Origin of the sequence: Paeniglutamicibacter gangotriensis Lz1y, from assembly GCF_000348945.1 — a bacterium.
In the GTDB taxonomy this organism is placed as follows: Bacteria; Actinomycetota; Actinomycetes; order Actinomycetales; family Micrococcaceae; genus Paeniglutamicibacter; species Paeniglutamicibacter gangotriensis.
Genome location: NZ_AOCK01000003.1, coordinates 345,063 through 402,415, shown reverse-complemented (window position 1 = coordinate 402,415; position 57,353 = coordinate 345,063). Strand labels below are relative to the sequence as shown.

53 protein-coding genes and 1 tRNA gene are annotated in these 57,353 nt (G+C 63.7%); 31 read left to right on the top strand and 23 right to left on the bottom strand.

Annotated features, from left to right (window positions below):
• Positions 1-109 precede the first annotated feature (109 nt).
• The 12 genes from ADIAG_RS21385 to ADIAG_RS06975 all read left to right on the top strand — a co-directional run bounded on the left by ADIAG_RS21385 (position 110) and on the right by ADIAG_RS06975 (position 12,481).
• Positions 110-364 carry a hypothetical protein gene (locus ADIAG_RS21385; protein ID WP_007270642.1) on the top strand — a complete coding sequence of 85 codons (255 nt, stop codon included), beginning with the start codon at positions 110-112 and terminating at the stop codon, positions 362-364.
• A 242-nt stretch (positions 365-606) separates the two neighbouring features.
• Positions 607-1,329 carry a DedA family protein gene (locus ADIAG_RS07025; RefSeq protein ID WP_007270641.1) on the top strand — a complete coding sequence of 241 codons (723 nt, stop codon included), beginning with the start codon at positions 607-609 and terminating at the stop codon, positions 1,327-1,329.
• A 98-nt stretch (positions 1,330-1,427) separates the two neighbouring features.
• On the top strand, positions 1,428-2,615 hold the full coding sequence (locus tag ADIAG_RS07020; RefSeq protein ID WP_007270640.1) for an adenosine deaminase: 1,188 nt from the start codon (positions 1,428-1,430) through the stop codon (positions 2,613-2,615).
• 185 nt (positions 2,616-2,800) lie between these two features.
• Entirely contained in the window at positions 2,801-3,508 is a 708-nt protein-coding gene (locus ADIAG_RS07015) for a MazG nucleotide pyrophosphohydrolase domain-containing protein (RefSeq protein ID WP_007270639.1), read from the top strand.
• Positions 3,509-3,619: 111 nt separating this feature from the next.
• Complete coding sequence (gene eno / locus ADIAG_RS07010; protein ID WP_007270638.1) at positions 3,620-4,900, top strand: phosphopyruvate hydratase; 1,281 nt, start codon at positions 3,620-3,622, stop codon at positions 4,898-4,900.
• A gap of 141 nt (positions 4,901-5,041) precedes the next feature.
• A complete protein-coding gene (locus tag ADIAG_RS20840) occupies positions 5,042-5,881 on the top strand; it encodes an FtsB family cell division protein (protein WP_007270637.1) in 840 nt (279 codons plus the stop codon).
• A 66-nt stretch (positions 5,882-5,947) separates the two neighbouring features.
• Positions 5,948-6,655: a DUF501 domain-containing protein gene (locus ADIAG_RS07000; protein ID WP_007270636.1), complete on the top strand. Its 708-nt coding sequence runs from the start codon at positions 5,948-5,950 to the stop codon at positions 6,653-6,655.
• Entirely contained in the window at positions 6,652-7,608 is a 957-nt protein-coding gene (locus tag ADIAG_RS06995) for a Ppx/GppA phosphatase family protein (protein WP_007270635.1), read from the top strand. The genes ADIAG_RS07000 and ADIAG_RS06995 overlap by 4 nt, the downstream gene beginning before the upstream one ends.
• 46 nt (positions 7,609-7,654) lie before the next feature.
• Positions 7,655-9,148: a S8 family serine peptidase gene (locus tag ADIAG_RS06990; protein WP_007270634.1), complete on the top strand. Its 1,494-nt coding sequence runs from the start codon at positions 7,655-7,657 to the stop codon at positions 9,146-9,148.
• Between the two features lie 89 nt (positions 9,149-9,237).
• Entirely contained in the window at positions 9,238-10,611 is a 1,374-nt protein-coding gene (locus tag ADIAG_RS06985) for an NAD(P)/FAD-dependent oxidoreductase (protein ID WP_007270633.1), read from the top strand.
• A gap of 169 nt (positions 10,612-10,780) precedes the next feature.
• Positions 10,781-10,861, top strand: a tRNA-Leu gene (locus tag ADIAG_RS06980).
• 345 nt (positions 10,862-11,206) lie between these two features.
• Positions 11,207-12,481 (top strand): ABC transporter substrate-binding protein, encoded by a 1,275-nt coding sequence (locus ADIAG_RS06975; protein WP_007270632.1) that lies wholly within the window; start codon positions 11,207-11,209, stop codon positions 12,479-12,481.
• 106 nt (positions 12,482-12,587) lie between these two features.
• Here ADIAG_RS06975 and ADIAG_RS06970 read toward each other — a convergent pair whose 3' ends face one another.
• From ADIAG_RS06970 to ADIAG_RS06955, 4 genes are read right to left on the bottom strand one after another with little or no spacing between them, the layout of a single operon-like run.
• Positions 12,588-13,346 carry an ABC transporter ATP-binding protein gene (locus tag ADIAG_RS06970; protein ID WP_007270631.1) on the bottom strand — a complete coding sequence of 253 codons (759 nt, stop codon included), beginning with the start codon at positions 13,344-13,346 and terminating at the stop codon, positions 12,588-12,590.
• Positions 13,343-14,383, bottom strand: coding sequence for an ABC transporter ATP-binding protein (locus ADIAG_RS06965; RefSeq protein ID WP_007270630.1), 1,041 nt, complete (start codon positions 14,381-14,383; stop codon positions 13,343-13,345). Before ADIAG_RS06965 ends, ADIAG_RS06970 begins: the two co-directional genes overlap by 4 nt.
• Positions 14,380-15,360: a branched-chain amino acid ABC transporter permease gene (locus tag ADIAG_RS06960; RefSeq protein ID WP_007270629.1), complete on the bottom strand. Its 981-nt coding sequence runs from the start codon at positions 15,358-15,360 to the stop codon at positions 14,380-14,382. The genes ADIAG_RS06965 and ADIAG_RS06960 overlap by 4 nt, the downstream gene beginning before the upstream one ends.
• Before the next feature lie 14 nt (positions 15,361-15,374).
• Positions 15,375-16,643: a branched-chain amino acid ABC transporter permease gene (locus ADIAG_RS06955; RefSeq protein WP_043473951.1), complete on the bottom strand. Its 1,269-nt coding sequence runs from the start codon at positions 16,641-16,643 to the stop codon at positions 15,375-15,377.
• A gap of 433 nt (positions 16,644-17,076) precedes the next feature.
• Between ADIAG_RS06955 and ADIAG_RS06950 the strand changes: the two genes are divergently transcribed.
• The 3 genes from ADIAG_RS06950 to ilvA all read left to right on the top strand — a co-directional run bounded on the left by ADIAG_RS06950 (position 17,077) and on the right by ilvA (position 20,766).
• Positions 17,077-17,889 carry a Bax inhibitor-1/YccA family protein gene (locus ADIAG_RS06950; RefSeq protein WP_007270627.1) on the top strand — a complete coding sequence of 271 codons (813 nt, stop codon included), beginning with the start codon at positions 17,077-17,079 and terminating at the stop codon, positions 17,887-17,889.
• A gap of 204 nt (positions 17,890-18,093) precedes the next feature.
• Complete coding sequence (locus ADIAG_RS06945) at positions 18,094-19,410, top strand: AI-2E family transporter (RefSeq protein WP_007270626.1); 1,317 nt, start codon at positions 18,094-18,096, stop codon at positions 19,408-19,410.
• Positions 19,411-19,515: 105 nt separating this feature from the next.
• Positions 19,516-20,766, top strand: a complete 1,251-nt coding sequence (gene ilvA / locus ADIAG_RS06940; RefSeq protein ID WP_007270625.1) for a threonine ammonia-lyase — start codon at positions 19,516-19,518, stop codon at positions 20,764-20,766.
• Between the two features lie 196 nt (positions 20,767-20,962).
• On the opposite strand, the gene greA is transcribed toward ilvA, so the two are convergent.
• Positions 20,963-21,457: a transcription elongation factor GreA gene (gene greA / locus ADIAG_RS06935; RefSeq protein WP_007270624.1), complete on the bottom strand. Its 495-nt coding sequence runs from the start codon at positions 21,455-21,457 to the stop codon at positions 20,963-20,965.
• A 273-nt stretch (positions 21,458-21,730) separates the two neighbouring features.
• Positions 21,731-22,069, bottom strand: a complete 339-nt coding sequence (locus ADIAG_RS06930; protein ID WP_051059850.1) for a DUF4307 domain-containing protein — start codon at positions 22,067-22,069, stop codon at positions 21,731-21,733.
• Positions 22,070-22,264: 195 nt separating this feature from the next.
• On the opposite strand from ADIAG_RS06930, the gene mca reads away from it, so the two are divergent.
• Together mca and ADIAG_RS21835 are read left to right on the top strand one after the other, a co-directional pair.
• The gene (gene mca, locus ADIAG_RS06925; RefSeq protein WP_085940361.1) at positions 22,265-23,158 is read left to right on the top strand and encodes a mycothiol conjugate amidase Mca; all 894 of its coding nucleotides are present in this window, start codon (positions 22,265-22,267) and stop codon (positions 23,156-23,158) included.
• A 51-nt stretch (positions 23,159-23,209) separates the two neighbouring features.
• On the top strand, positions 23,210-23,473 hold the full coding sequence (locus ADIAG_RS21835) for a hypothetical protein (protein WP_007270621.1): 264 nt from the start codon (positions 23,210-23,212) through the stop codon (positions 23,471-23,473).
• A gap of 78 nt (positions 23,474-23,551) precedes the next feature.
• Here the strand turns inward: ADIAG_RS21835 and ADIAG_RS06915 are convergent, their stop codons facing one another.
• The 3 genes from ADIAG_RS06915 to ADIAG_RS22650 all read right to left on the bottom strand — a co-directional run bounded on the left by ADIAG_RS06915 (position 23,552) and on the right by ADIAG_RS22650 (position 25,206).
• Positions 23,552-23,812, bottom strand: coding sequence for a response regulator transcription factor (locus ADIAG_RS06915; protein WP_007270620.1), 261 nt, complete (start codon positions 23,810-23,812; stop codon positions 23,552-23,554).
• Between the two features lie 661 nt (positions 23,813-24,473).
• Positions 24,474-24,836 (bottom strand): helix-turn-helix domain-containing protein, encoded by a 363-nt coding sequence (locus tag ADIAG_RS06910; RefSeq protein ID WP_007270619.1) that lies wholly within the window; start codon positions 24,834-24,836, stop codon positions 24,474-24,476.
• Between the two features lie 16 nt (positions 24,837-24,852).
• Positions 24,853-25,206 (bottom strand): type II toxin-antitoxin system RelE/ParE family toxin, encoded by a 354-nt coding sequence (locus ADIAG_RS22650; protein WP_200859374.1) that lies wholly within the window; start codon positions 25,204-25,206, stop codon positions 24,853-24,855.
• A 101-nt stretch (positions 25,207-25,307) separates the two neighbouring features.
• On the opposite strand from ADIAG_RS22650, the gene ADIAG_RS06905 reads away from it, so the two are divergent.
• Positions 25,308-27,491, top strand: coding sequence for a thioredoxin domain-containing protein (locus ADIAG_RS06905; protein ID WP_007270618.1), 2,184 nt, complete (start codon positions 25,308-25,310; stop codon positions 27,489-27,491).
• Positions 27,492-27,692: 201 nt separating this feature from the next.
• Here the strand turns inward: ADIAG_RS06905 and ADIAG_RS06900 are convergent, their stop codons facing one another.
• Positions 27,693-28,130 carry a MarR family winged helix-turn-helix transcriptional regulator gene (locus tag ADIAG_RS06900; RefSeq protein WP_007270617.1) on the bottom strand — a complete coding sequence of 146 codons (438 nt, stop codon included), beginning with the start codon at positions 28,128-28,130 and terminating at the stop codon, positions 27,693-27,695.
• Positions 28,131-28,223: 93 nt separating this feature from the next.
• Here ADIAG_RS06900 and ADIAG_RS06895 point away from each other — a divergent pair, with 93 nt between their 5' ends.
• Entirely contained in the window at positions 28,224-29,672 is a 1,449-nt protein-coding gene (locus tag ADIAG_RS06895; RefSeq protein ID WP_007270616.1) for an MFS transporter, read from the top strand.
• Positions 29,673-29,759: 87 nt separating this feature from the next.
• Here the strand turns inward: ADIAG_RS06895 and trhA are convergent, their stop codons facing one another.
• Complete coding sequence (gene trhA, locus ADIAG_RS06890; protein ID WP_007270615.1) at positions 29,760-30,440, bottom strand: PAQR family membrane homeostasis protein TrhA; 681 nt, start codon at positions 30,438-30,440, stop codon at positions 29,760-29,762.
• Positions 30,441-30,656: 216 nt separating this feature from the next.
• On the opposite strand from trhA, the gene ADIAG_RS06885 reads away from it, so the two are divergent.
• Both ADIAG_RS06885 and ADIAG_RS06880 read left to right on the top strand, forming a co-directional pair.
• A complete protein-coding gene (locus tag ADIAG_RS06885; RefSeq protein ID WP_007270614.1) occupies positions 30,657-31,418 on the top strand; it encodes an isoprenyl transferase in 762 nt (253 codons plus the stop codon).
• 181 nt (positions 31,419-31,599) lie between these two features.
• Positions 31,600-32,967 carry a PhoH family protein gene (locus ADIAG_RS06880; RefSeq protein ID WP_007270613.1) on the top strand — a complete coding sequence of 456 codons (1,368 nt, stop codon included), beginning with the start codon at positions 31,600-31,602 and terminating at the stop codon, positions 32,965-32,967.
• Between the two features lie 33 nt (positions 32,968-33,000).
• On the opposite strand, the gene ADIAG_RS06875 is transcribed toward ADIAG_RS06880, so the two are convergent.
• Positions 33,001-33,864: a hypothetical protein gene (locus ADIAG_RS06875; protein ID WP_007270612.1), complete on the bottom strand. Its 864-nt coding sequence runs from the start codon at positions 33,862-33,864 to the stop codon at positions 33,001-33,003.
• Positions 33,865-33,947: 83 nt separating this feature from the next.
• Between ADIAG_RS06875 and ADIAG_RS06870 the strand changes: the two genes are divergently transcribed.
• Both ADIAG_RS06870 and ADIAG_RS06865 read left to right on the top strand, forming a co-directional pair.
• Positions 33,948-34,466 (top strand): prepilin peptidase, encoded by a 519-nt coding sequence (locus ADIAG_RS06870; protein WP_007270611.1) that lies wholly within the window; start codon positions 33,948-33,950, stop codon positions 34,464-34,466.
• A gap of 37 nt (positions 34,467-34,503) precedes the next feature.
• Complete coding sequence (locus tag ADIAG_RS06865) at positions 34,504-34,974, top strand: NUDIX hydrolase (protein WP_007270610.1); 471 nt, start codon at positions 34,504-34,506, stop codon at positions 34,972-34,974.
• A 135-nt stretch (positions 34,975-35,109) separates the two neighbouring features.
• Here ADIAG_RS06865 and ADIAG_RS06860 read toward each other — a convergent pair whose 3' ends face one another.
• The 5 genes from ADIAG_RS06860 to ADIAG_RS06840 form a co-directional block, all read right to left on the bottom strand.
• A complete protein-coding gene (locus ADIAG_RS06860) occupies positions 35,110-36,792 on the bottom strand; it encodes an MDR family MFS transporter (protein ID WP_007270609.1) in 1,683 nt (560 codons plus the stop codon).
• A gap of 56 nt (positions 36,793-36,848) precedes the next feature.
• Positions 36,849-37,523, bottom strand: a complete 675-nt coding sequence (locus ADIAG_RS06855) for a TetR/AcrR family transcriptional regulator (protein WP_007270608.1) — start codon at positions 37,521-37,523, stop codon at positions 36,849-36,851.
• Positions 37,524-37,698: 175 nt separating this feature from the next.
• The gene (locus ADIAG_RS06850) at positions 37,699-39,111 is read right to left on the bottom strand and encodes a class II fumarate hydratase (RefSeq protein WP_007270607.1); all 1,413 of its coding nucleotides are present in this window, start codon (positions 39,109-39,111) and stop codon (positions 37,699-37,701) included.
• 166 nt (positions 39,112-39,277) lie between these two features.
• A complete protein-coding gene (locus ADIAG_RS06845; RefSeq protein ID WP_149619193.1) occupies positions 39,278-39,916 on the bottom strand; it encodes a carbonic anhydrase in 639 nt (212 codons plus the stop codon).
• Between the two features lie 188 nt (positions 39,917-40,104).
• Entirely contained in the window at positions 40,105-40,737 is a 633-nt protein-coding gene (locus tag ADIAG_RS06840) for a DUF4245 domain-containing protein (protein ID WP_161623945.1), read from the bottom strand.
• Positions 40,738-40,898: 161 nt separating this feature from the next.
• Between ADIAG_RS06840 and glpX the strand changes: the two genes are divergently transcribed.
• On the top strand, positions 40,899-41,969 hold the full coding sequence (gene glpX, locus ADIAG_RS06835) for a class II fructose-bisphosphatase (protein ID WP_007270604.1): 1,071 nt from the start codon (positions 40,899-40,901) through the stop codon (positions 41,967-41,969).
• An 88-nt stretch (positions 41,970-42,057) separates the two neighbouring features.
• On the opposite strand, the gene manA is transcribed toward glpX, so the two are convergent.
• The 4 genes from manA to ADIAG_RS06815 all read right to left on the bottom strand — a co-directional run bounded on the left by manA (position 42,058) and on the right by ADIAG_RS06815 (position 46,700).
• On the bottom strand, positions 42,058-43,311 hold the full coding sequence (manA, locus tag ADIAG_RS06830) for a mannose-6-phosphate isomerase, class I (RefSeq protein WP_007270603.1): 1,254 nt from the start codon (positions 43,309-43,311) through the stop codon (positions 42,058-42,060).
• A 37-nt stretch (positions 43,312-43,348) separates the two neighbouring features.
• Positions 43,349-44,794: an LCP family protein gene (locus ADIAG_RS06825; RefSeq protein WP_007270602.1), complete on the bottom strand. Its 1,446-nt coding sequence runs from the start codon at positions 44,792-44,794 to the stop codon at positions 43,349-43,351.
• Between the two features lie 176 nt (positions 44,795-44,970).
• Entirely contained in the window at positions 44,971-45,510 is a 540-nt protein-coding gene (gene purE, locus ADIAG_RS06820) for a 5-(carboxyamino)imidazole ribonucleotide mutase (protein ID WP_007270601.1), read from the bottom strand.
• Positions 45,507-46,700 carry a 5-(carboxyamino)imidazole ribonucleotide synthase gene (locus tag ADIAG_RS06815; protein WP_083873972.1) on the bottom strand — a complete coding sequence of 398 codons (1,194 nt, stop codon included), beginning with the start codon at positions 46,698-46,700 and terminating at the stop codon, positions 45,507-45,509. The genes purE and ADIAG_RS06815 overlap by 4 nt, the downstream gene beginning before the upstream one ends.
• A gap of 200 nt (positions 46,701-46,900) precedes the next feature.
• On the opposite strand from ADIAG_RS06815, the gene ADIAG_RS06810 reads away from it, so the two are divergent.
• On the top strand, positions 46,901-47,464 hold the full coding sequence (locus tag ADIAG_RS06810) for a GtrA family protein (RefSeq protein ID WP_007270599.1): 564 nt from the start codon (positions 46,901-46,903) through the stop codon (positions 47,462-47,464).
• Positions 47,465-47,600: 136 nt separating this feature from the next.
• Here ADIAG_RS06810 and ADIAG_RS06805 read toward each other — a convergent pair whose 3' ends face one another.
• On the bottom strand, positions 47,601-48,329 hold the full coding sequence (locus ADIAG_RS06805) for a TIGR03089 family protein (RefSeq protein ID WP_007270598.1): 729 nt from the start codon (positions 48,327-48,329) through the stop codon (positions 47,601-47,603).
• 289 nt (positions 48,330-48,618) lie between these two features.
• Here ADIAG_RS06805 and ADIAG_RS20830 point away from each other — a divergent pair, with 289 nt between their 5' ends.
• From ADIAG_RS20830 to ADIAG_RS06790, 3 genes are read left to right on the top strand one after another with little or no spacing between them, the layout of a single operon-like run.
• A complete protein-coding gene (locus ADIAG_RS20830) occupies positions 48,619-49,143 on the top strand; it encodes a WhiB family transcriptional regulator (protein WP_007270597.1) in 525 nt (174 codons plus the stop codon).
• A 29-nt stretch (positions 49,144-49,172) separates the two neighbouring features.
• Positions 49,173-52,544, top strand: coding sequence for a glycosyltransferase family 2 protein (locus tag ADIAG_RS06795; RefSeq protein ID WP_007270596.1), 3,372 nt, complete (start codon positions 49,173-49,175; stop codon positions 52,542-52,544).
• Entirely contained in the window at positions 52,541-54,460 is a 1,920-nt protein-coding gene (locus tag ADIAG_RS06790; RefSeq protein WP_043473714.1) for a DUF5719 family protein, read from the top strand. The genes ADIAG_RS06795 and ADIAG_RS06790 overlap by 4 nt, the downstream gene beginning before the upstream one ends.
• Here ADIAG_RS06790 and ADIAG_RS06785 read toward each other — a convergent pair.
• Positions 54,457-54,972: a metallopeptidase family protein gene (locus ADIAG_RS06785; RefSeq protein WP_007270595.1), complete on the bottom strand. Its 516-nt coding sequence runs from the start codon at positions 54,970-54,972 to the stop codon at positions 54,457-54,459. The two genes, ADIAG_RS06790 and ADIAG_RS06785, sit on opposite strands and share 4 nt — an antisense overlap.
• Before the next feature lie 96 nt (positions 54,973-55,068).
• Between ADIAG_RS06785 and ADIAG_RS06780 the strand changes: the two genes are divergently transcribed.
• Genes ADIAG_RS06780 through ahcY form a run of 3 tightly spaced genes read left to right on the top strand, consistent with a single transcriptional unit; the run spans position 55,069 to position 57,148 of the window.
• On the top strand, positions 55,069-55,467 hold the full coding sequence (locus tag ADIAG_RS06780) for a DUF3499 domain-containing protein (RefSeq protein WP_007270594.1): 399 nt from the start codon (positions 55,069-55,071) through the stop codon (positions 55,465-55,467).
• 10 nt (positions 55,468-55,477) lie between these two features.
• The gene (locus ADIAG_RS06775) at positions 55,478-55,666 is read left to right on the top strand and encodes a Trm112 family protein (RefSeq protein ID WP_007270593.1); all 189 of its coding nucleotides are present in this window, start codon (positions 55,478-55,480) and stop codon (positions 55,664-55,666) included.
• A gap of 15 nt (positions 55,667-55,681) precedes the next feature.
• Entirely contained in the window at positions 55,682-57,148 is a 1,467-nt protein-coding gene (gene ahcY / locus ADIAG_RS06770; RefSeq protein WP_007270592.1) for an adenosylhomocysteinase, read from the top strand.
• Positions 57,149-57,353 lie beyond the last annotated feature (205 nt).

Genomic DNA, 57,353 nt, shown 5'->3' with positions numbered 1-57,353 from the left:
GCCTTGTATTGGCTGGTCTTGGATCAGCTGACAGCTAGTCGGCCCACAGCCAGCAGCCTGCTGGCAAAACTATCGATATGGGAACGACTAAGCGGGGAATTACTCAGACATGGTAAAAATTGCACGATTCGGAAAACTGAAAACTATAGTGCTGATTCTTGCTGCGCTCGTTGTGCTTTCGCTACCCTTTGCAATTGCTGTGGGCTTAGCAGAAGGACTGTTTAGCGGGTCAGTCTCGTCAGGTGTAAGCGGAACGCTAGTGACTCTCGCAATAGGAGTACTGTTTACCGCCGTGTCCATATTCTGGGAACCTGCAAAGACCGCTGTTGTAGCAAAAATCAAGGGCGAGCACCTCGAAAAGTAGGACCACGCACAGAAGAATCGCACCACGCTGAACTTTCAAGAGCAGCTCTCCGAGGTGTCGTGGCCGGTGTGCCATGGTCCTGAAGGACCATGGCACACCGGCGAATCTTCAGCCCTAGGAATGATGCACGCTCGGGGCCAATTGCGGGAGAATAGAAGCTGGTGGCCCGTCGGGCCAGCGTCGTGCAACTTTCCGCGGGGGTCTAACGCGGGCTGCACTCATCTTGGAAAGCCGGTTTTTCAGTGGATCTGATCAATGAAGCCATCGTGCACGCGGCGAACGCGTGGTGGATTCTGCCGGTCGTTTGCCTGTTTTGCTTCATCGACGGCTTCCTTCCCATCCTCCCGTCCGAGACCCTCTTGGTCGCCCTAGGAGTAGTTGCCGCAAGCAGCGGCACCCCGAACGTGTACCTGTTGATCCTTGCTGGTGCCGTGGGAGCCATCACCGGGGACCAGGTCGCTTACACGCTGGGACGGCGCATTGGTACCGAGCGCTTTGGGTGGATGCGGCGGAAACGCACGCAAAAACTTTTTGCCTTTGCCCGCCGCGAGCTCAACGAGCGCGGCGCGATGTTGATCTTCACCGCCCGCTATGTGCCGATCGGGCGGGTCGTGGTGAACCTCAGCTCGGGTGCCACGGGATTCTCGCACCGACGTTTCACGGTTCTTGACGCTGCCGGGTGTTTGGCCTGGGCCAGCTATTCGGTGGCCATCGGCGTGCTGGCCGGGGCCTGGTTCCACGACAACCAGCTGCTGGGAATCGCCTTGTCCGTGGGCCTGGCCATCATCATGGGCTACCTGATCGACAAGCTTTCCCACGCGGTGCTGGTGCGTCTGGGACGGCGCCGGAACAGCTACCCGGATCCTGTGAACACCGGGAGCCAAACCCCGGTGCGCGACCCCCGCCCGGTGCGGGTTCCCGGGGACGATCCCGAGGACCAACCAACGGTGGGAAGCACCAGCTGAACACCCGTTGTGCGTTGGGTGAACAATTGCCTCGACACCACCTGCGCGCACTGTTGGAAGCCTGCGCACCCCGCTAGGCTGGGCGGGTGACTGATGAAATGATCCACATAGCCTATGACCCTTCCTTCGACTTCCGGGCACTGCCCAAGGTATCGCTGCACGACCACCTCGATGGGGGATTGCGCCCGCAAACCATCATCGAGCTGGCCGCCGCGATAGGACACACGCTGCCCACCACCAATGCCGAGGAGCTCGGTGCCTGGTTCCGTGCCTCGGCCGATTCCGGGTCGCTGGAACGCTACCTGGAAACCTTCGAGCACACCATCGCCGTGATGCAGACCAAGGATGCGCTCAAGCGCGTAGCCGCCGAATTCGTCGAGGACCTCGTCGAGGACGGCGTGGTCTACGGCGAGGTGCGTTGGGCCCCCGAACAGCACCTGCGCGAGGGACTGTCCCTCGATGACGTCGTTGAGGCCGTGCAGCAGGGCCTCGAGGATGCCAGCGAGCGACTGACCGATGCCGGAACCCCGATCCAGGTCGGCCAGCTGATCACCGCGATGCGTCACGCGGACCGTGGAACCGAGATCGCCGAGCTGGCCCTGCGCCACCGTTCGCGCGGCGTGGTCGGCTTCGACATCGCCGGGGCCGAGGACGGCTTCCCGCCCTCGCGCATGAAGGAAGCCTTCGACCTGTTGGCAGAAAACTTCTTCCCCGCCACCGTGCACGCCGGAGAAGCAGCGGGCCTGGACTCCATCAAGGACGCGCTCATCACCGGCCGCGCCCAGCGCTTGGGCCACGGCGTGCGCATCGCCGAGGACATCGAGATCCAGTACGGCGGGCTCGATGACGACGGCGAAGAAGTCGACGAGGATACCGGCCTGGTGAACTTGGGCCCGGTAGCCAACTGGGTCCGCGACCGCGGCATCGCCCTGGAAATCTGCCCGTCTTCCAACCTGCAGACCGGGGCCACCGCCGAATTCGGCGAAGGCATCGAATCGCACCCGGTAGACCTGTTGGTGCAGACTGGCTTCAACGTGACCATCTCCCCGGATAACCGCTTGATGAGCGGCACCACGCTCTCGGACGAGTTCGAGCTCTTGGTGGAGGCCTTCGACTACGACCTCGAGGACCTGCTGGACCTCACGCTGAACGCCGCCGAGGCCGCGTTCCTCCCGTTGGAGGAACGCGAAGCCCTGGTGGACTTCATCAACGAGGCTTACGAGCAGATGACCGAAGAGCAGAACGGCGACGAGTTCGAGGATTTCGACGACGAGGAAGACGACTAACCAGTCGTCCGTTGCGTGGGGAGCGTCAAACCGCAGCCCCGGCACCGACCGCCGGTGCATCGATGCCCGTCTTGGGGCACCGGTGCACCGGCGGTCGGTGTTTAAACCCCGGGCCCGGCACCTGTACGGTCCGATAGTGTTGGTGCGGAGAATCCACTTGGCATCAACGGGGAGAAGGACCATCAGTGAGTGAGCAGGTCGACCGACTGGTTCAGATTATTACCCAGCTGCGTGAGCATTGCGCCTGGACCGCGGCGCTGACCCACCAGTCCCTAATCCAGTACCTGCTGGAGGAGTCCTACGAGCTCACCGAGGCCATCGAGACAGATGCTCCGGATGCCGAGGTGAAAGCCGAACTCGGTGACATCCTGCTGCAGGTTCTTTTGCACGCGTCCATCGGCGCCGAGCGCCGTGCCTTCGACTTTGATTCCGTCGCCGCATTCCTGAGCGCAAAGATGGTTCGCCGCAATACCCACATCTTCCATCCCGATGGCAGCCTCAAGGACAGCTTCCCCGAGTCGATCGCCGAAATCATCGAGTCATGGGACCGTGCCAAGCGTGCCGAAAAACCGCTCAACGAGTCCGCCGTTGCGGGCCTGCCCAAGAACTTGCCCGCCTTGCTTTATGCCCAATCATTTCTAGCCCGCTCCGAACGCCACGCGGCGATCACCGATGCTGCGCCAAATGCTGATGCCATCCAGGGCGGGGAAAATGCGGATTCCTTGGTTCTGCAGGGGGCACCGGTTGCAGGTATTCCGCACAACGAGCAGGAACTCGGTGAGCAACTGCTGGCCCTATGCGACGTGGCCCGGAGCCACGGGCTCGATGCCGAGCGGGCCCTGCGCAACGTCGTATACCAACATCTCGCCCGTGCCGAGGGCGAAAACGCCTGAAACAACATCGTTGACATCCCTGAGTCCACGCTAGGCTGGGGGCAGGCAACGGCGCCTGCGTCATGCAGAACACGTTCGACTATCATCCACACTTTGAAGGAGTACCTTCCCATGGCATTGATTGAAGCCATTCACGCCCGCGAGATCCTCGATTCGCGCGGCAACCCAACCGTTGAGGTTGAGGTCCTGCTTTCCGACGGCTCGATGGGTCGCGCAGCAGTTCCTTCCGGCGCTTCCACCGGTGCTTTCGAAGCAGCAGAGCGCCGCGACGAAGACCCCAAGCGTTACCAGGGCAAGGGTGTTCTCAACGCCGTCAACGCCGTCATCGATGACATCGGTATCGCAGTCGAGGGCTTGGATGCCACCGACCAGCGTGCCCTTGATTCGCTGATGATTGATCTGGACGGCACGCCGAACAAATCCAAGCTCGGCGCCAACGCCATCTTGGGTGTTTCCCTCGCCGTGGCCAACGCCGCAGCCGAGTCCTCGAACCTGCCGCTGTACAAGTACCTGGGCGGTCCGAACGCCCACGTGCTGCCGGTTCCGCTGATGAACATCCTCAACGGCGGCTCACACGCCGACTCCGATGTTGACATCCAGGAATTCATGATCGCCCCGATCGGCGCATCGACCTTCTCCGAAGGCCTGCGCTGGGGAGTTGAGGTCTACCACAACCTCAAGTCCGTGCTGAAGGAAAAGGGCCTGTCCACCGGCCTGGGGGATGAGGGCGGCTTCGCCCCGAACCTGCCCTCCAACCGTGCAGCACTCGAGCTGATCACCGAGGCCATCACCCGCGCCGGCTACACCCCGGGTGAAGACATCGCCATGGCACTGGACGTCGCTTCCTCGGAATTCTTCGAGAACGGCACCTACCAGTTCGAAGGTAAGTCGATTTCGGCGCAGGAAATGAGCGACTACTACGCCAAGCTGGTCGCCGACTTCCCGCTGGTTTCCATCGAAGACCCACTGGACGAAGACGACTGGGAAGGCTGGAAGACCCTCACCGACGCCATCGGTGACAAGGTGCAGCTGGTCGGCGATGACCTGTTCGTCACCAACCCTGAGCGACTGGCCCGCGGCATCGAGTCCGGCACCGCCAACTCGCTGCTGGTGAAGGTCAACCAGATCGGGACCCTGACCGAAACCCTGGACGCCATCTCGATGGCCCAGCGTGCCGGCTACTCCACGATCACCTCGCACCGCTCGGGCGAGACCGAAGATACCGCGATCGCCGACATCTGCGTTGCCACCAACGCCGGGCAGATCAAGACCGGTGCTCCGGCCCGCTCGGAGCGCGTTGCCAAGTACAACCAGTTGCTGCGCATCGAAGAGGAACTCGGCGATGCAGCGGTTTACGCCGGTGCCGGCGCCTTCCCGCGTTTCGGTGCATAACCAGCGGTAATTACACGTAGGCTCGTGGGGGAACTATTCTTGGTTCCCCCACGAGTTTTTGTTTTAACCCCAAAAGCTTGATCCCAAGACACCCCGGGGCCATCCACCAAGGTTTCCGGGCCGAGAGGCACAAGGAGCACGATGGCCACGCGACGTCCTCCCATGCCACGCTCCGGGTCCTCAGGCCGGGACCGGCGGCATGAGGCGAGCCCGGATTCCCCGCAGGATGCAGCAGCATCGGCCAACACGCAGCAGGCCCGGCCCCAGGCCCCCCGACCGCACTCCGCAACCCCTCCGGTGAAGAAACCTGCCGCGAAGCCCACCGCAGACTCTGCGCAACGGCCGAAGGTGGTCCCGCTGGGACCTGTCGACCCCGAGGCCAAAGCGGGCGCGGCGGGCCGTAAACCTGCAGGGACCCCACCGAAGCAGACAACGGCCCATCCTGTGGCAAAGCCCAAGCCGAAGCCTAAAGTGAAGGCCACCGCCTCGCAGCGCCGGATCGAAGACCGTAACCTGCTCTCCGGAGCCGTGCGCAAGGACGAGCGGGCGGCCCAGAAGAGTGAGCGCAAGTCGCCGGCCGGTCCCAAGAAGCCGATCCCGGCCCGCAGCTTCTCCGGCCGCCTGCTGGCGTTGAGCATTGCGCTGTCGGTATTCGCCGTCTTGCTGGTCCCCAGTATCGGCACCTACGCACGGCAGAGCGACGAGATCGCAGCATTGCGCACCTCGATCGACGCTAAGCAGGCCGAACAGGAAGCGCTCAAGGAGCAGATCGCCCGCTGGGACGATCCGCTGTACATCAAGCAGCAGGCTCGCGACCGGATAAACTTGGTCATGCCGGGCGAACGCAACTACATGGTCGTCGGTACCGCACCCGAGGACGTGGATCCCGAAGAGGCCAACCAAAGCCCCGCAGAGGTCCGCGCGGATCTGCCCTGGGTCGATGCGCTCTTTGACTCGGTGCAACGCGCAGCCACCGACTGAGCACCACCCCCAAGAAAACCCTGCCAAGCCCCCCCCATTCATCAACGCGAGGAGATGCTCCCACCTGTGGACGCCGCGAACCAAAACCACGAAGCACTCGATGCAGCAGCACGAGTGCCCAGCGCCCAAGACCTGGAGACCCTTTCCCGCCAACTGAACCGCCCGGTGCGCGATGTGGTGGAGATCGGTGCTAGGTGCACCTGCGGGAACCCGCTGGTGGCCACCACCGCACCCCGGCTCTCCTCGGGGATCCCGTTCCCGACCACCTACTACCTGACGCACCCTGTGATCACCGCAGCTGTCTCGCGCCTAGAAGCAGCGGGACTGATGAATGAGATGAACACCGAACTAGGCGAAGACGCCGTGCTGGCAGCCGGTTATGCCCGCGCCCACGAAGAATACCTGGCGGTGCGCGACGCGATCGGTGAACGTTCAGGCACCGGTGCAGTACCGGAAATTGCCGGGGTGTCCGCCGGTGGCATGCCCACCCGGGTGAAGTGCCTGCACGTATTGGTGGGCCACTCGCTGGCCGCAGGCCCGGGCATCAACCCACTGGGGGACCGAGCACTCGCGGCGATCGCCGAATGGTGGACCACGGATATCTGCCGCTGTGCCGGGGCCTGGGACACCGAAGGTCCGGCACCCAGCCAGGACCGGTCGCGCCACGTCAAGACCCAGGCGGTTGACCCTGCCATCAAACAGGCCGAGCGCAAGGCTGCGCGTGCTGCCCGCGAAGCCGCGGCAGTCGGCACCGACGAAGTCTCCGGCGCATGAGCCGCGTCGCGGCGATCGACTGCGGGACCAACTCGATCCGCCTACTCATTGCCGATCCCCTTGAGACGCCGAATGGTCCGGGCCTGTCCGAGGTGGTGCGTGAAATGCGGATCGTGCGCCTGGGCCAAGGCGTGGATTCCACCGGGGAGCTGGCACCCGAGGCGCTTGAACGCACCTTTGCCGCCATTGACGAGTATGCCGCGCTGATCCGCGAACACGGGGCCGGCTCCATCCGCTTCGTGGCTACCTCGGCGACCCGGGATGCAACAAACCGTGACATCTTTGTCGCCGGGGTCAGGGCACGTCTGGGCGTGGACCCGGAGGTCGTTCCCGGTGAGACGGAAGCGGCACTGTCCTTCGCCGGTGCCACCTCCGTGGCGCCGGCCGCCGCCGGAACACGCATCCTGGTCATCGATCTGGGTGGGGGATCGACGGAGTTCGTCCTAGGCGATGCCCACGGTCCGCTGGCCTCGCGCAGCATGGACATGGGCTGTGTGCGGCTGACCGAACGGTTCTGGGGTGCGCAGCAGCCGACACCGGAAACCCTGGCCGCGGCACGCGCCCAGGTCAACGCGGTGCTGGACACCGTCGAGGAAAGCATTGACTTGGGCAGCGTGGAGAAGATCGTGGGTGTGGCCGGGACCATCACCACATTGACCGCCGCCGCGCTCGGGCTGGAGCACTATGACTCCTCCCTCATCCACGGTGCCGAAACCACGCTCTCCGCATACGAATCGGCCATCGAACTGATACTTGGTGCAGACCGCCAAACCCGTGCCGCACTTGGCTATATGCATCCCGGGCGGGTGGACGTCATTGCCGCAGGCGCCCTGATCTTCGGGTGCATCCTGCAGCGCGTGGCCAGCCGCACTGAGGGCAGGATCACCACTGCCACGGCCTCAGAGCACGATATTCTGGACGGTATTGCCTTGGGCCTTCGCCCGGGACTCTGATAGCAGTAGCTTTCGCCAGCCCCCACGCACCACGCTAGGAGATCACTTGAGCCAACGACTGCGTCGCCTCACGGCCTCGGTCCTGACCCTAGTGCTTGGTCTTGCCGCATTCACAGCCGTGGCCCCCGCAGCCCACGCCGATGCCGCGCGCGAGGGGGAGTGGTGGCTCAAATCCTCGGGGATCACCAAGGCCTGGGAAGTTTCCAAGGGTGCAGGAGTCAAGGTCGCGGTCATTGACACGGGCATCGACTCCGCTCACCCGGACTTGCGCGGCGTGGTCACCGGCGGTACCGACGTTTCCGGGGCGGGTACCCCCGATGGTTCCAAGCCGCTGGGCACCTTGCCCGAGCACGGAACCCTAGTCGGGACGCTGCTGGCAGGCCGCGGGAACAACAAATCGGCGATCGCTGCGGCCAAGGCCGATGCCGAAGCCCAAAAGATTGCTTATGAGCGAGCGGTCGAGACCGCTGAGGAAGAAGAAGAGGACCCGCCCGAGAAGCCCGAGGATATCGAGATCCCCAAGCCGGGCCCGGGTCCGGACGGACTGATCGGGGTGGCGCCGGAAGCCGAGTTGCTATCCGTCTCCCTGTGGATGGGTACCGCGAACCCGGCCGGGATCTCCGTTGAAGAACAGGTGCCGGCGGCCGTGAAATGGGCGGTGGACAACGGGGCCAAGGTCATCAACATCTCCCTGGGCTCCACGCAGCCGGACTGGCCCACCAGTTGGGACACCGCGTTCAAATACGCGGAGGACAAAGACGTGGTCATCGTCGCGGCCGCGGGCAACCGTGCCGGGGGAATGAAGCAAGTTGGTGCGCCGGCAACGATTCCCGGGGTGCTGACGGTGGCGGGCGTCGACCAGAAGGGCAAGGCCAGCGTCGATTCCTCCACCGAGGGAATCAGTATCGGTGTGGCCGCACCGGCCGACCCACTCGTGGGCGGCTTGCCCGGGGGAGGATACGCGGACTGGTCTGGCACCTCGGGTGCCGCGCCATTGGTTGCCGGGGTAGCGGCGATGATCCGCTCCAAATATCCTGATATGAAGGCCCCGCAGGTCATCAACAGAATCCTTGCCACGGCCCGTGAGGCAGGCAAGCCGGGTGTTGATAACCTCTATGGTCACGGCATCTTAGATGCCCACGCCGCACTCACAGCCAAGGTCCCCGAGGTCGAGGCCAACCCGATGAATACCATTACCGAATGGATCAGGGTGCACCGCCGTGGCGCCGAGGTCAGCGCCTCGCCCACCGATGACCCCGCGATTTCCACCGAGAAATCGAACATTAAGCCCATCGCCGCCCCGGCTCCGATCGCACCGGTAGAGAAAAACGCCTTTCTGCCGCCGTTGCTAGTCCTCGGCTCGGCCGGAATACTACTGTTCACGCTGCTCGGGGGGATGGTGCACGTCCTACGTTCCCGGCGCCGGGCAGTGCTGGCCGAATCTGCCAAAAGCGCGACGGTTTCCAAGCTGAAGCTCGGTGAACATGGCGGAGGCAAGGACATTTTCGATGAGCTGCCGGAGTCCGGCCGCGAGGAGTAGGCGCGCACGAAGGACTGTGCTGGTCACCACCCCAAAAAGTGCTAGTGAAGACTTTCACAAACAGTGTTTTTGGGGATAGTATGGGGCATATGCCTATCACTACACAATTTTCCGATCGCCCGCGCACTCTTGTTGTCGGCGGCGGCTACGTTGGACTCTATGTCGCAATGAAGCTGCAGAAGAAGGTCAAGGACCATGGCGGTATCGTCACCGTCGTGGACCCACTGCCGTACATGACCTACCAGCCGTTCCTGCCCGAGGTCGCAGGTGGACAGATCGAACCGCGCCACGTCGTGGTTTCGCACCGTCAGCACCTCAAGCACGCTGAACTGATCACGGGCCGCGTCTCGGCGATCGACCACAAGAACAACAAGGCGGTCGTTGTCCCGGTTGTCGGCGAGCCCTTCGAGCTCGAATACCGCGATGTGGTCATGGCCGCCGGCGCCATCACCCGAACCTTCCCGATCCCGGGCCTGGCAGATTCCGGCATCGGCCTAAAGTCCATCGAGGAAGCCGTTGCCCTGCGCAACAAGATCCTTGAGCGGATCGAATCGGCGTCCCTGATGACCGATGCAGCCGAGCGCAAGCGCGCCCTGAGCTTCGTTGTGGTCGGTGGCGGCTTCGCCGGCATCGAGACCATTGCCGAGATCGAGGACATGGCCCGCCACGCGGCCAAGCTCAACGGTCGCATCGGCAAGGACGAAATGCGCTTCGTCCTGGTTGAAGCCATGGGCCGCATCATGCCCGAGGTGACCGAAGACCAGGCCCTGTGGGTTGTTGACCACCTGCGCAGCCGCGGTATCGAGGTTCTGCTGAATACCTCGCTGGCCGACGCTACCGACGGCAAGCTCGCGTTGATCAACATGCCCGACAAGTCCGCAGCCGAAACCTTCGAATCGGACACGCTGATCTGGACCGCCGGTGTTATGGCTAACCCGATGGTTCGCTCCACCGACTTCCCGATCGAGGCTCGCGGCCGTGTCATGACCGGCACCGACCTGCGCATCACCGGTGAAGACGGCGTAGCCATCGAGGGTGCTTGGGCCGCGGGCGACGTCTCGGCAGTGCCCGATGTCACCGGTGGCCTGCCCGACGGCACCTGCGTCCCGAACGCACAGCACGCGGTTCGTCAGGCCAAGCTGCTCGCGCACAACCTCTACGCAACCCGCTACGGTGTTGGACGCGTCAAGAACTACAAGCACAAGAACCTCGGCGCAGTTGCTGGTTTCGGTGCGAACAAGGGCGTTGCCAAGGTCATGGGTGTCCACCTCAAGGGCTGGCCAGCATGGATGGCTCACCGCGGCTACCACGGCATGGCCATGCCGACCTTCGAGCGCAAGTTCCGCGTCTTGGGCGATTGGATGGTGGCGTTGTTCTTCACCCGCGACACCTTGCAGTTGAACAACCTCGAAAACCCGCGCGCGACCTTCGTTGAGGCCGCAACCCCGAAGCCGCGCGCCTAGCAACAAAGGTCGACCGCGGTGGTGTCGCCGCCACACGGATCCCGGGCCAGTGATAGGCCCACAGCCCGGGGTCTCTCCGTGTGACGGCGGTGCCACGCACCGCCTCCCGTTTCCGGTGTCACGTTCGTTTCTCATTCGTGGAAACGTTCTTGTACGCTTGGTTGGGTAGGCCCCCATGGTGGAATGGTATACACGGCTGACTTAAAATCAGCTGCCGCAAGGCTTGTGGGTTCGAGTCCCACTGGGGGTACAAAAAATCTGGCTCCTACTTCCCGCTGTTTACAGGGAAGTAGGAGCCAGATTTTTTTTGCCGTGGTGACGACTGAGACAGCTTGCGCCCGCGGCCGGACCACTCCCACAGGCCATCCGTGGGTTTCCGGTTAGCCATCGGAGTCAGCGAGGTGTTCCCGACGTACAGAGGTGCGGATGTGGTCGAAGTCCGACTCCCATTTCAGGCCTTTGGCCACTCGTTATAGGCATGTAATCAACCACGCCTTATATTGCGGTGTGATTTACGTTACGTTCCTAGTAGCTGGGGACACTCGGCAGCCGGAAGGGCGCTTGCCTCGAAGGCATACTTTTGAGGAGATACGACATGGTCGCCCATACCCCATCGCGTTTTGCTCGACGAAGTCGCTTTCTAGCCATCGGAGCCGCCCTGGCTCTGACTGCCACTGCCTGCGGCGGCGGAGGCGGTGATGCGACAACCAGCCCCGCGGCGGACTCGGCCGCAGCACCAGCCGGGGACGGGGAGCTCAAACTGGGCACCCTGCTGCCGAACACCGGCGGGCTGTCCTTCTTCGGGCCCCCGATGACTGCAGGTGTGGACCTGGCCGTCGAGGAGATCAATGCGGCAGGCGGCGTCAACGGCAAGGACGCCACTGCGATGCACCGCGATTCGGGTGACACCACGACGAACATTGCCACGCAGTCCAGCACCGAGATGCTGGGGCAGGGAGTCTCGGCGATCATCGGGGCAGCTTCCTCCGGAGTCACTAAGACCGTGATCAACCAGATCACCGGCGCTGGAACGCTCATGATGTCCCCGGCCAACACCTCTCCTGACTTCACGGACTGGGACGACAAGGGCCTGTACTGGCGCACCGCGCCCTCGGATGTCATGCAGGGACGCATCCTCGGCAATGTCATGGTGGGCGAGGGAGCCGCCACCGTGGGGATGATCGTGCTCAACGACGCCTACGGAACGGGACTGGCCAAGAACATCCGAGGCGCCGTCGAAGGTGCCGGCGGCGAGATCGTGGCCGAATCCATGTTCAACGAGGGAGATTCGCAATTTTCCTCGCAGGTGGACGAGGTCGTCGCGGCCAAGCCGGATGCCATTGCCATCCTGAGTTTCGACCAAGCCCGCTCCATCATTCCACTGCTGATCCAGAAGGGCATCAAACCCACGCAGATGTACTTTGTTGACGGCAACGTTACCGATTACTCGAAGGACTTCGACAAGGGGACCCTCAAGGGAGCGAAGGGAACGCAGCCCGGCTCGTTCGCCGCCGAAGATTTCAAGGACCGCCTGGCAACAGTCAATGACAGCCTCAAAGACTGGAACTATGCCGCTGAGTCCTACGATGCCACCACGTTGATTGCCCTCGCCGCCACGGCCGCGAAGTCGGTCGATCCAGCGGCGATTGCCAAGGAACTGGAAAGTGTCTCGCGCGACGGCGAAAAGTGCAACGACTTCGCCACCTGCAAGACGCTTCTCGACGACGGCAAGGACATCGATTACGACGGCATCTCGGGCCCGATCAGCTTCGACGGGAACGGTGACATCACCGAGGGGATCATGGGGATCTTCGAATACGACGAGAACAACGTGCCGCAACCACTGCGCGAGGAGGCCGGAGCCGTCTAGGCCGGCTCCGCAGACCAAGCACCGCCGTGGCGGGACCGATCGGAGGATCGGTCCCGCCACCGTGTGGTGCGATACGCCGGGGTGTTGCCGGCCATCCACACCGGGGTCAATCGGCTTCTTCGCGTTCCACGGTTTCGGCGAGATCGCCGAGATATAGCTGGATGACCTTGGGGTCTTTCATCAGTTCACGTCCCGTGCCCGTGTGTGCATCCCGTCCTTGATCCAGGACATAGGCGCGGTCGCAGATCTGCAGGCAACGCCGGGCGTTCTGTTCGACCATGATCACGCACACACCGGCGCGGTTGATCTCGTGCACCCGCAGGAACGTTTCGTCCTGTTTGACGGGTGAGAGCCCGGCAGAGGGCTCGTCGAGTAGTAGCACTGCAGGTTGCATCATCAGCGCGCGCCCCATGGCCACCATTTGCCGTTCCCCTCCGGAGAGGGAACCCGCGCGTTGGCCCCTGCGCTTTCCCAGCTCGGGGAAAAGCGAGGCGACAAAGTCAAAACGCTCGGCGAAGTCCTTGGGTCGCTGGAACACCCCCATTTGCAGGTTTTCCTCAATTGTCAGGGACGTGAAAACGTTGTTGTTCTGCGGCACGAATCCCAGTCCACGACTGACCAGCTTGTTGGCCTTGAGGCCCGTCAGGTCGTCACCGTGCACCACCACGGTCCCCGAATGCACCTTGACGAGCCCGAACATGGCCTTGAGCAGCGTGGACTTGCCCGCCCCGTTGGGACCGATGATTCCGATGAGCTCGCCCTCGCGGGCCTCGAGATTGCAGCCATTGAGGATGTTGACCCCGGGCAGATAGCCAGCGACCAGATCGGTGACCGTGACAACCGCGGGTTGCAGCGACGTATTCATGGTCTGACCTCCGGTTCGTCAGCGGTGGTGTCCGGGGCGCGAGGGGCAAGCAGTTCGCCGGCGTCTTCGGTGCCTATCACCGATTCCTCGTCTTCGCTCAGGGCATCCTCCAATTGCGCGGTACCCCCGGCCGTTCCCAGGTCCACATCATGGTGGGCACCGAGGTACGCGTCAATGACGGCCGGATCCTTCATGACTTCCCGGGGTGGCCCCTCCGCCACCACACGGCCCTCGGCCATGACGATGACCCAGTCGGCAATGTGCCGCACCACGTGCATATCGTGCTCCACGAACAGCACGGTGGTTCCGCTGGCCTTGAGATTCTTGATGTGGTCAAGCAGCGATTGCGTCAGCGCCGGGTTCACCCCGGCCATCGGCTCATCGAGCATGATCAGCTTCGGGTCGGCCATGAGCGCACGGGCCATTTCCAGGAGCTTGCGTTGGCCGCCGGAGAGGGATGCAGCATACTCCTCACGTTTTTCGGCCAGCTTGAACTTGATCAACAATTCATCGGCGATCGCCGTGAGTTCTTGCTCCCGGGGCTTCCAAAGCCAGGGGAGCAGGGACCGCCAGAGGCTTTCGCCGGGGTGGTCCTGGCCGCCCAACCGCATGTTTTCGATGATCGTCAGCTTGCCCATGACCTTGGTCAGCTGAAAAGTCCGCACCATGCCGAGGCAGGCCACCCGGTGCGGCTGGACCCCCGCCAAATCGTGGCCGTCGAAGGTCCACGAGCCGGCATTTGGGGAGTCGAAGCCGGTGAGGAGGTTGAACAAGGTTGTCTTGCCCGCCCCGTTCGGACCGATCAGCGCCGTGATCTTGTGCCGCGGAATCTCCACATGCTCCACGTCCACGGCGTTCAGCGCACCAAAAGTCCGGCGGACACCGTCGGCCACGATGATCGGGTCGCGCTTCGCGCAGCCCGGCCCGGCAGTGCCCACGGCTATGGGCCGGGCATCGTCCATGTACTGGTTTCCGGGGGCGGAGGCGGGGGAGGTGCCCGCTGCGGGGGAGTCGGCGAATCGGGATGTATCAGTCATGAGAATGCCAGCTCCTTCTTGTTGCCCAGGATCCCTTGGGGACGGAAAATCATCAACAGCATCAACGCGACCCCGACGAGGATGTAGCGCAGCTGGCCCGCCTGGATGCTGGTCAGGAAGGTGATGACGCCCGCATCGATGAGCCCCAGGAGGATGCCCTGGGTCAGGGAGAGCACCACCCAGAAAATCATCGCTCCGAGGACCGAGCCGAAGACCGTGGCCATGCCGCCGAGCAGCAACGCCGTCCAAAGGAAAAACGTGAGTTCGGATCCGTAGTTGGCTGGTTGGACGGCGCCGGTGGGAAGAGTGAAAAGGATGCCGGCCAGAGAACCGAATATCCCACCGATCACTAACGCCTCCATCTTGTACACAAAGATGTTCTTCCCCAGCGACTGCACGGCATTTTCGTCCTCGCGGATTCCCTTCAGGACCCGGCCCCAGGGGCTGCGCATGAGCCCCCACACCGCCAGCGCGCACACCAGCACCAAGCCCCACGCGATGATCGTGATCCAGAGATTGCGTTCATTGAAGCGCAACTGTCCAACGCTGTAGTCACCGGGCGGAATGGGATTGAGGGCAAAGAAGCCGCGTTCAAAGGTCGCCAGCCCGTTGGCCGACCCGGTGACGGCGGTCAACGAGTTGGTGGTGACGATGTACCTGACGATTTCCGCGGCAGCAATAGTCACGATCGCCAGGTAGTCCGCGCGCAGCCGAAGTGTCGGGATGCCCAGCAACAGTGCGAAAAGCACGGAAGCGGCAATGGCCATGAGCAGTGCCAGCGGCAACGGCGCACCGAAGGTGAGCGTGGAGATGGCAAACCCATAAGCCCCGACGGCCATGAACCCGGCCTGGCCGAAGTTCAGCAGCCCGGCATAACCGAAGTGCACGGCCAAGCCCAGGGCGGCCAGTGCGTACGATGCAGTGATGGGGCTGATGATCTGTGTCAGCGCGTTGGTGAAGATCGTTGCGAAGTCCATGTTCCGTTTCCTCTCTAACCCACACGCTCGCCGCGTCCAAGGAGCCCTTGGGGCCTGAACAGCAGCACCAGGATCATGACGGCCAATGCGCCGACGTACTTGAGGTCGGCCTCCAGCCAGATGGTGGAGACCTCGACCATCAGCCCAACGAGTACCGAGCCGAGGAGCGCACCGAAGACCGTGCCGAGACCGCCGAGGGTGACCCCGGCAAAGATCATCAGCAGGATCTGTTGGCCCATGTTGAAGGTGACGCCAGGTCGGTAATAGGCCCAGAGGATCCCGCCGAGGGCGGCAAGCATGCTTCCGACGACCCAGACCATCCGGATGACCTGGTCGACATCGATACCTGACGCCGCGGCCAGTGCCGGGTTATCGGCCACGGCGCGGGTTGCCTTGCCAAACCGCGTCTTGAGCAGCAGCAACGCCACCACGACAATGACCACCAGTGATACCACCAGCGAGATCAAGGTGTTGCGCGAAATCGTGACCCCGACGACCTTCAGCAGCGGGCTTTGCGCCGACGGCAGCTGCTCGGTGGTTCCGCCGAAGAAGAACAAGATGATGTAGCGCATGGCCAACGCCAAGCCGATCGAGACAATCATCATCGGGACCAGTGCTGAGCCCCGGTGCCGCAACGGGCGCCACAATCCCCAGTCCTGCACCCAGCCCAGGACGCCGCCGAGCAGGATGGCGCCCGCGATGGCGACCCAAAGCGGTAAGCCGATGGCGGCGAGGCCGAATGCCGCAACCGCTCCGAAAGTCACCATCTCACCGTGGGCGAAGTTGGTCAGGCCGGTGGTGCCGAAAACAAGCGATAGCCCGACGGCAGTGAGGGCCAGCAGCAGCCCGAAGCTCAGGCCTGCAACCACGCGCTCGGCGAGAACCGCACCGAAGGAAGTTGTTGCGACGGCCGCATTCTCTCCGACCTTGAAGATGACACCCATGTTCGAGGACGTTCCGAATTCCACGATGCGCGGATTTGCTTCGCCTTCGGCAAGGGGCTTTCCCTCGGGCAGGGTGGCCACATCCAGCAACACCTCGTAGGTTCCTTTTTCGGGAACCACAATGACCCACCTGCCGTTGGCGTCGGTGGTGACCTCCGCGCTGAAGCCCGTGCTTGAGGTGGCGACGATGCGGACCTCGGGCACGGGGTCGCTACCGTCACGCAGGGTTCCACGAATGGAGAACTCCTGCTGTTGCATGGGGGCGTGCACTTGGAAGGAGGGGTTGGGTGAGGCTGCCGCAGCAGACGGAGCGAGTGTCGCGGCGAATAAAGCACCCACGAAGATTCCCAGGACGACCACGAACTTCCCAGCTGCCGATCTGGCTTGACGAAGCACGATGTAAGCCCTTTCGTCGTTGTCCGCCCCATGGACACAATGGCCAACCGGATTTTATGTGGCCCATGTCACCTTTGTTGCCAATCGTAATGCCAAGAACGCTGAAAGAAACATGTAGTGGGCCACGTGATTGCCGATTTACGTAACGTTCCGGTCAAGGCCCGCCGTTGCTGGCCGAGGCATTCGTAGTGAAAAGTGGGTCGGGGGCGGCAGTGCTGATGCAGGGAGCGGCGCCATTATCCAGAGATGCGCGGGGCCAAAGCAGTGAACTGTTTGTTTATTCCTAAGAAAGGTGCTGTTTTAGGGATTTTTTGGTCCGCTTCGTGCGTTGAACCAACGTAGGCTATTAACTGACAACCCTACCGAGGAGAAACATATGGCCCTGGGCGGAAACCCGGTCTTCAATTCCAAGAATTACCGCGAGCAGACCCGTGCGGCCGGCGCAACGGGTGGCGCGTCCACGACTTATGCTCAACCGATGAGCTCGCAGGCCTTGCAGGACATGTATTCGCAGCCGTCCGCATCGCCGCAGCAAACCGGCCGCATGACCTACGGCGATGTCATCAACAAGACGATGGTGACCCTCGGCCTAGTTCTCATTGGCGCAGCCATCGGCTGGACGCTGCCGGGCCTGATGCTCGTCGGCGCAATAGTCGGCTTGGTCCTTGGTCTGGTTAATGCCTTCAAGCGCCAGCCTTCGCCGGTGCTGATCATGCTGTACGCAGGGTTCGAAGGCATCTTCCTCGGCGGACTGTCCGGCTTCTTTGAAAACATGTACCCAGGAATCGCCGTACAGGCGGTCTTGGCGACCTTCTCGGTCTTCGCCGTGACTCTGGTGCTCTACCGTTCCGGTAAATACCGCGCCACCCCCAAGATGACCCGCATGTTCTTCATCGCAATGATCGGCTACGGCGTCTTCTCGCTGCTGAACTTCGTGCTGATGATGACCGGCACCATCGACGGCATGTTCGGCATGCGCAGCGGCCTGCTGGGGCTAGGAATCGGCGTGCTGGCGGTCTTGCTGGCCACCTACGCACTGGTTCTGGACTTCACGAACATCACCGAGGGCGTCCGCCAGGGAGCCCCAGCCAAGATGGCCTGGTCGGCCGCCTTCGGCCTGACCGTGACGTTGATCTGGCTCTACGTCGAGATTCTGCGCATTTTGGCCATCCTGCGTGGCGACGACTAGTCAATCTGCTGTATCACCGCGGGGCGGTACCCATGATATGGGTACCGCCCCGCGTTTTTTGTGCAATATGTGCGTCATCTATGCCGCGCGTGCATCTTTCAAGGGATAGCGTATGTTTATGGCATTGACAGGCACCAAATGTGCGAGCGGGATAGCGGCGCGCAACGGCGCGCAATATCTCCCCCTTCCGCAGGGAGTCGGCGCATGAAGCTGCCACGGGCCCTCAGGCGCCTTGCCGAGGCCACCGAAGCCATGCAGGAAAGTGCCCAGGCTGCCAAACAGCGCCTTGCGTTAGGGGCACCTGCGCAAGAACCTCCAGCAAGTGCCTACACCGAACATGCCGCGGCTGAGGACCTGCCCTACGGAGTCCGAATTGCCGCGTCCTGGTCTTGGCGTCTGATCGTCATCGTGCTGGCCGTCGGCATCATCGTATGGCTTCTCTCGCATGTCGCGCTGTTGGCGATTTCCCTGGCGATCGCGGCGCTGCTGGCTGGGCTGCTCAGCCCACTGGTCACGTTCATGGTCCGTGCCTTGCGCTTCCACAAGGGTCTTGCCGTGGGAGTGACCATGATTGGTTTCCTGGGCCTGCTTGTTGGGGGACTATCGATCGTTGGCCAGCGTTTGGCCACGGGATTCGCGTCGCTCTGGGCCCAAGCCCTGACCGGAGTCAGCCAGATCCAGCGCTGGCTCGCCACCGGCCCCCTCGGGCTGAGCAACCAAGACCTGGACAGGCTCTTCCAAGACGCCCTGAACCAGCTCAAGAACAACTCCTCATCGATCCTCTCGGGTGCACTGTCCTGGGGCAGCACGCTTGGCCATCTGGTGGCGGGGTTGCTGCTGGTGCTTTTCTCCCTGATCTTCCTGCTGCTTGATGGGCCACGGATCGGACGCTTCTTCATCAACCTGCTGCCGCGCAGGGCGCGCGCCGCAGCGCACGGCGCCGGGCATCGTGGCTGGGGCTCGATGGTGTCCTACGTGCGCGTCCAGCTCTTTGTCGCTTTCATCGACGCGGTGGGCATCGGAGTGGGCGCGCTGATCCTCGGCGTGCCCCTAGCCTTACCACTGGGTGTCCTGGTGTTCATCGGATCCTTCATTCCTGTGGTCGGCGCGCTGGTCACCGGGGCAGTAGCGATCCTGTTGGCACTGGTGGCCAATGGCTGGGTCAACGCCTTGATCATGATGTTGGTGGTCTTGTTCGTCCAGCAGGCAGAATCCCATATCCTGCAACCACTGGTCATGGGCAAGGCAGTCAGCCTGCACCCCTTGGCAGTGGTCATGGCAGTAACCGGCGGCTCCCTTGTCGGCGGCATCCCCGGCGCGCTGTTCGCCGTCCCCGTCTTGGCCGTGTCCAATACCGTGGTCAAGTACATTGCCGACCGCAGCTGGGAAAATGATCCGCTCTTTGACCCCGGCACCCCTGAACTTGCGGCCGCCAGCGGCCCACGAATTACCAAGCCGGGCCGCATCGCGGAACCGGCTCCCGCCGACCTTGACGGAGAAGAACCAGACCCAGGTTCCTGATCCGCACCAACGCACCGGTCATCCCCGGTCCAAGGTCCGGCCATCGAATGCTTCAATCCCTAGATTGCACCCGCGTGAGACCACGCCGAGAAGAAAGCCTCTCCCATGATCCAGAAGACTCAACTCCCGGTGATCCTGTCCGACATCGAAGCGGCCCGTGACCTGCTAGAGGGCGTGGCCGTCCGCACGCCGATGGAGCACTCCCGCGCGCTGTCGTTGGACATTGGTTCCGAGGTCTACCTGAAGTGCGAGAACCTGCAGCGTGCCGGTTCCTTCAAGGTCCGCGGTGCGTATGTGCGCATGGCCAAACTGACCATGGAGGAGCGTGCCCGCGGCGTCGTCGCAGCTTCGGCCGGAAACCATGCCCAGGGCGTAGCCCAGGCGGCACGGCGGCTGGGCATCCAGGCGCGTATCTACATGCCCTTAGGTGTGGCGCTGCCCAAGCTCACGGCCACCCGCGACCACGGGGCCGAGGTCATCCTGCACGGACACAATGTTGACGAAGCGCTGGCGGAGGCCGAACGCTACGCCACCGCAACCGGTGCGGTGTTCGTGCACCCCTTCGACAACCCCGACATCATTGCCGGGCAAGGCACCATTGGGTTGGAGATCCTGGAGCAGCTTCCTGACGTCGACGCCGTACTGATGGGTGTGGGCGGCGGCGGCCTGCTGGCAGGGGTTGCTGTGGCCATCAAATCCCGTGCCAAGGAGCTGGGCCGCGATATCAAGATCATCGGAGTGCAGGCCGAGAACGCCGCGGCCTACCCTCCCTCTCTCGCTGCTGATGCCTTGGTGCCGCTAGACACCGTGCGCACCATCGCCGATGGCATCGCCGTGGGACGCCCCGGCCAGCTGCCGTTCCAAATCATCCGGGAGCTTGTTGACGAAGTGGTCACGGTCTCCGAGGATGGACTGGCACGCGCGCTGGTCTTCCTGATGGAACGTTCCAAGCTCGTGGTCGAACCTGCCGGAGCTGTCGGTGTCGCCGCGCTGCTCGAAGGCAAGCTCGAAGAACTGGGTCTGAACCCGGCAAAGACGGTGGTGGTGCTCTCCGGAGGAAACATCGACCCGCTACTGATGCTCAAGGTCATCCAGCGTGGCCTCTCGGCGGCCGGCCGCTACCTCACCGTGCGGATGATGCTTGATGACCGTCCCGGCGAGCTGGCGACGATCTCACGGGTGATCGCCGAATCCGATGCCAATGTGACCCGCCTGGACCACACCCGTGTGGGTGGATCGTTGTCCATGGGGGACGTGGCGATCACCATCGACATGGAGACCAAGGGCCACGCCCACTCGGAGATGGTGCTGAACAATTTGCGTGCCGAAGGCTTCCAGCCCATGATCATGGGCTGATTTCCTCGGGCCGACGTAATGGCCCTCGTTCCCTTACATGCTTGCAGCGTGACGGGAACGAGGGCCATTATCTTGTCCCGGTGGATCCGCTCGGGCGCAGAAAGACTGATGGCCGCCGGCGCCGCCACCAGAAACGGTGGGGGAGCGGGCGGCCATGAGGAGCATTTGCCGCGCACCAAGGTGCGGGGCAAAAATGCTAGACGCTGTAAGGCTTGCAGGAAACGAGCTTGACGCTGATTTCCTTGCCGTTCGGCGCGGTGTAGCTGAGGGTGTCTCCGGCCTTGGCGCCGTGGACTGCCGTGCCGATCGGGGACTTCTCCGAGTAAACTTCCAGATCCGAATCTCCGGCGACTTCGCGGCTGCCGAAGAGGAAAGTGGTCTTGTCGCCAGCGATGATGGCTTCGACCAGCATGCCCGGCTCGACGATTCCATCGTCGGCAGGAGCCTCGCCCACGTGTGCACGGCGCAGGAGGTCCTTGAGGTACGAAATACGCGCCTCGGCCTTGCCCTGCTCTTCCTTGGCGGCGTGGTAGCCACCGTTCTCCTTGAGGTCGCCCTCGGAACGTGCCTGCTCAATGCGGTCAACGATCTCGGCACGGCCAGGGCCCGAAAGGTGCTCAAGCTCGCCAGCCAGACGGTCGTAGGCTTCCTGGGTCAGCCAAACAACTGGTTCGTGATTGGTCGTGGTCACGGGGTACTCCTTGTGTAATCAGGGCCGTTACCCCCTGGGGGAACAACATGCCGAGACGGTCTCGCTCGATGATGCGATGAACATCTAGCAAGCAAAGACCCCGCACAGCCTGTGATGAACTTTGTCCGTCACGGTCTGCAGCGGGGCAATAACGTATTAGAAAGATATTAGCCGCCATTGGGCTATTTGCCCAAGGGGTTGAGCTTTTGGCGTAGTGGCGCGTCGCTACGACTTCATAAATCGCAGTGAAACCTTACAAGGCTCACGAAGTGCTCAGGAGACCTTGAGGACCCGACATTCCTCGATGCCAACAGTGGTCGCAAGGGCCTCGGTGCGCAAGTTCACGTTGTGACGCTGGGTCGTGGAGCCCTTGCCCTCGGACGGGCCGACAATCAGGGTCTTCCAGCCCACGATGGCATAGGACTCGTTCATGGCTCGCACCTCGCATTGCACGGTGTCTTCGGCATTCTTGGTGATGTCGACGATGGCAGTGGATTGGGTGTTGGAGAGAACCTCGAAGGAGTTGTCGCTGAACTGCACACTCGAATGGTTGGCCATCGCCAGATAGAAAGCGGCAACCATCGACAAGCCTAGGGCTCCGATGATCAACATCAAACGTGTTCGCTTGGAGAGACCTCGCTTGGGCGAACCGTACCTATTAGTTAAGCTGGACAATGGCGCCTCTTTCGATTCGTGGGCGTCGCGGCCGGGAAATCATCCCTACCAGTCTAAGCCTTGGCAAAGGGAACCCTTAACCGAGCATACGAACTTGGAGTTACCTTGGTGGAAGATCGACACGTGGAACACATCGTTGACTCATCGGGTCTGCGTTTGCTGGCGGTCCATGCACACCCTGACGATGAATCTTCAAAGGGTTCGGCCACTATGGCCGCGTACGTCGCCGCCGGGGCACGGGTGATGGTCGCATCATGCACCGGAGGGGAACGCGGTGACATCCTCAACGCCGCAGTGGGCGAGCTGGCCCACGCCCACCGTGACCTCGCAGGTGTCCGCCGCACGGAAATGGCCGAAGCTGCGGCCGTGCTGGGCGTTGAACACCGCTGGCTCGGATTTGTCGACTCGGGTCTGCCCGAGGGAGACCCGCTGCCGGAGCTTCCTTTCGGTGCTTTTGCACTCCAACCGCTGGACCGCGCTGCAGCCCCGCTGATCAAGCTGATCCGCGAGTTCAAGCCGCACGTGATCATCGCGTACGACGAGAACGGTGGCTACCCGCACCCGGACCACATCCAGGCGCACAAGATCGCCATGTATGCGTACGCGGAAGCGTCGAAGGCCGACAGCTCCCCGGAACTCGGTGAGCCCTGGGAGACCTCCAAGTTGTACTACGACCGTGCCTTCTCCCCGGAGCGTTTCAAGACCCTGCACTACGCCATGCTTGAGGCGGGGATCGACTCGCCCTATGCCGAACGTATTGCGGCGTGGGAAGAGCACCCGGAGGGCCAGATCTTCGGGTGGGTTTCGCCACACGAAACCACCACGCAGATCCACTGCGCCGACTTCTATAAACATCGCGATCTGGCGCTGCTGGCCCACCGCACGCAGATCGACCCCACCGGTTTCTTCTTTGCCGTGCCCGAAGCGATCTACGCCAAGGCCTGGCCATGGGAGGACTTCACCCTGATCAAGTCCTCGGTTCCGACCACACTCCCAGAGACCGATCTGTTTGCCGGTCTAAGATAGGTAGCGAGTCGGTGAATCCGGCCCCCAACTTTTTGAGAAAGAGCCCCGCGCGTGTATTCGTTCCTGCTGTACGCAGCCTCTGTCAGTCCGTCCCCGGTTCCAGCCGCTGACGCCGCCGATTCCGCTGTCCCCGGATTCGCAAGTTTTGTGGCCACGGCCGCGGTCGTGATCATCACGATCTTCCTGATCCGTGACATGACCCGCCGGATTCGCCGGGTCCGCTACCGGGGCGAGGCCCAGGCCCTCCAGCAGGAGCTGGTGGAAAAGGGCAAGGAGATCCAGCCCGACGAACCGGGCGACACCCCCGCGCGCTAGGCGCTCCAGCCGACTCACGTCTGGACCCCATGGAGATCTCTCCGTGAGGACCCTTGCCGTGCCCGGCCGCCCGCGAGTTCAGGAACCAGGCGGAACCAAACCCGCCTGGTGAGCCACGACCGCGGCCTGCACCTGGTTCCCCGCCCCCAGCTTGAGCAGGATCGCCGAGACGTGACCCTTGACTGTGTCCTCGGTCAGATGCACGCGGGAACCGATCTGGGCATTTGAAAAGCCGGCTCCCAGCAAGATGAGCACATCGGTTTCCCTGACGCTCAGCTGTGCCGTGGCCTCGCGGGCCACCCTCGGGGCACGGACATCGACAGCGCAGGGTCGGTCCACAACCGCCGCGCCGCGCGCGGTGACTGATAGGCGACACCGAGGCCATGGCCTTGACCCCGGGGATCGGCCTTACGGGAGCCGCGCTGGCGGTGCTGGACGCCCGGACGCTGGATGTTCCTGGGCGTAGGGTACGCGGCGGTGCTGGGCCGCTACAGCTGACCCCGCGGGTCTGGCCCTCCGATGGGCTACCTCAGGCGCGTTTCTAGCTTGTCCAGGAATCTTCACGGCTTGGGTTACACCGCTCTTGCTGTCGACAAGCACAACGCTTTCAGTAGGCCCTCCCGTAGCAGGGCGGTATCTCCTCCTGGCTGCACCGGACCGGCGCACATGATCCGGATCCAGCCTCAGGGCGGGTCGATCTCGCTGAAACCGAACAGCCCGCCGGCGTTTTTGCGGGGCCGCGGTCGCGTGATCCGTGGTGGCCAGGCACCGGCAGCTTGCCGTAATGGGCCCGGGGTTCGGCAGCGAAGGTCATGAACAATGGCTCGGTATCTTCAAATGAAACCCCGCATGTGCCGTGCGACGATTCGGCACGATGACCCTCGAGCCCGTCTTAGCGCAGCTGGGGAGCCATAGCACTGCAGCGTCAGGTAAGGATTGGGCCGGCGCTGGCGAGAAGTGACCCTGAAACCAAGCGCCACGTGGAAGGCGAAGATCTGGTCTATATCTGCGCACGGATGCGTCGGAATGACCTGGGGAAGCGTTGCTGGAGCTGGTGTCGGGCGATCTGAACGCGAACGTCACCGTTCACGTACTCGATGGTGAGGTTTCCACCGACGGCTTCCATATAGCCACGAACGGTCCCGAACTTGGAGTTCTTCAAATTTCCGTGCTCGATCTTGGAGAGCTGGCGCTGTGATACGCCAATCCGGGCGGCGCCTTGCTCTTGCGTCAGTCCTGCAACTTCACGCAGCTCACGGAGCCGGTAGGCGCGGACCTCCGCAAGCATCCGTTTCTTGTGTGCCTCGACTCGTTCCAAGTCCACGGGGTGCTCTGCGAGGAAGCCGTTTAGTGACATTGCCATGACGGTCATTTTCCTTTCAATGAGCGTAGGTGGTCGTCGAACAAGTCGTCAGCCACGGGGATGTTTTTCTTGTACCATCGATCCCAGTTTCCGGCATTGTCTCCCGCAACGAACATGATCGCTTGTCGCTTGTCGCTTGTCGCTTGGGGTCGAAGGCGAAAAGAGCGCGAAGCTCAGATCTACCAGAAGAACCCGGTCGAAGTTCCTTCATGTTCGCGTATTTAGAATCAGTCACGCTATCCACGATGGGTCGGCCTAGCTGTGGGCCGCGGTCCTCCAAGAGCCGGATGGCGGCAACGACCTGCTCCCGAGAATCGACGTCCAGTGAAGCGAGCCACTCTGCGATCAGCCCAACGTCAACGCTCCACATGCCTTCGCTTCGGAACCTCTAGGTTCTAAGGCCAAGGATCCGGTAGATGCTCGTTTTCCTGGGCCCTGACCAGAAGAACCAATGTGGGGGAGACTGGAGACATGGGACAACGAATCGCCTCCAGCGCCTCCGCCTACTTGCGCCAGCATGCCCACCAACCGGTGGACTGGTGGCCCTACGGTGATGAAGCGTTTGCCGAGGCGGCTGCGCGCGATGTCCCGGTCTTCTTATCCATTGGCTACGCCGCCTGCCACTGGTGCCACGTGATGGCAGGCGAATCCTTTGACGATCCGGTGCTGGCTCAGTACCTGAACGATAACTTCGTGCCGATCAAAATCGACCGGGAAGAGCACCCGGCAGTGGATGAGGCCTACATGGCTGTCACCCAAACCCTCACCGGGGCCGGCGGCTGGCCCATGAGCGTGTTCACCCTTCCCGATGGCCGGGGAATCCATGCCGGAACCTACTTCCCGCCGACCCCGAGGCCGGGCACGCCCTCCTTCGGCCAAGTCCTGGAGGCTGTCACCGATGCGTGGGTCAACCGGAGGGACCAATTGGAGCTACAGGCGACCACCCTGGCCGAGCACCTGGCAGCGGTTGCCGCGGGCCAGTCCAAGATGTTCTCCCGCCCCTTGCCGTTGCCCACCAGTAGTGCCGGAGCCGGGCTGGAACCGCTGGTCTCCGCCGCGGTGCACAAGCTCGCCTCGCTTGCCGATCCCAGCGGAGGGTTCTCCCCGGCTCCGAAGTTCCCGCCAAGCGCCGTGCTTGATTTCCTGTTGCGTGCCGGACTGGGCCTGGGCCCGGCAGCGGTCCAGGCCACGAAGCTGGCCACCGATACCCTCGAAACCATGGCGCTCGGTGCCCTCGCCGATCACATTGGTGGAGGCTTTGTCCGGTACTGCGTGGACCCCGGGTGGAAGATCCCGCACTTCGAGAAGATGCTCTACGACAACGCCCAACTGCTGGGCCTCTACGCCCGGGCAGCGGTGCAACTGCCGGATCCTGACATCGCGAAGCTCTCCCGCGTTTCCGCCTTGGGTATCTATCGGTGGTTGAAAGAGGACATGCTGTTGGCCTCGGGCGGCTTCGCGTCCTCCCTGGACGCCGATGCCGTGATGCCCGATGGCTCCCACCATGAGGGTGCCACCTACGTCTTCTCCCGCACCGAGGTCACCCGGGTGCTCGGCCCGCCCAGCACCGGGGTGTTCTGGTCGTTGTGGGATGGGGCAGCGCTTCCGGCCGAGGCCGGGGCGAGGACAATCCTGGAGGCGGACGAGGTGCCGATGACCATCGCGTTCTCCCGGACACCGGACATCCATCAATGGCCGGAACTATCCAGGTCGCTGGAAGCGCTGGGTGCAGCACGGGCGCAGCGGGTGCAACCGGAACGCGACGAGAAAGTCGTGGCCGGGTGGAACGGGCTCGCCATTGCCTCCCTGGCCGAGGCCTCGGTGTTACTGCGCGCCCCGGAAATGCTCCAGCTGGCACTCACCGCTGCCACCTACCTCCAGGCCGTGCACTGGGTCCCCGCTTCCGGCGACACCGAGGCGGTGCTGCACCGCATCAGCCACCAAGGAACAGCGAGCACCTCGACCGAGGCCGTGCTGGAGGACTACGCGGCCGTGGCGCTGGGCTTCGAGAAGCTCGGGGTCGCAACCGGCGATACGACGTGGTTCGCCCGCGCCGATGCGGTTCTGGACCGTGCCGTGGAACTATTCCTCGTCGACGGCAAGCCACGTGACAGCGCAGCTAACGACCCCCGGGTGAAGGCAACCCGTGGCGGTGCCACCAGCGCCGAAGCCTTGGACGACGCGGTCCCGGCCGGAACCTCGCTGTTGGCCGCGGCCCTGCTGGATAGAGCCGGCAGAATGCAGTTGGCAGCAGACGGCCAGGGCAACGGGTTCGCCCGCAGCGAGGAGGATCTGGAGTTGGTGCGCGTGCTACTGGGATTTGTTCCCGCGCTCGCCGAGCGCGCTCCGCATGCAGTGGGCAGTGCCCTGGGGGTTGCGGTCCGCTTCGTCCACGGCTCCAGCACGGAGCTGGTGGTTTCGGGCGGAACCGGTGAGAAGCGTGCCGCTGCGGTCCGCCTGGGCATGCTGGCCGGTGTTGCCCAGCTCGGAAATGGAGGCGGGAAGCTGCTGATGAACGCGTATCCGGCCGGCCCCAAGAGCCAACTGCGGCTCTATGTCTGCCGCGGAGGAGTCTGCCACGCGCCAGTCAGTGACTTGGCCTCGTTGGCGGCACTGATAGTTCCGGGTATTTCACGAAGTCTGCTCGGACACTAGCGCCCACGTTGCTGGGGGGCCAAAGAGGACGGAACACACCAGGATTCCTGCAAGCAGCCCAATGGATGCCGGCACGTCAGAAGGCCATGAGTACCGCTGGTGAATCATTTGAACCCTGGCACCGTGAACCTGTGGATGGCAGGGCCACGGTCCCGGCATCCGGTGGGGTTTGCCCAGGGGCTGCTGGCGATATCCCCAGTCTTAGGTGTCCTTTGAATCCCGGTATTCTTCGATCGAGACATTAAACTTGTGCATCAATTCCGCGAACTTATCGACGTCCGCATCGGGCCAGTCGGCCAGAATACGGTCAAGAGCGCTCACCGAGTGGTCGCGCACCTCCCTGAACAGGGTGTCGCCCGTGGAGGTGAGGGAGAATTTACGTGCGACGCTGCCGGCCGGATCGAGGATTCGCTCCAGAAGTCCCTCACGAACCGCTACTGTCGTTTGGCGCTGCACGGTGGAGACATCGAGGCGGAAGGCCTCGCTCAGCTCGCCGATAGACATGGGTCCTTGCCCGTCGATGCGGCTCATCAGCAGGTAGACGCTGCGGTCCAGCCCATCTCCATTTCGGTGCTGGGCGATCGTGTAGCGGCTGAGTAGCATCTGCTCGTATTCAATATCTGCTATGCGGCGTTCCACTGTTATCTCCCTCACTGAATCTCGTCCCATCATACAGCCGATGTGTACTATGAACATTCTATGTATCTTGCATGTTTCATCTGAAAGGCCCTCGTGTCTAAACCAACCTCGGCCGGTACCCCCGGCTCAGGACTCGCCGTTGCCGTGCTGGCCTCGGCGGGCATCGCCGCATCGATCACCCAGACCATGGTCACGCCGCTGATTCCGCAGCTTCCCACCATCTTCAACACCTCGGCCTCGAACACCGCCTGGGTCATCACGGCTACGCTGCTGGCCGCCGCCGTGGCGGTACCGATTTCGGGCCGCTTGGGCGACCTCTTCGGCAAGCGTCGCATGATCATTGTCTTGGCAGTGCCACTGATCCTTGGCGCCATCGTGTGTGCCATCGCTCCCACCGTGGAAGTGATGATCCTCGGACGCGCCATGCAGGGGCTGGGCTCGGGAATGGTGCCCCTGGGCATCGCGATGCTGCGTGACCTGGTCCCGAAGGAGCGGCTCTCCTCCGCGATTGCCACGGTCAGTGCCACCCTCGGTGTCGGCGGCGCGATCGGCATGCCGGTCGCAGCTGCGGTTGTTGACTTTGCGAACTGGCGCGCGTTGTTCTTCGGCAGCGCCGTCGTCTCCTTGCTCGTCGTGTTGGCCATCTTCAAGTTCATCCCGGCGCTGCCCGCCGGTGCAGCAGGACAGCGCTTCGACTGGTTGGGAGCCATCGGGCTGACCATCGGACTGATCTCCTTGATCCTGGCCGCGTCCCAGGGCTCCACGTGGGGATGGGCGTCGCCGGTCATTCTGGGCCTGTTCGGCATCGCGGCTCTCTCGCTGTTGCTGTGGGGTATTTGGGAAACGCGGACCAAGGATCCGCTGGTCGACCTGCGCACCGCGGTCATCCCCCGAGTGTTGCTGACGAATATCGCCTCGATTTTTGTGGGCTTCGGAATGTACGCGAGCATGCTGGTCATGCCGCAAATCCTGCAGCTCCCCAGCCAGACCGGCTACGGCCTGGGTCAAACGATCCTCGCCGCCGGCCTCTGGATGGCCCCGGCCGGACTGATGATGCTCTTGCTCGCACCCGTGGGCGGCAGGCTCAGTGACGCACGCGGTCCGAAGTTCACCCTGGTGCTCGGTGTATCGATCCTTGCGCTGGGCTATGGGGTGGGCCTGCTGGGCATGGGCAGCACCTGGGGCCTGCTGGCCACCAGCATCGTCGTCAACAGCGGAGTGGCCCTTGCCTACGGCGCCATGCCGGCCATCATCATGGGTGCGGTACCGCGCAGCGAGACAGCTGCAGCCAACGGCTTCAATACCTTGATGCGTTCACTGGGCACCACCAGTGGCGCCGCTGTCGTCGGCCTCGTGCTGGCGCAAATGACGATTGACTTCGGCGGGGTGGCGGTCCCCTCGGAATCCGGATTCCGGGTGACGTTGATTCTCGGTGCCGGCATCTCCGTTGTTGCCGCGATTCTGGCCGCCTGCATCCCCGCAGCGGCCAAGCGGATGCCCCTCGAGATCGATGAGAAGCAGGAGCCCGCACTGCTCAGGTAGGCCACGGTGCTACCAGCCGTCTTCCCGGTGGGCGGTGGGGGGGCCTTCGTCATGAAGGCTCGCTACCGCTTCGTCGTGGCAAGTTGGTTAGATGGTGCCCAATACTGCGATGGTGATGGCGGTGAAGTGGCAGGCAAAACCAATCAAGGTCCCCAGGTGGAAGAGTTCGTGGAATCCTAAAATGCCCGGGATCGGGTTGGGGGCCTTGAACGCATAGAGTACCGCGCCGGCAATGTAGAAGGCGCCGCCCACACAGATGAGGGTCGCGGCGGCGATATTGGCTGCGAAGAACTCACCGATGAACAGCATCGACCCCAAGCCGAGCAAGACATACACCGGCGTGTACACCCAACGTGGCGCATCGGTAAAGAAAACGCGGAACGCGACCCCCGCCAAGGCCCCGATCCAGATGGCCGTCAACAGGATCGTCGCGGATTTCGCGGGCAGCAACGCCCAGGCCAGCGGCGTGTAGGATCCGGCGATCAGCAACATGATGTTGGTGTGGTCGATGCGCTTGAGCACCCGGGTGGTCATTGGGGACCAATTTCCGCGGTGGTAGAAGGCCGAGACCCCGAAGAGCAGCACACCGGTGAAAGCGAAGATGGCGCTGGTGATCTTGCCCGCCCCGGCCGGGGCGAGAACGATGAGTACGATGCCCGCGGCCAGTGCCAGCGGGGCCGTGACCGCGTGGATCCAACCGCGTAGCAGTGGCTTTTCCGGTGCGGCAGGAACCGGTGGGTCTTGGCGCGTTCCGCCGTGTTGGTTCATGACTCAAGCCTAATCTACCGATGCGTAACTTCAGGGATCGGGTGCGGCAGAAGGGCCCGAAGCCTCGTCATCGGAGTGCCTGCACGTGGCGCAACGCGCTGACCAATGCCCGCGTCATGGCGCGTACCGGCACCCGGCACCCGGTAGCGTTAAGCAAAACTGCGGTCCCCTGGACCGCAGGCATGATTAGATCCCATCCCGAGCAGGAGTATCGCCGTGGAACTACCGGCATTCGTCTACCGCTTCTATGAGCGGCAGCTTCGGCGTTTGCTGACCCCGGAAAAACTGCCTGCCCACATCGGGGTGTTGGTGGACGGGAACCGGCGCTGGGCCAAACTCTCCGGGCAGACCACCGCCAGTGGACACCAAGCGGGCGCGGACAAGATCCTGGAATTCCTGGGTTGGTGCCAGGAGCTGGACATCAACATGGTCACGCTCTACATGCTTTCCACCGATAATATGAACCGCTCCAGCGAGGAACTCGACGCCCTGATGGGCATCATCGCCAACACCTTGGACCGGCTGGGCGAGACCAAAACCGTCCGGGTGAAGCCGGTCGGCGCCTTGGACCTGCTGCCGGACTACCTCTCCGACAAGCTGCGCGAGCTAGAAGCATCTACCGCGCACGTCACCGGGATCCACGTGAACGTGGCCGTCGGCTACGGTGGACGCCAAGAAATCGTCGACGCGGTCAAGGCACTGCTGCTCCAGGGCGACGCCAACGGGCTGAGCGCCGCGCAGATCGCCGCCAAGCTGGATCCGGACCAGCTGGCCACACACCTGTACACCAAGGGACAACCCGATCCGGATTTGGTCATTCGTACCTCGGGGGAACAACGCCTCTCCGGGTTCCTGACCTGGCAGAGCGCCTATTCCGAGTTCTACTTCTGCGAGGCCCTGTGGCCGGACTTCCGGCGCGTGGATTTCTTGCGCGCGTTGCGTGACTTCGCCGATCGGCAACGCCGCTTCGGCTCTTGAGGCGCCCGCGCCCGGCACCTTCTGGACACCTCGGAGCCACAGAGCCTTATTCTCGTCTTCATCACGACTCGGCCCGAACCCTAGAATAGCGCGCTGAGAAGCGCGTATGTTGGTGAATAACGGGTGATGAGTCCGTCATCGCCCGCCGATTCGGGGAATATCTCCCCGCAAGGAGCGAGACTTGGCAGCGAATACGGAACACCCATCAACCTCACCCGCCGCGTCGGAAACGACAGCCACTGATACGGCGGCCGCGGAAGGCTCACGCACCTTCGTCCTGGACACCTCGGTGCTGATCGCCGATCCCCATGCGATGCTGCACTTTGCCGAACACCACGTGGTGCTGCCCCTGACGGTGATCACCGAACTGGAGCGTAAACGCAACGACCCGACCCTGGGGTTCTTTGCCCGCGAGGCCCTGCGGACCCTGGATAATCTGGGCAGCAAACAAGGCGGACTGGCCAATGACATGGTCGTGGGCAAGCAGGGCGGGACCCTACGCATCGAGCTGAACCACATTGCCTCCGAGGTGCTGCCCATCGGGTTCCGCAACGCGGATAACGACACCCGGATCCTGGCGGTGGCCAAATCGCTGCTGGACGAGGGCCTGGACGTGACCCTGGTGTCCAAGGACATGCCGATGCGCATCAAGGCCTCTGCCATGGGGCTCACCGCCGAGGAGTACCGCAACGAACTGATTGCCGATTCGGGCTGGACCGGCGTCCACGAAATGAATGTGGCCGAGGAGAACATGTCGGCCCTCTACGCCGAGGAATCTCTGGAACTTGAGGAAGCCGCCGACCAGCCGGTGAACACCGGGCTGATCCTGCATTCTCCGCGCGGCTCGGCCCTGGGCCGGGTGGATCGCAACCATCTGGTGCGCCTGGTGCGTGGGGACCGCGAAGCCTTCGGTCTGCGGGGGCGCTCGGCCGAACAACGCCTGGCCCTGGATATGCTGCTCGACAAGGAAATCGGGATCGTCTCGCTCGGTGGACGGGCCGGCACCGGTAAATCGGCCCTCGCCCTGTGCGCCGGGCTCGAAGCGGTGATGGAGCGCCGGGAACACCGCAAGATCATGGTCTTCCGTCCGCTGTACGCGGTTGGCGGGCAGGATCTGGGCTACCTCCCGGGGGCCGAGGCGGACAAGATGAATCCCTGGGCCCAGGCGGTGTTCGACACCCTGGGCTCGGTGGTTTCCAAGAACGCCATCGACGAGGTCATGAGCCGGGGCATGCTCGAGGTCCTGCCGCTGACCCACATCCGTGGCCGTTCGCTACACGACGCCTACGTGATCGTGGATGAAGCCCAGTCGCTGGAGCGCAACGTACTACTCACGGTGCTCTCGAGGATCGGGCAGAACTCCAAGGTGGTCCTCACCCACGATGTGGCCCAACGCGACAACCTGCGGGTGGGGCGACACGATGGGGTTGCGGCGGTGGTCGAACAGCTCAAGGGCCATCACCTCTTCGGGCATATCACCCTGACTCGCTCCGAGCGTTCGGAGATCGCCGCGTTGGTCACCGAGCTGCTCGAGGACCGCATCCACTAGGGGATCCCGCGGTACCGGGACGGGCCCATGGCTTCAGGCCGCGGGCCCATCCCGGTGCCGCGCCGCGTCGGGCGAATCCTCGGTGAGATCCGGGATCGGCCACAGCGGTGCCAGCCGCATATCGCTGAGCGAAGCCTGCGGCTGGGTGAACAATCCATCGATCATGTACTGGTCGGTCGCGGTGATGAGGATCCGGTGTTCCACCCCGGCCCCGGGCCCATCGAGTACCTGGCGCAGCACACAGATTCCGGTGGCCCGGTCCAAGCGGATCCGTGTCATCCCGGTGCCCAGCAACGGTGCCTCGGGAAGCAACGGGCTGTAGGAATGTCCCCGGGAAAGTACTGCTTCAAGGCATTCGCGGCCCGCCTCATCGATGATGACGCGCAACGAGCGAATGGTGCTTGGATGCGGGAACGCCATATCGGCCGGCCCCGGGGCAAAGCCCGCGACCTCGACCGGATCCAGGAACGCGCTCCACAGTCCCACCGGCATCAGCTCGTTGACATAGGCTGCCTCGGGGCGGCGGGAAACGAGTCCGTCATCTCCGTAGACCGGGGAGAGTAGTTGCGGGGGCAAGAGCCAGCTCTTGCGGGTGGCGGCCACGAACCGGCCATCGCGCGAATCGTTGATGTGCTCGGTGCGGAAGAGCACCGCACCTGCATCGTCCTCCACCCGGATCGCATCGGGGCGCCGGATCAGCACCGTGAGGTGCTTGGCGAGCCCCGGGGTGGCGAAGGCGAGCGTGCGTTGCTCGGCGTCGGTGGCTGCGATGGTGAACTGCACGGTATCCCATAACCAGGGCGAGGACCGGGCCAGCCTGCGGAAATGCCCCATGAGTTCCTTGCCGGGGGCGTGCTCCGGATCCGGAAAGACTCCTGTGCCATCAAGCTGTGCCATGCCTTCAGTGTAACGAGGTGCAGCCGCCGGGGGTTTGCGTGCCATCGCTGACACCCGTGCCGGCACCGCGTATGGTGTGGCCCATGCCGCACCTACTGATGCATTGGTTCACCGCCGGGTCGATCCCGACCCTGGTGGCAGCCGTGCTGGCGGCAGCGGCAGTGCTGTTGTTCCTGGCTAACGCGGTTCTGTTGAGTATCATCGATTTTCGTTCGCACCTGCTGCCCAACCGTATTCTGGGCCCATGGTTCATCAGTGCGGCGGTGCTGCTGGGGGCCGCCGCGGTACTGGCCGGGGAACCAATGATGCTGTTGCGGATGGTGCTGGGAGCGGTGATCCTCTTCACCGGCTACCTGCTGCTGCACCTGGCGGTTCCCGCAGGCATGGGCCTGGGAGACGTGAAACTGGCCGCGGTGCTGGGCCTGTATTTGGGCTTTGTGTCCTACCCTCACTTGTTCTGGGCTACGGCGTTGGCCTTCATGATCGGTGCCGTGTTTGCGTTGGTGCTGATACTGGCACGGCGGGCTTCGGCGCGCACCGCGGTCGCCTTTGGCCCGTTCATGCTCGCGGGTGCGGCCATCGCCCTGGGTATGGCAGGCTAGGCACCACTGCAGCTCCAGAAGAAAGGCCTCAGCGCCCATGCCAACACCCGAATTCATCGTAGAGATGCGCGAAAAGATTGGCCATGACCCGTTGTGGCTGCCCGGGGTCAAGGTCGTGGTGATCCACCGCAACCGGGTGTTGCTGGTGCGCCGGGCCGACAACGGGCGCTGGACGCTGCCTGCCGGCATCCTGGAGCCCGGGGAGGAACCGGCCATTGCCGCGGTACGCGAGGTGCTGGAGGAAACGGCAGTGCGTTGCACCATCACCCGGCTGGTCGGGGTGGCAACCACTGACGAGGCGCTTTACCCCAACGGGGACCGGGCGCAGTACCTGGACATCATCATGGCCGCGGAATATCTCAGTGGGGACGCGAAGGTCAACGACGATGAGAACCTCGAGGTTGCCTGGTTCCCGGTGGATGCGACCCCGGCGCTGCCGCCCAAGCACCAGCGCGCCATCGACTGGACGCGCGGGCCCCGAAACGAGGGGCACTTCCTCACCGAGTAGCACGCGGTGGGCCGGCACCCGAGACCTGATACCCGATTACCTGAGCGCAAAAAAGTGCCGGTTTCCCCCTTATCTCGCATCTGCGAAAAAGGGGGAAACCGGCATTGCTAGGCCACGCTGGCTGTTGCCCTGGGTCTAGGCGACCGGTTCACGGTCCTTGTCCTCGGCCCCCGGGGCGTCCGTGGCCGCGGAGGCGGCCGGCGAAAGGCCGCGGGCCGCGTCTTCGAGCGTCTTGGCTTCGTCCCCGCCGATGGCCTCGCCGCGTGCGACCATGCCTGCGGTGTCCGAGAGCTTGACCTGCTTGAGGAAGAGCGCCAGCACGAAGGAGATCAGGATGAACGGGATCAGGTACCAGAACACCGGTGCCAGTGAATCGGCGTACGCCTCCACAATGCCCTCGCGCACCGCCTCGGGCAGCTGATCCATGGTCTGCGGGTCCAGGGTTGCGGTGGCGTTGCCCGCATCGCTGGCGTTGGCTCCTGCACCGGTGAAGACGTCGGTGAGCTTCTCGGAGAGCCGGTTGGTGAACATCGCCCCAAAGATCGCCACGCCCAACGAGGCCCCGACCTCGCGGAAGTAGTTGTTGGTGGAAGTCGCGGTGCCCACCATGGACGGATCGACGGCGTTCTGCACCACCAACACCACCACCTGCATGATCAGTCCCAGGCCTGCGCCGAAGACAAAGAGGAACACGCAGATCAGCCACAACGGCGTGGTGGCCGAGAGCGTGGTGAAGGCCAACATGGCCAATGCCGTGACCAGCGTGCCGGCGATCGGGAATCGGCGGTACGTGCCGGTCTTGGTGATCGCCAGGCCGGACCAGATGCTGGTGCCCATCAAACCGACCATCATCGGAAGCATCAGCAGCCCGGAGACCGCCGCAGAGGTGCCCGAGGACATCTGCAGGAAGGTGGGAACGAAGGCGATGGCCGCGAACATGCCCAGGCCCAGGGTGAAGCCGATGGCCGTGGCATTGACGAAGATCGGGTTCTTGAACAGTGCCAGCGGGATGATCGGGTCCTCGGCGCGGGCCTCGGCGATCACGAAGAGCACGATGGCAGCGAGCATGCCCACGCCCCAGGCCCAGGTCTCGGGGGCCGCCCAGCCGTGGTTCTTGTTCCCGCCGAAGTCGGTGAAGAAGATCAGACAGGTGGTGGCGATCGAGAGCAGCAGCACCCCGAGGATATCGATCTTCTTGGTGGCCCTCTTGCTCGGCAGCTTCAGTGCGAACCAGGCGATCAGGAAGGCACCGATGCCGATGGGGATGTTGATGTAGAACGCCCACTGCCAGGTCATGTGGTCGACGAAGAAGCCGCCCAGCAGTGGCCCCGCCACGGCCGAGAGGCCGAAGATGGCGCCCAGCGGGCCCATGTATTTGCCGCGCTCGGAAGCCGGGACGATGTCGGCGATGATGGCCTGGGAGAGGATCATCAGCCCGCCGCCGCCCAAGCCCTGCATCGCACGGAAGAAGACGAACATCCAGAAGGTGCCAGCGAAGGCTGCGCCCACGGAGGCCAGGGTGAACAGTGCGATGGCAATCAAAAAGAGGTTACGTCGGCCCAATACGTCGCCGAACTTGCCGTAGATCGGCATCACGATGGTGGTGGCCAGCAGGTAGGCGGTGGTGATCCAGGCCTGGTGCTCGACCCCGCCGAGCTGGCCCACGATGGTGGGCATCGCGGTGGAGACGATGGTCTGGTCCAGGGAGGACAGCATCATTCCGGCGATCAGCGCGGAGAAGATGATCCAGATGCGCCGCTGGGTCAGCAGCAGCGGAGCCGGATCCCCGGTGGTACGGGACGCGGTGGAGGTGGACATAAGCGTGGATCCTTGCGTGTGTGGCGGTCAGGGGTGGTGGCGTGCGGGGGCCGCCGTTAGGCGGTGTGCTCGGTGTCGTGGTGCAGGTCCTGGGCAAAGAGCTCCCGGGCCTGGGACATGACGTGCAGGAATTCCTCGGCCAGCGTGGGGCCCTCGGGAGATTCCAAATAGCGTTCGATGGCGCGGATCCCGGCGAATTGCAGGGTGTGCAGCAGCAGGGCGATGCCGCTGTGGTCCTGGGCCACGCCCTCGCGCTTGGCCACCATGGCGGTGAATTCGGCCTGGCGTTCCGGGCCGATCTTCATCATGCGTTCAAGCAGTTCAGGTTCCTTGTGCAGGATGCCGAAGAAACCGTGGGCGCCGCGGATCTCGGCATCATCCACGCTCAGCTGCTCCAGGACCAGGGTCACCAGATCTCCCAGCAAGGTGGGGGAGATTCCGGTGGTCCCGGCGGGCCGGGCTTCCATGAAGCGTTCTAGTGCACCAGCGGGCAACCCGTCGTCGGCATGGCCGAAGACCGCGTCGAGTTTGGTGGGGAAATAGTTGAAGAACGTGCGTCTAGAAATCCCCACCCGAGCACAGAGTTCCTCGACGGTGAACCCGGAAAAGCCGTGTTCGGCCGTCAACTCGCGCGCGTGCCGGGTCAGTGACAGCCGGGTTTTTTGCATGCGGGTGCCCAGCGTCTGCCGGGTTCCGGCGCAGCCCGAGCCATCTGTTGCACTATTTTCCATAAGTGCAGTTTTGCACTCTGACTCCCACAGTGCAACCTTTTGTGGTTAGGCTCACCGTGTTGTCTTCCGCGCGATCCAGAATCCCTGATTCCACGGCGCATAAAAGTGGCCCGTGGCCCGGAAGGAAACCCTCCGGGCCACGGGCCACCATGTGCTGCCGCGACCTCTTGGCGCCTTAGTGTTGCCCGGTCATCGTGGTGACATCGAGCAGCTCGTCAAGCTGGGCCTCGGTCAGCTCGCCGCGCTGAACAAAGCCCAGGGCCACCGTGGCCTCGCGCACCGTGAGCTGTTCCGCGATGGCCTTCTTGGCGATCTTCGCGGCGTTCTCGTAACCGATGAGCTTGTTCAATGGGGTGACGATCGAGGGGGAGGCCTCGGCCAGGAAGCGGGCGCGCTCAACGTTGGCGGTGATCCCGTCGACCATTTTCTCGGCCATGACCCGGCTGGTGTTTCCCAGCAGGCGGATGGACTCGAGCAGGTTCGAGGCCATCACCGGGATGCCCACGTTCAATTCGAACGCCCCGTTGGTCCCCGACCAAGCGATCGCGGTGTCGTTGCCGATCACCTGGGCCGCGACCATGATCGCGGCCTCGGAGATCACCGGGTTGACCTTGCCGGGCATAATCGAGGATCCCGGCTGCAGATCCGGGATGGAAATCTCTCCCAGGCCGGTATTGGGTCCCGAGCCCATCCACCGCAGGTCGTTGTTGATCTTCATCAGCGAGATCGCGATATTGCGCAGTTGGGCAGAGGCCTCGATGAGTCCGTCGCGGTTGGCTTGGGCCTCGAAGTGGTTGCGGGCCTCGGTCAGCGGTAGCTCGGTGTCGGCCGCGAGCAGTTCGATGACGCGTGCCGGGAAGCCCTCGGGGGTGTTGATGCCTGTGCCCACCGCCGTGCCGCCCAGCGGCACCTCGGCAACTCGTGGCAGCGAGGCCATGATCCGCTCGATGCCGTAGCGCATCTGGGCGGCGTAGCCGCCGAACTCCTGGCCCAGGGTCACCGGGGTGGCATCCATCAGGTGGGTGCGGCCCGACTTCACCACATCCTTGAACTCGGTGGACTTGGCCTCCAGCGAGACGGCCAGAACTTCGAGGCCCGGGATGACGTCCTGCAGTAGCCCTGCGGTCGCCGCGACGTGTACCGAGGTGGGGAACACGTCGTTGGAGGACTGGGACGCGTTGACGTGGTCGTTGGGGTGGACCACGGTGGTCGAGCCGGCATCCGTGAGCGCACGGGTGGCCAGCTCGGCCAGTACCTCGTTCATGTTCATATTGCTCGAGGTTCCCGAGCCGGTCTGGAAGATATCGATGGGGAACTGGTCATCGTGTGCGCCGGAGGCGACCAGCTCGGCCGCCGAGACGATGGCCGAGGAGCGTTCGGCGTCTAGGACGCCCAGCTGCTCGTTGGCGATGGCCGCGGCACGTTTGACCTGGGCCAGTGCCCGGATGTGTGCGGTCTCCAGCGTCTTGCCGGAGATGGGGAAATTCTCCACGGCGCGTTGGGTCTGCGCGCGGTACAGGGCTGCAGCCGGAACCCTGATCTCACCCATGGTGTCGTGTTCAATGCGGAAATCAGCAGAAGTGTCCATGTCACCCACGGTACGCCCGAAGCACCTGCTTCGGCAGTGGTGGCGGGCACACTTCGGCCCGTTGGCGAACACGGGAATAAATGACGTACAAGTTTGCCTCGCGCCCGGGGAAAACAAACGGCAGGACCCCGTCCGGGATCCTGCCTGTTCGAATGGGAGTAAGCGCCTAAAGCACGCCGAAACCCGAAACCATTTCCGCCTTGCCCTCGGCCAGGTGGTAGGTCACGCCGATGACCGCGGTGCGGCCCTCCTCGACGGCCTTGGAAATGATCGGGGAACGATCCACCAGTCGTTCGGTGGTCTGCTGCACGTGCTCGACCACGGTGCCATCGACATCCATGACGCCGTTGCGGCGTGCGGTGATCACCGAGGGGGTGATGCGCTCAACCAGATCGCGAATGAAGCCCGGGGGCATCTGGGCGCTTTCCACGGCCTCGATGGCAGCGGTGACAGCGCCGCAGGAGTCATGGCCCAACACCACGACCAGCGGCACATCAAGCAGGTCCACGGCATATTCCAAGGAGCCCAACGATGCGGGGTCGATGACATGCCCGGCGGTGCGCACCACAAAGACATCGCCCAGTCCGAGGTCGAAGATGATTTCCGCAGCGAGGCGGGAATCGGAGCAGCCGAAGATCACGGCGAATGGGTGCTGTTTATCGATGAGGAACTGGCGTCGCAAGGCGTCCTGGTTCGGGTGGTCTGTCTGACCCGCCACGAAACGGACATTGCCTTCACGCAATTTTCGCCAGGCTTGTGCGGGAGTCATGGGCACGTGGGGGACTGCAACCTCGGATTCACTCATGGTTTTCAGCATAGACGTCCGAGGTGCCACAACGTGCATGCCCGCACATCATCCAGTCATCTGCCCCGCCGGTGTGAAGCGGTCTACGGCGCGCCAGAGAGGCAGGGTGTGTCAAAGATCTCAAAGATCTCAAAGATCTCAACGGTCCTGGATCGGGAGCCTTTCCGTGGGGATCTGTCGGTGGGGTTTTAGCGCTGGGCCAACCGGGCGAGCTCATCGAGGGCTTCGATGCCGCTATCGCTGCTGAGTACCACGGTGGAGTCCCCCCGAGTGCCGATCAGGACCTGGTTCTTCTCCCGTTCGCGTAGTTCCCATGCGGTTCCATCGACCGAGTGGCTGCCGGCCGGGGCCGCGTTCTCGGTGACCGCGGCCAACCATGACGGGTTGGATTCCGCGCTTTGGCGGACATAGACGAACTTGTCGTCAGCCGTGACGACGCCGAATTCCCAGTATTTGATCCCGTCGACGTTCTTGGTGATCCAACGCGCGAAATTCACGTAGTCGCCTTCGGGCAGTTCAGGTGCCCAAGGGGTGAACTCGGCATCGGTAGCCGCCTGGGAAGCGACCTGGACCAGATCGACCGGGTCACGGTAAGTCTCGGCCTTGTTGGGTGGGTTGATCAGGATCACCGGCACGGCCACCGCCACGGTGAGCAGCACCGAGATGATCATGCCCTTGAGCGTTTGATTGGCGCGCTTGGCCTGGGAAGGGGTCAAGACCGGGGTGACTTGCTCTTCCGACACCTGACTGGAGTCGTTCAGGGGCTCGGCACTCTCGGCGGACAGCGGACTCCGATGAGAATCGGGGCTGCTGGCGGGCACGACGGGTCCTTCGGGGCGTTCATTCACCCCACCATTCTCGCCCATAGTCCGCGCAGAATCTAAACGGGCACCCTCACCGCCCGTGGCGCCGCCGGCTCGCGGGCGCCTCGTCATGCGCGGGAAGCCGAAAGGGCGTATTTGATGTCGGGAGATATGATGGGATGTGTTGGCCCCCGGCAAACGAACAGATCTCAACGACGAGGAAGACCGTGACTGAAGCCACGAATTTTGCCCACCTGTCCCCACGACTTTCAGTCGGCGACGCCGAACCGGACCGCAACCTGGCCCTCGAGCTGGTGCGCGCGACCGAAGCCGCCGCCATCGCCTCGAGCCCCTGGGTTGGATTCGGCGACAAGAACACCGCCGATGGCGCGGCTGTCGATGCCATGCGTTCGCTGCTCTCCACCGTTTCCTTTAATGGCGTAGTTGTCATTGGCGAAGGCGAAAAAGACGAAGCACCCATGTTGTTCAACGGCGAACATGTGGGCGACGGATCCGGCGCCGAGTGCGACGTGGCCGTGGATCCCATCGACGGTACCCGACTGGCCGCGTTGGGCATCAACAATGCGCTCTCTGTACTGGCCGTAGCCGACCGCGGATCCATGTTCGACCCCTCTGCGGTGTTCTACATGGAAAAGCTGGTTACCGGTCCCGAAGCCGCCGACCTGGTTGACCTGCGCCTGCCGGTTAAGCAGAACCTGCACTTGATTGCCAAGGCCAAGGGCAAGAAGATGAGCCAGATCACCGTGTGCATCCTTGATCGTCCGCGCCACGCCGGACTGGTCGATGAAATTCGTGCCGCCGGTGCGCGCACCAAATTCATCATGGACGGCGACGTTGCCGGTGCCATTGCCGCGACCCGCGAGGGCACCGGAGTGGACGCGCTAATGGGTATCGGCGGCACCCCCGAAGGCATCGTCACCGCGTGTGCCATCAAGTCGCTGGGTGGAGTCATCCAGGGCCGTTTGTGGCCCACCGATGACGACGAAAAGCAGAAGGCCATCGACGCCGGTCATGACCTGGACCGCGTGCTGACGACCAATGATCTTGTCACCAGCGACAACTGCTACTTCTCCGCAACGGGTATCACCGACGGCGACCTGCTGCGCGGCGTGCGGTACAAAAACAACCGCATCCACACCCAGTCGATCGTGATGCGTTCGAAGTCCGGCACCATCCGCTTTGTCGAGGGCGAGCACCAGTCCGACAAGTGGGAAGCGTACACACGCTAAACACTAGTTCGGACGCACTCCAGCCCCGAGGTAAAAGGCCCGTCAGGAATCGCTTCCTGACGGGCCTTTTACCTTGCCTGCTGGGAGACTATTCCACTGGTTGCGGTGTCACCGCGAATGCCTGACCTGAGGCATTCGCACTGCGACGGGCCATGGCCGGGGCCTCGTTGGCGCCGATGAACACCGACTCACCACGGCGCAACAGTTCATCGCCGCGCGGGGTATCGATGAGCACCTCACCCTCGACGCAAAGCACGATCACCGGGCCATTGGCCGCCACCGGAACATCCCCGCCGCCCATCTCGGAAGTATCGGTGAATGCCGCCAGCTCGATGTGCTGGAGCTGGAACTCGGCAAAGGGCGGTGTGAAGATTCTCTGGCCAAACATGGTTTCGGTGGCCTCGAGGTGGGGAACGCCCAAGGCCTCAAAACGCGTGATGCGAAGCAGCTCGGGGACATCGATGTGCTTGGGTGTCAGCCCGCCGCGCAACACATTATCGGAGTTCGCCATGACTTCCACGCCCAGTCCACGCAAATAGGCGTGCACATTTCCGGCATCCAAGTAGATCGCCTGCCCGGGTTCCAGAACCACCAGGTTCAGCAATAGCGAGACCAACACCCCGGCATCCCCGGGGTAGTGCTGATTGATCCTGGGCAGCTCGGCCAGGGACGGGTGCTGTCCCAGCTCAGGGTGCGTCTCGAGGGCGCCGACGGCCGCGGAGACCAATGCGGTGACTTCTGGATCCCCGCCTAGCAGGTAGGCGCACGTGGTGCTCAGCGCCGTGGCCTCGTCGGCGTCGGCCAGCAGCGAAGCGATCTTCGTGCACGTGTTCGCGTTGGCGGCATCCAACACCGTGGCAAGCTTTTCGAACAGTTCAGCGCTCTGCGCCGGGACACGGAATCCGCTCAATGCCGCGAAGTCGGTCAGGGCATAGATCATTTCCGGCTTGTGGGAGCCGTCCCGGTAATTGCGGCTCGGGGAATCTGCCGGCACCCCGGCAGCGTTTTCGGCTTCGAATCCTGCAGCCGCTTGTGCGGCCGAAGGGTGGACCTGAATGGACAAAGGCCGCTCGGCGGCCAGCAGCTTCATCAGAAACGGCAGGCGGCCGTGGGCACCGGCGACCTCGGGCCCCAGCAGGGAAACGGGGTCGGCATTGATCAGCTCGTCTAAGCCCATATCGCTGCCATCACCGGCTGACTCGGTGCGCGAAGGAGCAGAAGGGTGGGCGCCGAGCCACATCTCGGCCTCGGGGCCGCCACCGGGAGTGGTTCCCAGAAGCCCGGCAATGGCGCCGGTGGATCCCCAAGCATAATCACGGATGGTGTTTGTCAGGCGATACATCGTTGTCCTTTGGGCTGGCGGGGGTTTGGTGCCCGGGTCAGGGCACCGAACAGTCGTTGTTGTTTGCGGCAATTTTTTCCAGCAGATCCGTGCGGCCGATCTGTTCCAGAGTGACCAAGTACTTTTCGGTCAGTGGCGAACCATCATTTTGCTCGGTGGGCGCATCTGAAGGCGCCGTACCGATTTCGCCGGGTTCGGTGTTGCGCTTGGGTTCCTCGGGCGTGGTGCTCTTGGGTGTTTTGGAAGGCTCGGCCTTCTTGGTGTCCTTGTCAGACTTCTTGGATTTCTTGGACTCGCCTTCCGCGGCGATCAGGCTGTCGATACGAGTGTGGATGACCTCGAAATCGGGGTACGTGGAGAACTTGTCGGAGGCCGACCCAAAGTCAGGCGCTCCCAAGGTCAGTCGCTTAAACGGTGTCGATCTGGCTTTGTCGGCGAGGTTCAAGAAGGAGCCAAGCTGCTGCTGCGGAATATCGGTCTCCACCAGCTCTTCGCCGGCATCCATCAGAGAGGTAAACCGGGTGAGGATGGTCTTGGGATTGAACTGGGAGATCATGGCCTGCTGCAGGCACTGCTGGCGGGCGATGCGGTGGTAGTCCGAGGTGAAGTCGCGGGAACGGGCGAACCAGAGGGCATGCTTGCCGTTGAACTCCTGCACGCCGGGAGCAAACCAGTGGGTGTTCACCGACGAATTGGGCCAGGCCTTGCCGTTGTAGGGGACCCAGCCACCCGAATCGACGGTGACCCCACCCATGGCGTCGATGAAGCCTTCAAAACCGCCCATATCGATCATGACGTAGGACTGGACCTTCAGCCCGGTAGTGCCCTCGATCGCGTCCATGGTGGCTTGCGCCCCGGGGTTCTCCGCGTCCGGATACAGATCGGCGTGGTTGTCGGTGGCGTCGCGGTAGATGGCGTTGAAGAGGCATTCGTTGCCGCAGTCGTAGCCGTCAGGGTAGATCTCGCGCATCGGGGAATCGGCGGAGAACTGGGCGTTTTGCATATTGCGGGGGATGGAGATCAACAGCGACTTGCCGGTCTTGGCATCGACGGAGAGCAACGACATCGAGTCGGTGCGCACCCCATCACGGTTTCCAGCCGAGTCGGCACCAAACACCGCGATGTTGTAGCGTCCCTCGACGGGCTTGAAAGCCGGGCCGGAGGTGAAGACGTTGGTGATGGTCTCGCGTCCCTTGTTCAACACAAAGGCGCCATAACCCATCGACCCGGTGATCGCCACGGCCAGTACCAAGAGGCTCGCGGTGAGCCCGATGCGGGCTCCGGGGGCCAGATACTTGGGCCTGATGATGGCCAAGGTGTTTAGGAACATCAGCAACCAACCGGCGGCCAGGGCCACCAACACCACGGAGGCTCCTAGCTGGACCCAGGTTTGGGCGAAGAAACCCAGCAACCAGTCGCGTTTGAACAGCAGCAGAGCCAAGCCCACCAGCAACACGGCCCAGCACGTCATGGTGATGCGCATGGCGAACCCACCCAGGGCGCGTCGCCCCGATACCCATTGAGCGCTGCCGGGGAAAAACGTGGTCAGCAACAACAGGAACAAGGCACGCTTGGGTGCGCACTGGTGCCGGAGCCGAAGTCGGGTCCGGAAGCAGGTCCGAGGATTTGGGGGAGCGACGGGGTGCTGACATGGAGGTCCTAGCTGCCGGCGGTTTCGGAGGCGACCGCGGCCCGCAAGGTGGCGCCCTTGTCGGCGGCGACTTGGCGTAGGTCTGCGGCAAAGGTGATCAGCTGCTCGCGCAGCTGCGCGGCAAAGTCATCGGTGCCGGTGCCGGTGGCGAGCATGCGTACGGCGAGCAGACCGGCGTTGCGTGCTCCGCCGATGGAAACGGTGGCGACGGGGACGCCTGCGGGCATCTGGACGATGGAGAGCAGCGAGTCCATGCCATCGAGGGTCTTCAGCGGCACCGGCACGCCGATGACCGGCAACGGGGTCACGGAGGCGAGCATGCCCGGAAGGTGGGCGGCACCGCCGGCACCGGCGATGATCACCCGGATACCGCGGGTGTGGGCTTCCTTACCGTAGGCGATCATGTCTTCGGGCATGCGGTGAGCGGAGACCACATCCGCCTCGAACGGAATGGAAAATTCGCGGAGGGCCTCTGCCGCCAGCTTCATGACCGGCCAGTCCGAATCGGAGCCCATGACTAGGCCTACCAATGGTGCGGGGGTGCTCATAGTGCGACTCCTTCGGAGGTGGCTGCGGATGCCGCGGTGGGTACTCCGTCGCGGATCAGGGAGGCCACGGCGTTGGCGCGGTCGCGCAGCGAATCAACGGATTCACCGGGCTCGGAGACCACATTGACGTGCCCGATTTTGCGTCCCGGGCGCACAGATTTGCCGTAGGCATGGACCTTCACACGCGGTTCGGCGGCCAATGCGGCGTTGAACGCGGAGAACAGGTCTTGGTTGGCCCCGCCGAGGTAGTTCTTCATCACGGTGGTTTCGGCCAACGCATCGGTGGCACCCAGCGGCAGGTCCAAGACGGCGCGCAGGTGCTGCTCGAACTGGCTGGTGATCGAGCCATTCATGGTCCAGTGCCCGGTGTTGTGCGGGCGCATGGCAAGTTCGTTGATCACAAAACCGGCACCGGTGCCGGGAGTCTCGAAAAGTTCGGCGGCCATCACACCGGTGACACCGAAAGCCGCGGCGATCTTCAAAGCTGCGTCCTTGGCAGCCGCAGCGATCTCTGCGGGCAGTGCCTTGGCCGGGGCGATGACCTCGTCGCAGACGCCATCGACTTGGATGGTGTGCACCACGTCCCAAGCCTTTTCCTCGCCGCCGGGGGTGCGGGCCACCAGTGCGGAAAGTTCACGGGTGAAGGGGACCTTGTCCTCCGCCAGCAGGGCTCCGTTGCCGAACCAGTCGGCCGCGGCACGGGCCTCGTCGGCGGAGTCGAGCATGCGCACACCCTTGCCGTCGTAGCCGCCGCGTGGGGTTTTGAGCACGACCGGCCAGCCGATCCGCTCGCCGAAGTCCACCAGCTCATCGACGGTCTCAACCGCGGCCCAGGCCGGGTTGGGCAGTCCGAGCTCGGCGATGGCTGCGCGCATCACCAGCTTGTCTTGGGCATGGATCAGCGCGGCGGGACGCGGCTGCACGTTCACGCCCTCGGCAATCAATGCCTGCAGGTGCTCGTTGGGCACGTGCTCGTGGTCGAACGTCATCACGTCGAGTCCACGGGCAAACTCCCGCAGCGTTGCCAAATCTTTGTAGTCACCCACCGGTGCGTCGGCAACGCAGCGCGCGGCTGACACATCCGGGCCCTCGGCCAGGATGCGTAGTTCGAAACCGAGGTTCAATGCCTCGGGGGCCATCATGCGTGCGAGTTGGCCTCCGCCAACAACGCCAATTACTGGAAACGTCACCCGCACAGCCTACCCAACCTACGCGCCTTCAGTTGGCGGATAAAGGGAGTTTGAACACCTTTGTCGGTGAATTTTCAGTGAACCGCATTAGAATGGCTTGGTTGACCGGGTCAGGAAGTCGCGGATCAGCGCCATCGCCGCCACTGGATCCCCGTCCACGTGAGGCGGCGAAACGCATTGAAACGAAACCATGGAGGATCATGCTGACGAGGATCTGGGACAAGCTCATGGGTTTGGTGTCCATGCTGTGGCGGGAAGTAGCCAAGTTCGGTGTCGTCGGGGGTGTTGCCTTCGTGATCGACTCCGGCATCTACCTGTGGCTGCTCAAGGGCCCCATGTCGGACTCCGAAGTCAAGGCGAAAATCGTTGCCGGCGTGGTGGCCACCATGTTCTCGTGGGTTGCTAACCGTTACTGGACCTTCCGTCACCGTCGTCAAGCAAATGTCGTGCGTGAACTGGTGATGTTCCTCATCATGAACGCCATCGGGCTGGGCATCGCAGCGGCCTGCGTGTTTGTCACGAAATATTGGATCGGACTGACCGACACCACCAGCATCTTCATCGCAGGTTCAGTGGTCGGCTTGGTGCTGGGCACCATCTTCAGGTTCTTCGCCTACCGTTTCTGGGTCTTTGGTGCCGAAATGGACCAGGAAGAGGAATTCGCCCACGACCGTGAGCTGCTCAGCGTTGGACCGGAACACGGTTCGTTCGAGCAGGAGACCCAGGCTCCGAACCCGAGCCTGACCCCGGACGTCAAGGACTAAACCCTGCACTCAGCTCCGCGGCAGCGCCACGGAGAATCACCCCGGCACCCGCCCGGGACCCCCACGCCTTCCGGCGTCGGGTCCCGCATGAGTGAGCCGGGGTTTTTTGTTGACCGGGATCCCTGCCAGGCAGCGGCTACAGGTCCAGGCGGGTGGTGACTCGTTCGCCGGTGAGCAGCGAATCGGTGATTGCCACCCCTTCTTCGACGAGCACGACAGGATTTCCCGCGATCCACTGGGCCAACACTGTCTGGATGACTCGATCCAAGGGGAGCGCGGTTCCAACCAGCGTGGTCCCCGCTTCCTGATCCGGTGTCCCGGATGCGAAAAGATCGATGTAGCTCAACGTCCCGGTCTCGGACGTCAGCGCCGTGGCGGAGGTATCGATGGGGAAGGAGGAGAACGAATCCGCGTAGGAACGGACCTCGGAAGCATAATCGGTGGCGCCAACCGGCAGCGGGCCACCGAAGGCCATGGCCAGCGCAGGCAGCGGGACAACGATGACTTCCACGGCTCCACCGACTGCTAAGGTTTGCGGGTCTGCAGTTATGAATACGTCCACGGCACCGGGATCAGTTCCGGGTGCCACCCAGCGGACCTCGGCGCCCAGATGCCAGCACGCCAACAGCAGTGCGGCTGACTTCCAGTGACCGGGCATATCGGTGGCGACGACGCTGCCCGGGGCTAAGTCAAACTCTTCGTGCAAAAGGTTCGCGCTCTTGGCGACCCAGTTGTCAAAGACCCGTCCGCTGAGCTCCACGCGCTCTCCAGTTTGCGAGTACCAAGTCAGATATGGATGGGTGGAATGGCGTACCGGAGCCAAGAGGGATTCGACGGGATGTAACGAGTTGGTCTCAATGGGCATGGGGTGCTCCTTGTCAAGCCTGTGAATTCCCCGGGAATCCGCGGGCGGGCGTATTTCTGTGTAGTCACGGCGAAGTTCCGGGCGTGGCGTGGCCGTAAAAGCACGACTTGTGTGGCTAAAATCAACGACCGCACTTGACGCGACCCGAGTTACACCAGTGTAATTAGATAGTGCACCGTCTGAGGTAGTGATTTTATTCCCCGGCGACTCCATGTTGAAGGTCGTCGGCATCGCTCATCTTACGGTCAATTTTGGTACATAGTTCGTTACGGCGGAAGGTTGGTAAACCATGGGGAACGTGGATCGAAGCTTCAATGAAGCCGAAGCGACAGTGTTGGCGCCGGGCTATGGCGAGGGACGTGGCGTCCCATCCGACTGGTTTGTCGACCCGGCTGCGCCTCCTAAGAGTTCCAGGGCGCTCAACCCTGCCGAGGAGAACGCCGCATTCCTGCTGGCCCATGAAGCGGCCAACGACTTGACCGTTGAACTGACTCCCTCATGGGCACCAAGCCTCGATGCGTCGGCGGACGGCAAGACTCCCGCCAAGGCCATCTGGATCGGCCTGGGTTCTGCAGAAGAAGAAGAAGAAGAAGGCGAGCTTGGCTGGCAGTCGGAGGCGTTATGCGCCCAGACTGACCCCGAGGCGTTCTTCCCCGAAAAAGGTGGATCCACCCGTGACGCCAAGAGGGTATGCGGTGCATGCAACGTACGATCCGAATGCCTTGAATATGCCCTGACCAACGATGAACGCTTTGGCATTTGGGGCGGCTTGTCCGAGCGCGAGCGCCGTCGGCTTCGGAAACGAGCAGTCTAATTCTTCCCACGATCCACGTCACAGCCATTGTGGCTGCCCACAATGGCGCAGAATTTCTACCCCGGACCCTGGCTGCACTGCGCGACCAGACGCGCCTGATCGACCGCTTCATCGGGGTTGATGCTTCCTCCACCGATGGCTCGGCCGATCTGATGCGCAAGCAGCTGCCCTCTGACGCGAGCATCCTCGAGGTGCCCGAGCACAGCTTCGGACATTCGGTGATGGCCGCAGTGCAATCGCTGGGCCAGCCCCGGTCCGGGCGCACGGAATGGTTGTGGCTTATCCACGACGACTCGGTGCCCGAACTCAACGCACTGGAAAAGCTGCTGACCGTGGTGGAAGCCACCGAATCGGTGACCATCGCCGGGTGTAAGCAGCTCGACCTGGATTCCCCGCGCCGGCTGCTGGATGTGGGCCTGAGCGTGAACAAACACGCCGAGCGCCTGACCCTGATGGAAATCGACGAGGTCGACCAGGGGCAATACGATGCACGCACTGACTCCTTCGCCGTAACCAGCGCGGGCATGCTCATCCGCCGCGACGTCTTCGAAGCCTTGGGTGGCTTCGACCCTGCCCTGCCCGGGCTCGGCGACGACATGGACCTGTGCTGGCGTAACCGCCTCATGGGAAACCGCGTGGTGATCGTTCCCACGGCCAAGATCCACCACAAGGCAGCAGTGGTCCGCGCCTTGGCCGGGCCCGCCGAAACACGGCGCGCCGAAGTCTTCATGCGCCTCAAGCACGCCAGCACCTGGGCCATCCCCTTCCTGGTCGTCGGCGCGGTACTCGGGGGCATCTATCGTTTCCTGCTCTCGCTTCTGGCCAAGGACCCCGCCTACGCCTTCGGCCAACTCGGTGCGACATTCCGTGCCGTGTGCACCCCCATGATGCTTTCCCGCTCGAGAGCGGCCGCGGCACAAACCCGACGAGTCCCACGCAACTCGATCTCCCGTCTGCTGACCGACCAAGCCGTGGTGCGCGAACACCGCAAACACATGATGGACTCGCTGGATGCCGGCACCGTCTACGGAGACGGCACCGGAGCCACCGCATCGCAGGACCCCAGCGGCGATGCCCGCAACGACTTCGCGGCCCTCGCCGCACCAAACCGCACCTCGGCCTTCGTCAGTACGATCATCGCGGTGGTGCTGAGCACCGCTGCCTCCCTCATCGGGCTGCGCGTGCTGCTCGGGGCACCAGCCGTAGCCGGCGGGGCCTTGCTGCCACTGTCCACCAAGGCCTCGGAGATCTTCTCCAATGCCACCGGTTGGTGGGCCAACATCGGCGCCGGAAGCCCCGCAGGCGGGGATTCCCTCGACTTCTTCCACTGGCTGTTGGCCCTGGTTGGCGGCGGAAACGCCAACGCCGCGGCCGTGGTGCTTATTTTCATGGCGATGCCATTGGCCGCGTTGAGCGCCTGGCTGGGACTCGGTGCTGTGACCCGTTCGCGGGCCGCCCGCATGGTGGGAGCCTTGCTCTGGGCCTTGGCCCCGACGCTGCAGGTTTCGCTGGCCTCCGGCCGGGCCGGAGCCGTGCTGGTGCACGTGCTGGCACCGGTGCTGCTGCTGGCGCTGCTGCGCACCGTGGGTGCCGCAGTCGATTTCGAGGCCGGCCGCGGCACTGGCCAACGCCAGTCGCGACCCGGGATCGGCCAGATCCCTTCTTGGACCGCTGCCTCGGCTGCCGCGCTGCTGCTTCTTGGAGTGGCCGCCGGATCACCTGCCGTTGGGCTCGGCCTGCTGGTGCTGATCCTGGCCTCCGCCATCGTGTTGCGCTCCCGCGCCAAGACCCTGTTCTGGGTGCCGCTTCCGATGCTCGTGCTCAACCTGCCGTTGATCATCGCCGCGTGGGGCAACCCGCGCGTGCTGCTCACCGATCCGGGACTGGCACTGCCCTTCAGCGCGGCACCGCTCTGGGCCCAGGCCCTGGGCGTACCCACCTCGTTTGGGATCTTCGATATCCCCTCCGGCCTCGGCTTCCTGCCCGCCGGCCCCTGGGCACTGGTATTGGTGCTGCTGATCGGTGCACCGTTACTGGCCTTTGCCCTCATCGGGCTCTTTGCCGGTGGACGCAATGCCTCCCTGCCGCTGGCCCGCTGGCTCTGGCTGGGCGGTGTGCTGATGCTGACCGCCGGATACGGAGCGACACTAATTCCCTCCGCCGTCTCGGGGAACACCTTCGTCACGGCCTTCAACGGCCCGTTTGTTTCCTTCTTTGTCTTGGGCCTGCTGTTTACCGCGAGCCTGGGCATCTCGGTCTTCCGTGGGGAACGCGCTACTGTGCCTTCGGGACGCCGCGAATCGGCAGCCAGTGCCTCGACCGGTGTCATGGTCTGGGCCTCGGCCTTGCTGGGTCTCTCGGTGGTATTGTCCGGCGCAAACTGGATCACCGCCCAGCTTCCGGCGCTCGCCACCGACACCTCGGCAACCACCTTGGGGGCGCAAAGCCTGTTGGTCCCCGTCTCGGCGCGGACGCTTCCGGCCACGGCGGCCGACCGCGGGCGGGGCGAATATGAGGAACGTACCTTGGTGCTGGCCCAAAACGGTGACGGCGCGGTGAACGCGTCGCTGATGAACGGGGCCGGAACCACCGCCGATGCCCTCTCGCAGCCAGTTGCCGCGAACCGTCTGACGGGCTCACTGCTTGAGCCCGAGCTGCGCGGCTCGGATGACGCGGATCGCTTGATCGAGCAATCCGTAGCGACCCTGGTCTCCGACTCGGCCCTGGATCCGCGGGAGGAACTTGAGGCCCTGGGCGCCGGTTTTGTGGTGCTGCAGGACCAGCGCGAGACAGCCTCTGCCTTGGTGGCCAGGCTCGACGCGGTCCCCGGCCTGGTGGCCGTGGGCCGGACCGAGTCCGGGTGGCTCTGGCGGGTTGAACCGCAAGGCGAGATCCCCGGGGTGAACAACACCACTGATTCAACAGCACGGGTGCGCATCATCTCCGACGGCGCGACCGTGGCCTTGCTGCCATCGCACCGCGGAGCAGTGTCAGGGGCCGAGATCCAGGCAGGTGACGCGGATCGGGTGCTGGTGATGGCCCAACGCGCCGATCCGGGGTGGAAGGCCACCCTCGACGGGGTGCAACTGAGCCCGACCACCGTGGCCGCGGCCCCGAAGGCTGCGGGCAGCGGAGCCGAAACCGTTCCCTGGGCGCAGGGCTTCGAACTGGGAGAGGCTTCCGGAACACTGGAACTGCACTATCAGAGCCCGTACCAGGTCCCCGTGGCCATCGCCCAGCTGGTGGTACTTTTCCTGGCCCTGCTGCTGGTCATCCCGATTCCGCGCAACCGCCGTTTTGCCGCCCGTCGACTGGACGAATACCGCACCCGCGGCAACGCCGAAAGCATTGACGAGCTCGACCGCGGACGCCGTGCCGCGAGGGTCAAGGAGACCAAGTGAAAAACGATTCCCGCAGGGGCCGCCGCGAGGCAGAACGCGCCGCGTCCGCAGCCCGCGAGGCCGCAGGGCTGGCCCCGGGGACTCCGCTCCCCGCACAGACCGGCAAGGACGAGGCAGCAGCGCCCGTCCCGGCGGCTACGCCGGCCAGCGAAGCAACTCGAACCCCTGCAGCAGGAACCCCGGGAGCAAGCGAATCCGGGAAGTCTCCGGAAACCGAGACCCCCGAGGCCTCCGGGGGCCCGGAGCCGACAGCCAAAACCACAAAGGCCGAGCAGAACCCGCCAGCTGCTGTGGCCGCGGAAGGCACCGCAGCCACACCGACCAAACGTGGCCGAGGTCAGAAATCCCCGCGCCGCGCCATCGGTGCGCTCGGTTCGGTGGGGGTGCTGGCGCTGGGCGCGGCAGCTCTTGCTGCCGGTTCCTTTTTCCCTCCTGCCACCGCGGCGCTCGAGGCAGAAGTTGCTGTGACCTCCCTGCCTGCCGGCGACGCACTGGCCTCCTGCCCGGCCACCATGAAGCTGTTCACCGGGGCCGGTTCCGGGGTGGATCCGGAATTCGCTCCGGCTTCTAAGGACGCCAAGACCACGTTGCGCGCCGCGGTGCTCTCGGATGCGGCAGGGCGGGTCCCCGGCGCCGAAATGCTCACCAACGATGACAAGGTCGAAAAAACGATCTCCCCGCGCTTGGCCGCGGATGAGGCCGAAAAACTCAGTGGGGCCGGCGAGGACGGCACCAACCAGCGCAAGGGCGCGGTGGGTCCGGCCAGCGGCTACTCCGAGGCGCTGACGGTCCATGCCCAGCCCCTGGGTGGGGTCCAATCCATGGTCTCCGCCGTGCGCACCTACCAAGCCGGTGACGGCGACCTGGCCGGGCTGGCCGTTTCCGGGTGCACCGAGCCCGCCGCAGAGTCCTGGCTCACCGGCGCGGTCACCACCCCCGGTTCCACCGCGGTACTGAACCTGGTCAACCCCTCGGCCTCCGTCGCCGAGGTCCGGGTGGATTTGCGTGGCGCCGACGGAATGATCCAGGCACCCAACCTTTCGGCGGTGGCCATTGCCCCCGGCGAATCGAAATCCATCATCCTGGCCGGCTACGCGCCAAACGAGAAATCCCTCTCCGCCAAGGTCACCTCTGCCGGCGGCCGGATCAGTGCCACGATCCAGCAGTCCACGCTGCGCGGGCTGGTTCCCGGCGGCGTTGACTACCTCGGTGCCGCCGAAGGTGCGAACTCCACACAGGTGATCCCCGGGGTGGTGTTGCAGGATCCGAAGCGCGCCGAGGAATTGGCCAAGCCCGGTGCCAACGCCGATGCGATCCCCGAGCTTGTGCTCGCGGCGACCTCCGCGGAAGGGGCCACGGTGCAGGTCCGCGCCTTCGGCACCAACGGCGAGGTGGCGATCCCCGGTGGCGGGGAAGTGGTGGTGGCCTCCAACGCGACAGACCGACTGCCGCTGACCGGGCTACCGGCCGGAAACTACACCATCGTCGTGGAAGCCGATTCCGCGGTGAGTGCGAGTGTGAAGATGGTGCGCGGCACCAAAGCCGATGAACCCATCGACGTGGCCTGGGCTCCGGCAGCCCACCGGCTGGGCAGCGAACACCTGATGGTGCTGCCTTCGACGGGGAGAACATCGGTGGTGCTCAATGCACCCCAGGACACCGCCACGGTGTCGGTGCGGTCACTGGATGCTGCGGGGAAGCTCTCGCAAGCCAAGGAAGTCACGCTGGCCGATTCGAAGTCGGTTGTGCTGAACGCCGCAGATTTTCCCTCAGCAACGGCGTTGGTCTTCTCGGCCAGCGGAGCCCCCAGCTATGCCGGGGCGATCGTCACCGACGGAGCGTACGGGGTTGCGGCGCTGGTCCCCGGTGCGGAGCCTTCGGGCCGCGAAGGCGTCCAGGTCCTGCTGCGCGACTAGTGCCCGGGAGCCGGGCCCCACATCCCGTACTCGGGATCAACGAGCTGGGGGTCCATCGCCCACCGATCGGCGAGCTGTTCCACGATGGAGATGTGGATCAGTTCAGGGAGCAATTCGGGGGCGTGAGCGCAGGCCTCCTCGATGGGCCGGCGGTATAAGGTGATTCGTTCGCTTCGCCCCGGGCGGCCCGCACGGTTGGTACCCCACGGGACCCGGGTGCCGGCGGCTTCAACTCGTTCCAGGACCTTGGTATGGGGCACCATCATGATGCGAAAATCGATGGAGGTGACTTTCTCGCCCCAGCGGTCGGCCAAGCGTTCGGCGGACTCGATGAGCAGGTCCTCGAAGCGTTCGCCCCGGGTGCGTGAACCTGGCAACGGTTCCAAAAGCATCGGTCCGCGGCGCCCGCGCCCGTGCCGGTTGCGCCGGCGGTCGGCAAACCTCCGGATCGTTCCGCTGTTCAGTGAGGTCGGGTCGCGCCCGTCCAAATCGATCGACAGTTTTCCGGACATGTACTTAGCCTATGCCACGCACGGCCCCCGGTGTTCGTCGGCGTGTGCGGCGGTGCGCAACCACGCTGAAGCGCAGCTGGGGTAGTCTTTGTAACCGTGGGATCCTCCAGACTTTGTTCACGTTCGGCGTGCCGCCAAGCGGCCATCGCCACACTGACGTATGTGTACGCCGATTCGACGGCGGTGCTCGGCCCGCTGGCAACCTATGCGGAACCGCATTGCTACGATCTGTGCACCGTCCATGCCGCCCGCCTGACCGCGCCACTGGGCTGGGAAGTAGTCCGGCTCGCGTTGCCCGAAGCCGGCCGACTGGGCAACGACGACCTCTACGCCCTAGCCAATGCCGTGCGAGAAAATTCGACCCAGGCCCCTGCGGCACCGTCGCCCGAGGCCCCCGCACCGCGCACCTCTCCGCCGGCCATCGAGCCGGGAACCGGCCAAGGCATGACGCGGCGTCACCTGCGGGTACTACGCGAAGCGAACCCCGAGTCCTAAACTGGGTTCCATGTCGAACCTTCCAACCCAGCTCAGCGCGCAGCTCCGCTGCCCGATCACCGCTTCACCCCTGATCCAACACGGATCCACGCTGGTTTCCAGCGGCACCGGGGCACACGGTGAAACCTACAGCTACCGGATCGTCGAAGGCATCCCGGTGCTATTGGCCGAAGAAGCCACGCTCATCCCGCACCGGTAGAGGTAGCCTAGCGACATGGGCATCGATTATCAGATCGCAGACATTTCCCTGCACGAGGCGGGGCGCCACCAGATCCGCCTGGCCGAGCACGAGATGCCCGGGCTGATGTCCCTGCGCGCCGAATATGCCGGATCGCAGCCGCTGGCCGGCGCCCGCATCGCCGGGTCCCTGCACATGACGGTGCAGACAGCGGTGCTCATCGAGACCCTTGTCGCCCTGGGCGCGCAGGTCCGTTGGGCCTCCTGCAACATCTTCTCCACCCAGGACGAGGCCGCGGCGGCCGTGGTCGTGGGCGCCGGCACCCCAGCGGCCCCGGCAGGAGTCCCGGTGTTCGCCTGGAAAAACGAGTCCCTCGAGGACTACTGGTGGACCGCCGAACAGATCCTTTCGTGGCCCGGGGCAGCAGATAACCCCGCGCTCGGTCCGAACATGATCCTGGATGACGGCGGCGATGCCACGATGCTGGTGCACCTGGGCGTCCAATACGAGGCAGCCGGTGCGGTGCCGGGCCCCGAAGCTGCCGAAAACCACGAACACTCAATAGTGCTGGGAACCCTGCGCAACTCCCTGGCCGTGGACCCGGCCAAGTTCACCCGGATTTCTTCGACGATCCTTGGGGTCAGCGAGGAAACCACCACCGGGGTGATGCGTCTGAACCAGATGGCTACCGCAGGCACGCTGCTCTTCCCGGCGATCAACGTCAACGACTCGGTGACCAAATCCAAGTTCGATAACAAATACGGCATCCGCCATTCGCTGCCCGACGGAATCATGCGCGCCACCGACGTGCTGATCGGCGGAAAAATCGTGGTGATCTGCGGTTACGGCGACGTGGGCAAGGGCGCGGCAGAGGCCATGCGCGGGCAGGGCGGCCGAGTCATCGTCACCGAGATCGACCCGATCTGTGCCCTTCAGGCAGCCATGGACGGCCACCAGGTCGCCCGGCTGGAAACGGTGCTGGCTCAGGGCGACATCTTTGTGACCACCACCGGCGGCCGGGACATCATCACCGCCGCACAGATGCAGGCCATGAAGAACAAGGCCATCGTGGGCAACGTGGGGCACTTCGACAACGAGATCGACATGGCCGGGCTCGCGCGGGTCCCGGGCGTCCAAAAGGTCGAGATCAAGGCCCAGGTCCACGAGTGGACCTTCGAGCCCGGGACCGCAGCGGAACGCTCGATCATCGTGCTCTCCGAGGGACGCTTGCTGAACCTGGGCAATGCCACCGGGCACCCTTCGTTCGTGATGTCCAACTCGTTCGCCAACCAAGTGATCGCGCAGATCGAGCTGTTTTCCAAGGCCGGCAACGGGGAATACACCAACGCCGTATACGTGCTGCCCAAGATTCTCGATGAGAAGGTTGCTCGCCTGCACCTGGCGGCCCTCGGCGTGGAGCTGACCGAGCTGAGTGATTCACAGGCCGAATACCTGGGCCTAGACGTCGCAGGCCCCTACAAACCGGCCATGTACCGCTATTAGAAACACGGTCTCCGGGCGCCGGGCCCATCGTGAGGCCACCGTCCGCCGGCGCGCCTCCACACCGGGAGGGCCGACGGAGGCACGGGCCATGCCGGGGGAGTCTCGGGTCGGTCGCAGGCCCCAGAAACGGGCACGTCACGCGACCGACACGCGGGGCCCAAAGGCGCCAGAGGGCCACTGGGGAACAAATCGCTCGATAGTCTTG

Excerpts from the sequence above, each read along its gene's own strand:
- ADIAG_RS21385 (WP_007270642.1), top strand. The coding sequence starts at position 110 with ATGGTAAAAATTGCACGATTCGGAAAACTGAAAACTATAGTGCTGATT.
- ADIAG_RS07020 (WP_007270640.1), top strand. The coding sequence starts at position 1,428 with ATGATCCACATAGCCTATGACCCTTCCTTCGACTTCCGGGCACTGCCC.
- eno (WP_007270638.1), top strand. The coding sequence starts at position 3,620 with ATGGCATTGATTGAAGCCATTCACGCCCGCGAGATCCTCGATTCGCGC.
- ADIAG_RS20840 (WP_007270637.1), top strand. The coding sequence starts at position 5,042 with ATGGCCACGCGACGTCCTCCCATGCCACGCTCCGGGTCCTCAGGCCGG.
- ADIAG_RS06995 (WP_007270635.1), top strand. The coding sequence starts at position 6,652 with ATGAGCCGCGTCGCGGCGATCGACTGCGGGACCAACTCGATCCGCCTA.
- ADIAG_RS06985 (WP_007270633.1), top strand. The coding sequence starts at position 9,238 with ATGCCTATCACTACACAATTTTCCGATCGCCCGCGCACTCTTGTTGTC.
- ADIAG_RS06975 (WP_007270632.1), top strand. The coding sequence starts at position 11,207 with ATGGTCGCCCATACCCCATCGCGTTTTGCTCGACGAAGTCGCTTTCTA.
- ADIAG_RS06970 (WP_007270631.1), bottom strand. The coding sequence starts at position 13,346 with ATGAATACGTCGCTGCAACCCGCGGTTGTCACGGTCACCGATCTGGTC.
- ADIAG_RS06965 (WP_007270630.1), bottom strand. The coding sequence starts at position 14,383 with ATGACTGATACATCCCGATTCGCCGACTCCCCCGCAGCGGGCACCTCC.
- ADIAG_RS06960 (WP_007270629.1), bottom strand. The coding sequence starts at position 15,360 with ATGGACTTCGCAACGATCTTCACCAACGCGCTGACACAGATCATCAGC.
- ADIAG_RS06950 (WP_007270627.1), top strand. The coding sequence starts at position 17,077 with ATGGCCCTGGGCGGAAACCCGGTCTTCAATTCCAAGAATTACCGCGAG.
- ADIAG_RS06945 (WP_007270626.1), top strand. The coding sequence starts at position 18,094 with ATGAAGCTGCCACGGGCCCTCAGGCGCCTTGCCGAGGCCACCGAAGCC.
- ilvA (WP_007270625.1), top strand. The coding sequence starts at position 19,516 with ATGATCCAGAAGACTCAACTCCCGGTGATCCTGTCCGACATCGAAGCG.
- ADIAG_RS06930 (WP_051059850.1), bottom strand. The coding sequence starts at position 22,069 with ATGTTGATCATCGGAGCCCTAGGCTTGTCGATGGTTGCCGCTTTCTAT.
- ADIAG_RS06910 (WP_007270619.1), bottom strand. The coding sequence starts at position 24,836 with ATGGCAATGTCACTAAACGGCTTCCTCGCAGAGCACCCCGTGGACTTG.
- ADIAG_RS22650 (WP_200859374.1), bottom strand. The coding sequence starts at position 25,206 with ATGTGGAGCGTTGACGTTGGGCTGATCGCAGAGTGGCTCGCTTCACTG.
- ADIAG_RS06905 (WP_007270618.1), top strand. The coding sequence starts at position 25,308 with ATGGGACAACGAATCGCCTCCAGCGCCTCCGCCTACTTGCGCCAGCAT.
- trhA (WP_007270615.1), bottom strand. The coding sequence starts at position 30,440 with ATGAACCAACACGGCGGAACGCGCCAAGACCCACCGGTTCCTGCCGCA.
- ADIAG_RS06875 (WP_007270612.1), bottom strand. The coding sequence starts at position 33,864 with ATGGCACAGCTTGATGGCACAGGAGTCTTTCCGGATCCGGAGCACGCC.
- ADIAG_RS06870 (WP_007270611.1), top strand. The coding sequence starts at position 33,948 with ATGCCGCACCTACTGATGCATTGGTTCACCGCCGGGTCGATCCCGACC.
- ADIAG_RS06865 (WP_007270610.1), top strand. The coding sequence starts at position 34,504 with ATGCCAACACCCGAATTCATCGTAGAGATGCGCGAAAAGATTGGCCAT.
- ADIAG_RS06860 (WP_007270609.1), bottom strand. The coding sequence starts at position 36,792 with ATGTCCACCTCCACCGCGTCCCGTACCACCGGGGATCCGGCTCCGCTG.
- ADIAG_RS06855 (WP_007270608.1), bottom strand. The coding sequence starts at position 37,523 with ATGGAAAATAGTGCAACAGATGGCTCGGGCTGCGCCGGAACCCGGCAG.
- ADIAG_RS06850 (WP_007270607.1), bottom strand. The coding sequence starts at position 39,111 with ATGGACACTTCTGCTGATTTCCGCATTGAACACGACACCATGGGTGAG.
- ADIAG_RS06845 (WP_149619193.1), bottom strand. The coding sequence starts at position 39,916 with ATGAGTGAATCCGAGGTTGCAGTCCCCCACGTGCCCATGACTCCCGCA.
- glpX (WP_007270604.1), top strand. The coding sequence starts at position 40,899 with ATGTGTTGGCCCCCGGCAAACGAACAGATCTCAACGACGAGGAAGACC.
- manA (WP_007270603.1), bottom strand. The coding sequence starts at position 43,311 with ATGTATCGCCTGACAAACACCATCCGTGATTATGCTTGGGGATCCACC.
- ADIAG_RS06825 (WP_007270602.1), bottom strand. The coding sequence starts at position 44,794 with ATGCGCATCACCATGACGTGCTGGGCCGTGTTGCTGGTGGGCTTGGCT.
- purE (WP_007270601.1), bottom strand. The coding sequence starts at position 45,510 with ATGAGCACCCCCGCACCATTGGTAGGCCTAGTCATGGGCTCCGATTCG.
- ADIAG_RS06810 (WP_007270599.1), top strand. The coding sequence starts at position 46,901 with ATGCTGACGAGGATCTGGGACAAGCTCATGGGTTTGGTGTCCATGCTG.
- ADIAG_RS06805 (WP_007270598.1), bottom strand. The coding sequence starts at position 48,329 with ATGCCCATTGAGACCAACTCGTTACATCCCGTCGAATCCCTCTTGGCT.
- ADIAG_RS20830 (WP_007270597.1), top strand. The coding sequence starts at position 48,619 with ATGGGGAACGTGGATCGAAGCTTCAATGAAGCCGAAGCGACAGTGTTG.
- ADIAG_RS06785 (WP_007270595.1), bottom strand. The coding sequence starts at position 54,972 with ATGTCCGGAAAACTGTCGATCGATTTGGACGGGCGCGACCCGACCTCA.
- ADIAG_RS06775 (WP_007270593.1), top strand. The coding sequence starts at position 55,478 with ATGTCGAACCTTCCAACCCAGCTCAGCGCGCAGCTCCGCTGCCCGATC.
- ahcY (WP_007270592.1), top strand. The coding sequence starts at position 55,682 with ATGGGCATCGATTATCAGATCGCAGACATTTCCCTGCACGAGGCGGGG.